The organism is Armatimonadota bacterium (assembly GCA_036504095.1).
In the GTDB taxonomy this organism is placed as follows: Bacteria; Armatimonadota; DTGP01; order JAKQQT01; family JAKQQT01; genus DASXUL01.
Genome location: DASXVS010000026.1, coordinates 115,343 through 173,013, shown reverse-complemented (window position 1 = coordinate 173,013; position 57,671 = coordinate 115,343). Strand labels below are relative to the sequence as shown.

The window sequence follows — 57,671 nt, the reverse complement described above, 5'->3', positions numbered from 1 at the left end:
CACCTGCAGCCTTCCGGCATGTTCGGAAAGCCTCAGGGTCTTTGCCGCGTCCTCCCTGACCGAGCCTTTCACGGAACTGGGGAGGCGCTTCTCCAGAGCACACCCCGGCAACACCGTGGCGTTCAACTTCGCGGGGAGCCAGGTGCTTCGCACTCAGATAGAGCAGGGCGCACCCGCGGACGTATTTGCCAGCGCCGATCTCGACCACATGCAGGCCCTCCGGAGCAAGCACATGGTTAGGGGGGCTGTGCTTTTCGCCCAGAACTCGCTGACTGTCGTCACCCCGGCGTCCGAGGCAAAGGTGAAAAGCCTTTCCGACCTTGCGCGACCGGGCGTCCGGCTTGTCCTGGCCGGAGAGAATGTGCCGGCGGGGCGCTATGCCGATCAAGTCTTGCGGTCGATGGACGATTCGGGCCGGTTCGGACGCGATTTCCGGAGCCGTGTGATGGCAAACGTTGTGAGCCGCGAACTCAACGTGCGCTCTGTCCTTTCCAAAGTGACGTTGGGTGAAGCTGATGCCGCGTTCGTTTACGTGACTGACGCCGCGACCGTCCGGCCGCGCGTGAAGTCGATTGTTATCCCGGCGCGGTTCAACGTCATCGCCACATACCCGGTTGCGGTCGTCGCGGAAAGCCGGCACAAGGCGCTTGCCACCGAATTCATCCGGCTCCTTCGCGGGCCCGAGGGGAGACGTATCCTTCTGCGCCACGGGTTCCGGCTCCCCAATCCCCATGGGCAATCGCGCTAAGTCAACTCGACATTGGGACCACGGCGAAGGCTGGGTGCTGGGCCTCGCCTCGATGGGAATCATTGCCTTTCTGGCAGTGCCCATCGCGGCGCTCCTGCTGTCCTTTTTCACAAACAGCGGGCTCTCGCACCTGCATTCCGAGATGGCGGTCCGAGCACTGTGGCTGACGATGCGCACGACGTTGATCTCCACCGCGCTCTGTGTGATACTGGGGACCCCGATGGCGTATCTGCTCGCTCGCAAGCGTTTTCCCGGAAAGGGCATCCTGGACACGCTGGTGGACCTTCCGGTAGTGGTCCCGCCGGTAGTCGCCGGTGTCGCCCTGCTCCTCGCGTTCGGCCGGCGCGGATTGATCGGGCGGCACCTGGAAGCAGTTGGCATTGAGATCGGCTTTACTACGGTGGCCGTGATCATGGCGCAGGTGTTCATCGCGAGCCCGTTCTTCATTCGGGCGGCACGGGCTGGGTTCGAAGGGGTGGATCGCGAACTGGAACGCGCTGCCTACACGCTGGGGGCGGGGCGGTGGCGAACGTTCTGGGTTGTGACGGTCCCTCTGGCCGGCCCGTCGCTTACCGGCGGCCTGGTTCTCGCATGGGCGCGTGCGCTCTCCGAGTTCGGCGCCACGATGATGTTTGCCGGCAATTTCCCCGGCCGCACCCAAACCCTGACGCTCGCGGTGATGACCGCGATGGAAAGCGACCTCGACACCGCGGTTGCCGTGTCGGTCCTCTCGCTGGCGCTGGCGGTCGCAACGCTGGTGACCGCGAAGGCATTCCTCGGGCGATGGGAAGGCCCGCACGGTTGAAACGCGGAGTGAGGAGCGATGAACGATGAATGCCGATCACGGTGGGTCCGGCGGCTCGCCGGACACCCGCCCCGGAATTGGGGGATGAGGGGGCAGGTCGGCTCTTACCCGCCGATCTGGCTCATCGTCCGGTCGCTGGCGAAATGCCCGCCGGCAAGATCGTGCTCGAACGGCTTTCGGGCAAGCGCCCGAAGGAAACAAGCTTCCAATTGCTCGTCGGTCGCACCGTTCCGTAGCGGCGTCCGGAGGTCGACCTCACCCTGCGCCATCAGGCAGGGCCGCAGCATTCCGTCCGGAGTGATGCGCATGCGGTTACAGGCGGCGCACGCCGTGTTGGAGACCTGGCTGATGAATCCGATGGTCCCTTTCGCCCCCGGGAGGCGGAAGTTGCGCGCGGGCCCGGCCGTGCTGACGGTCGCCGGTTCGAGCGGGCCGAGTTCCTCAACCCGCGCGCGGATATCCGAGAGAGGGATGTAGAGCGCGGCTGTTCCGGTGACTACGTCTGTCGCCGGTGCGAGAGACTCCGTCTTGCCGACGTAGCTGCGCCAGATGACTCTCTCCTCGGCGATTTTGACGTTGGTCCCGCCGATCGGCATCAATTCGATGAACCGGACGTGTATCGGGCGGTCGATTGTGAGCGCCGCGAAATCCGCGGCCTCTGCGTCGTTCTCCCCCCGCATCGCCACGCAATTGATCTTTACCGGTTGGAGGTCTGCTTCCAGAGCCGCTTCAACGCCCTGCCACACCGTGTCCAAATCGCCTCCGCGGCTCACTCGATGGAACACCTCGGGCTTGAGGCTGTCAACGCTGATGTTGACGCGGTTGAGACCGGCGGCTTTCAGGTCGCAGACCATCGGCGCCAAAAGCTGACCGTTGGTCGTCAACGATATCTCCGCGATGCCGGCGTCCTTGAACCTCCTGGCGATGCCCACGATGTCCCGACGTACCAACGGTTCGCCGCCGGTCAGTCGGACGCGGCGGACGCCCAGACGAACGGCTGCATCAGCCAGGCGGCCAAGCTCATCGAGCGTCAGGCCATCATCCATCGGCTGGAAGCGCATCCCTTCCGCGGGCATGCAGTAGACGCACCGGAAGTTGCACCGGTCTGTCACGCTTACGCGGAGGTAGTCAATAGTCCGACCAAAAAGGTCCGTCATAATGAGATCAAGTATAGAGACGAAGGTGGTCCGGTGACCAACGGCACAGGTGACTCACTTCAGCCCCGAGGGTCGGGGATGGTTTCAGCCGACGGAAGCGCCTCCGGTGCGCCGACCCAGCCGCTGTCGCCGCCGGAGTAATATTCCTTCTTCCAGATCGGCAAGCGCTCCTTTATCTCGTCGATTATCCACTCGCAAGCGCGGAAGGCATCGGCGCGGTGAACCGCGCTCACGCCGATCCAGACCGCCACGTCGCCGATCTCCAAGCGTCCGATTCTATGGGCCGCCCGAGCATCCAGGATGTCAAACGCGGCCCGAGCCTCGGCGAGAAGCGCTTTTCCCTGGGACTCCGCCATTTCGACGAACGCCTCGTACTCGAGACCGGTAACGGTTCGACCGTCGTTGTGGTCGCGGACGCGTCCCTCAAACGTGACGAATCCTCCCGCGGCTGCGAGTCGCATCTCCGACGGTTCTATTTTCGCCTGAACGATACGGAACATGGCTCAGCCTCCAGCCACCGGCGGGATGAAAACGACCTCGTCTCCGTCCGCGAGGCGGGCGTCCATCTGTCTGAACTCACGGTTGATCGCTACGCGGACCGCTTCCATCGGAAGCGTGAACCCGTGGCGGATGCGCAGCTCATCGAACAGCTCCGAGGCGGTAGCCACACGGGTTTCGATGGATTCGCGTGAGAGGCCGCTCTGCTCCCTGAACGACGCATAGTAGCCGACCTGAATGGTCATGTCACGCTCCCTTCGAGCATCATCACCTCGACCTCGTCGCCGGCCGCGAGGGAGGCGATACCGCGGGGGCAGATCGCCAGGGCATTTGCCGCAACAAGGGTGCCGGGCATATGCGATCCCCGCTTCAGCACCGGGTCGGCAATCCCACCGGTCAGCCGGCACGGCACGAACTCCAGGCGGCCGGGTTCCTTCGTTAAGGCCGAGGCGAGCCCCGCCCGCGAGAGCGCGAGCCTGCCGGAGAGTCCGATGCTCCGCAACAGGTACGGCCTCACCAGCGTATGGAACGTGACCATGGCAGCGACCGGGTTGCCGGGCAGGCCGAGAACCGCGCAGCCATCCTTCCACCCGAAGTAGAACGGCTTTCCCGGTTTCATGGCCACTCCCCAGAGAATTGTCTCGACCCCGAGGTCGGCGAGCGCCGGCTTCACATGGTCGTATTCGCCGACCGATACACCGCCGGATGTGAGGACTACGTCGCAGTCGCGGAGCAGATTCGCGAGGGCCGCGCGGGTCTGCGGGGCGTCGTCGGGGACCCGTTCTACCACAGGCGCTTCGAAACGCATGGCGAGAAGCGAGGCTGTAAGGCCGTGGGAGTTCGACTCGTATATCTGGCCGGGCCTGAGGGGATTACCTGGGGCGACGAGTTCATCACCGGTCACGAGAAGCCCCACTCGCGGCCGGCGGAAGACCGTCGCATTCGCCTTGCCGATCGCCGCGATGGCGGCGACCACACCCGGAGTCACCACGATCCCCGCCGGCGCCACCTCACTTCCGGCGTCGAATTCCTCGCCCCGTCTGCGTATGTACTGCCCGCCTGTCACCGGTGCGTCGATGACCACCGAACCGCCTTCTACGTGAACGTCCTCCTGCATGACGACGGCGGCGGCTCCCTGCGGCAGCGCCGCCCCCGTGAGTATCTGAAGTGTTCTCCCGGGTTGGAGCACGATCCCGGTCGGATCGTCGCCTGCGCGGATCGTCCCGGCCAGTTCCAGGCGGAGGCATTCGCCTTTTGGTCCCGCATCCACGTCCTCCTCGGTTACGGCGTAACCGTCCACCGAAGAGCTGTCGAAGAAGGGCATCGCGAGTTCAGCGCAAACAGGCTCCGCGAGTACCCTGCCGAGCAGATCGCCGAGCGCGCAATCCTCCGTTCCAAGCGGAGCGGCGTACTCAAGGACTGTTTCCAGCGCCTGCGCGTAATCGGTCAAAGGTGGGCGTTCAGTCGCCATGCCCGCCTCCGCGGATCACATGAGGCGCATGCCCGATGTACGGGAACAGAGCGCTCAACGCATCGCGGACCGCCGCCGGCGCTCCCGGAAGGGAGACGATGAGAGTAGCGCCCCGTGTGCCGGCGCATAGTCGGCTCATCATCGCATACGGTGTGCGGCGCCCGCCGTAGGCTCGAAGCTGGTCCTCGATGCCTGGGGAGGGGCGTTCGATCAGCGTTGCGACCGCCTCCGGCGTCACGTCGCGCGGCCCCAGCCCTGTTCCACCAGTGGTGAACACGAAGTCCACCCCAGCGTCGCAGGCATCCAGGACGGCGCGGCGGATCGGCTCGATATCGTCCGGTACGATCACCACATCGCCAACCTCTCCGCCATTCTCGATGAGACCTTCGCGCAGGATGATGCCCGACCGATCGGCCCGTGTACCAGCCGCGGCGCTGTCGGAAATGACAATGACGGCAGCACGGAATGGATCGACGGCGGCCACGTTCGATTTGCCGCCGGTCTTTTCCAGCAGCGTCACCGACCGGATCTCCATCTCATCGTCGATGAACTTGAGCATGTCATAGAGGTTCAGGACGGCGGCGGCCGCCGCCGTCAGCGCCTCCATCTCGACGCCGGTCTTATAGACGGCCTTGACCTCAGTGGTGACGGTGATCGAGTCCGCCGCGATGTCGAATTCCACGCGCACGTAATCGAGGGGAACGGAGTGGCAGTAAGGTATGAGCTGGGGCGTGTTTTTGGCCGCCTGGATCGCTGCCACCCTGGCGACGGGAATCGGGTCACCCTTGGGCGCCCGCCCTTCACGGATCGCCTCAATGGTTCGCGGAGACGCAGTCAACACCGCGCGCGCGGTCGCGGTCCGCAAGGAGTCGTTTTTTGCCGATACGTCCCGCATTGCTTTCACCTTTCTGCCGGAACCCGGTTCCGGTCACCCTTGTGGGTCAATCCCCTCGTTCGGCCGCATCCGGTCCCTTTGCCGCGGGGGTATCGCCGATTACCGTGCCATAGTCCATGCTATCCCCGGGTCTCCAGGCGTGTCCAACGGGCTGGAGCGGTATCCTGGCAGACTCAGGCGGGCAGTGGAGCGCTGCGTGAATCTGTTACGGGCCTTTCCGGGCCCGCTCGGTTGCGAGATAGGAGAACCGCGGAAGGGCGGCGTCCCATCATTGAAACGCCGCCCCTCCTGGTCATGGCCCCGCCGCCGGTATTTCGTCTCCGGCGGCGGAGCGGGTTTCGTCAGTGGCCCTTTCCAGTGGGCCCGATGTTATCACATTCGCGTCAGTAGGCGCCGGTTGTGGGAGTCAGGCCCACACTCGTGCCCCCGCTGAACTGGTTGATGTTGCAGATCTGGTCCGATCCTGTCACGTCGCCCGACAAGCCGAACAGGTAGTGATCGCCGTTCGGGATCGGGACAACCGTCGAAGTCCCGCACTGCAACGCGTTGCTGCTGAGATCAGGCGAGTATCCGCCCATACCCTTCAGGCCGTAGTCCAGGTGGATGTTGAGATACACGAAGCCGGACGCCGGCACGACGACCTGAGCGGTCAGGGTGACCGACGAGCCCATGGCCTTCGGGCTGTAGGAGTTGAGCGTGATTATCGGCGAAGGCGTTACCGATTTGATCGGAATTCCGTTCCCCGGGGTGAGGCACTCACCGGTGCTGGTCGGGGTGATCGTTACGCCGTCATAGGCGTGGATTGGATTCGCACCCTGCGTTACGAAGGGATACGGGATAGTCAGGACAAACGTGAGCGTATCGCCGGGTGTGCCGGAGCCGAACACGTTAAAGTAGGTCTGGCCAGGGTTGCTGGCCGTGAGCTTGTAACACCCTTTATTCTTCGGATCCTGGGTGAAGAGCAAGCGGAAGTCCTTGCACGGCGTGCTCGGATCCACGTCGTAGGTGCAGAGCGAGCTGTCGGTGACAATCGCCATAGGCACGCAGTTGGACGGATTGACCGTGGCCGTGGCCGTCGTCTTGCAGCCGTTGGCGTCAGTCACCGTCGCAGTATAAGTACCTGCCGGCAGAGTGCCGAAGGTCGCGCTGCCGCCCGAGGTGGTGATGTTCTTGGTGACACTGTTAACAACCACTGCGTATGGAGCAGTGCCGCCACTGACTGTCACTGTGACCGATCCCGCGCTGACGGGAGCGCAACCGACGTCGGTTGATTTCGCGCTGGCGGAAAGCGCCGAGTTCGGCTGGGTGATGGTCACCGCCTGGGTCGTCGTGCACCCGTTGGCGTCTTTGACCGTGACGGTGTAGGAACCAGCCGCAAGCCCGCTGAAGGTGCCGCTGGCGCCGAAGTTGGTACCGTCGATGGAGTAGGAGTAGGGGATCGTGCCGCCCGCACCCGCCACCGTGACGCTGCCGGACTTGTCACCGAAGCAGGCCACGTTGGTCTGCGCGGTGATGGAGGCCGAAAGCGCCGCCGCCGGCTGGGTGATGGTCACCGCCTGGGTCGTCGTGCACCCGTTGGCGTCCTTGACCGTGATGGTATAGGAACCGGCCGCAAGCCCGCTGAAGGTGCCGCTGGCGCCGAAGTTGGTACCGTCGATGGAGTAGGAGTAGGGGCTCGTGCCGCCCGTACCCGCCACCGTGACGCTGCCGGTCTTGTCACCGAAGCAGGCCACGTTGGTCTGCGCGGTGATGGAGGCCGAAAGCGCCGCCGCCGGTTGGGTGATGGTCACCGCCTGGGTCGTCGTGCACCCGTTGGCGTCCTTGACCGTGACGGTGTAGGAACCAGCCGCAAGCCCGCTGAAGGTGCCGCTGGCGCCGAAGTTGGTACCGTCGATGGAGTAGGAATAGGGGCTCGTACCGCCCGCACCCGCCACCGTGACGCTGCCGGTCTTGTCACCGAAGCAGGCCACGTTGGTCTGCGCGGTGATCGAGGCGGAAAGCGCCGGGGGCTGAGAGACGGTGCCGGTTGTTGTGGAAGAGCACCCATGGGCGTCAGTCACCGTGAAGGAGTAGGGGCCGGAACTCACTGTGAAGCTGCCGGTCCCTAAGTACGGCGGTGTGCCGCCCGTGGCGCCGACGGTGACCGTGGTCGTTCCGCCATTGCACGAGATGGTTCCCGCCAGGGAACTGGCTACGAGCGCCGGCGGGTTCACTAGCGTCACCGGACCGCTGGTGATGACACAGCCTCCGGAGTCCTTCACCGTTACGGTATAGGTGCCGGCCGCAAGACCGTTGAACACGTTGGAGGACAGGTAGTTCGCCCCGCCGTTTATGGAGTACGACAGTGTGCCCGAACCGCCGGTGGCTGTCGCGGTGATTGAGCCGTCAGTTCCGCCGTTGCACTTCGGGTTTGTCCCGATCGCCGAGACCGTGAAGCCGGCGCTGAAGGACACCGGTATCGGATCGACCAGATCTTCCAGGACCGCGTTACTGGCGGTCGATGTCTTTGTCTTGACGAAAACCGTCTTGATGTTGATGCCCGAGCAGGGGTTTACCACTGCTTTGACGAGTTGTGTGACATCGACGGATATCTCGACGAACTGATTCGACAGGTAGGTGAACAGGCCGAAGGCTCCATACGGCACCGGCAACCCGTTAGTCGTCGACGTCGCTACAAAAGCGGTGCCGGGCAATACGCCGGCGGTTACGTCAACCTATTGCCAGACTCCGCCCACCTGCTGCCATTCAGAGACAAGCATGGTTGCCACAGTCCCGCCCTGCCCGTAGTTGGCGGTAATCAGCACATCGCCGGGGGTCCGCCCTCCCGTAGAGGTATTGAGCGGGTTCGTGACGAAATAACCGCACGGCGCCTTCACCGAACAAAGCGGATCGGTTACCTTCGTGACCGCCGCCTGGCACAGTTCGAAGTCGACATAGCTGGTTCCGTTGGTTACCAGTCGGTCCGCCGATGCGGTTATCCACCGGTCGCCAACGTGGGTGTCCGGGTACAGGGTAGACGTCGTGTTTTGAACGGAGACATGAACATAAACGTTGTTCATGTCGGTCTTGTTGTTGGCCGAACCCGTCTGCCATTTATATGTATTCGGGTCGGCGTTGACCTGGTTACTTCCGGCGAAAACATCGTCGAGAGTGTTGTACGCATCGAGGCGTCGGTAAGTGACGCCAGGAGGCGGCAGAGTCCTCACTGTGCCGTCGTTGTTCAAAATGCCCTGCACTCCTGCAGGACCATCCAACCAATCGGTGGTGAGGGCGGTGGTATTCGAGGTGAGGTCGCCCTCGATCTCGAACCCACCCGGATCTCCGGTCGGCGCAATTCCGGTGCTGACTACTGCTTGCGAAAGGCCGCATGTGGCCAGAAGCATAAACACCGGTAAGAGACACCGCAACAAACGAGTATTCACTATAAAATCCCTCCGGGTGCTTGATAACGTACTGCACCCACTGCCTGCCCATTCAGTCCGGTCCGGTTACTCGATGCCGCGACCATTCCGAATGGCGAACTCAGGAGACTGAACATGGGGCGCTCTGCGCCCGAATAAAACGAAACGGACCCGTGTTACCCGGCCGTACGGACGGAATAATGAAATCCGACACCGGTCGATACCACGTCGGTCCGTGATGACTGGATGCTGCGTTGCCACGCCGAGATTGGCGAGTGTCCAATTCTGTCACCTGTTCGGTGACCTGTCGAGACAGATGCGCGCTGTGAGCTCGATGCTTTGACGAATCGAGCGAACGATATGCGATCGACGAGAGTGCCGTCGCTTGCAGATCCGATTTGCCACAGAACTCATCGATCGCGATCACAGCAATCTGCCCCTTCCGGTTAGAGCGTCTCGCGGGGCCCCGCAGATGTCAGGCCCGTTACGGGCTGCAGACACCGCCAGAATACCCTGAGATGCAGTGGGCAAAACTTGTGCCAATTAACTAATGAAAGCGAGCTAGCAGAATTATAAATCAAGCGTGTAAGCTCGGTAAAAGAGTACCATTTGTCGCAATGGTGGACGCATTAGCCCGTCACGAATTGTCGCAATGGTGGACGCATTAGCCCGTCACGAACCTGGTGGGGCGTTTGGTTATAGCTGGACGCGCAGGCCGGCACAGGAGCCGTGCGAACGGGCCATGGAACCGGACCGGAGGAAATCGAAATACGCCGGCGCTAAATGACGGCGCGCTGCGGGCATTTCATACAATGAGCGTGTGAGATGACTGCGCGGCGGCACGTCCGTTTCGCGGGACCCTTGCCAACCTGATTCAAAGAGAGAGGCCAGCCTGACCATGACCCGAGACATACGCCCGCGGACCGCGTGCGGCCTGCTTACCGCGCTTTGCGCCCTTGCCGGGGCGCTCACAACCGCCCACGCAGCCTGGACCCCGGTGCCAGGCAATATCATGACCCGGTGGGCGGCCGACGTTTCGCCAACCAACGCGCTTCCTGAATATCCTCGCCCGCAGATGACCCGGCCCGACTGGCTCAATCTGAACGGACTCTGGCAGTTTCAGCCGGCGGCCTCGGGCGAAACACCTCCGGTGGGCGTGACCCTCTCGAAAGAGATACTGGTTCCGTACCCCATGGAGTCCGCGCTCTCCGGAATCAAGCAGCACTATGACCGGTCGTGGTACCGTCGGACATTCGATATCCCGTCCGCATGGGCGGGGCAGCGCGTGCTGCTGCATTTCGGCGCCGTGGACTGGCTTTCCACGGTGACGGTCAATGGGCGGCAGGTTGGATCGCATCGTGGCGGCTACGATCCGTTCACTTATGACATCACCAGCGCGTTGAAGCCCGCCGGCCCTCAAGAGGTGATTGTCTACGTCTATGACACGACCCCCGTTGGGGAGCAGGTCACCGGCAAACAGGACCCCAATCCGAACGGGATCTGGTATACATCGTCTACCGGCATCTGGCAGACCGTGTGGCTGGAACCGGTCCCGAAAGCCCGAATTGATACGTTCCACGCGACGCCGGACATCGATACGGGAAGACTGCGCCTGAACGTTTCCGCACTGAATCTGGATCGGACGTATACCGTCCAGGCAAGGGCAACGTCGGCGGATGGCGCGACGGTCGTCGGTGAGGTCACGGGTGCGCCGGGTGTGGACCTGATGCTTCCAGTGCCGAATCCGACGCTTTGGACGCCGGACAATCCCTATCTGTACAACCTCACCATCGGGCTCTATAAGGGCGCCGACAAGATCGACGAAATCGGCTCCTATTTCGGGATGCGGAAGGTCGAAATCGGCAAGGACCCAGGCGGCATCACACGCCCCCTTTTGAACGGGGCTTTCGTATTCCAGGTGGGACCGCTGGACCAGGGGTTCTGGCCCGACGGCCTCTACACCGCTCCCACGGATGCGGCGCTTCAGTACGACCTGGACATGGAGAAGAGCCTCGGATTCAATATGGTGCGCAAGCACATTAAGGTGGAGCCGGAACGCTGGTACTACTGGTGCGACAAGAAAGGGCTGCTGGTCTGGCAGGACATGCCCAGCATGCGAAACGCGCCTCCGGTGGCTTCGCATGACAGTCGCACCCAGTTCGAAAGGGAGATGAAACGGATGGTCCAGGGAAAATGGAACCACCCGAGCATCGTGACGTGGGTTGTCTTCAACGAAGGATGGGGCCAGTATGACACGACGCGCCTGGCGCCCTGGGTCAAAGCGCTCGATCCCAGCCGCCTCGTCAATAATGCCACCGGCTGGACCGACGCGGGTGTCGGCGATTTTGTCGATTGGCATGTTTACCCCGGCCCCGGCTCTCCCAACCCCGAGCCCAAGCGCGCCGCTTCACTGGGGGAGTTTGGAGGCCTCGGGCTCAAGGTGACGGATCATCTCTGGAACACGAACAGCTGGTCCTATGCCGGTTACAACACGTCCGAGGAATTGATGCAGGCGTACACGGAACTGCTTCGAAACGCCTACGCCCTCAAAGACAACCCTGGCCTCAGCGCCGCGGTATACACGCAGACCACCGACGTGGAGACGGAGATTAACGGGCTGATGACGTATGACCGCGCCGTCACGAAGATGGATGTCGCGCGGATCGCCAAGATCAACAAGGGGATCTTCCCTCCGCCGCCGGTATTCGTTTCGCCCACGTCAGAGGCGGCCGGTGTGACGTGGAAGTACACTATCACTCAACCGGCGACCACATGGATGAACCCGACATTCGGAGACTCCGCATGGGCCACCGGGCAGGGCGGGTTCGGCAGCAACGGCACGCCGGGGGGAATCATACGTACCCAGTGGACCGCCACGCCGGGCGACATATGGCTGCGGCGGGGTTTCAACATCACGAGCGTGCCGGCCGGCACTCCGGTTCTCCGGATGCACCACGATGAGGATGCTGAGGTCTACATCAACGGTGTCCTGGCAGTTTCGGCCGCGGGCTATACCACCAATTACAGCCTGTTCGCTGTGTCTGCGGCGGCGGCGGCGGCGGTGACCACCGGTACGAACACCCTGGCGGTGCACTGCCACCAGACGGCCGGCGGCCAGTACATAGACGTTGGGTTCGGCTACCAGCCCCCGTCCTGATCCGAATCCCCCGATCATTCACAAACGCGAAGAGGGGCTGCCCGTATGGACAGCCCCTCTTCGCGTCTGTGTGATTCCACGGAAGGGGTGGCCGCCCGGTTGGGCGGCCACCCTGTGATTTACAGAGCCTTGCCACCCAGCGCCTGATCGATGCGAACGGCATCGAGCACGCTGATGATGGCGTCTCCACCCGCCTGGTTGCCGGCGGTAATCTGGGCGGATATGGACGTGCTGAGGCCGCCCGCGATGCGGAGGGAGTCAACCACGTCGGAGAAGTCGAGAACGGCGTTTGCGTTCACGTCACCCTTAATTGGTGCGGCGCTGGCGATCGGGCCGCCGGCCACCCAGTCCCACGTGTTCTGGGCAACGAGCTGGTAGCCGTACATAGCGATCCGATGGTCCATCATGGGCGTTCGGCCCAGTTCCGAGTGAACGAGCGTTCCGTTGATGAAGAAGTCGTACACGGAGCCGGTCCGGTTGATGTCGAGGATGATCGGGTTGGCCGGCGTTACGTCCGCCATCTGAAGGAGAGACATAGGCACCACGCCGGAAGAACGCCTGCCTGCGGAGTCCCAGACGATCCATTGAACCCGGTTTTCGGTGCCGTTGCTCAGCCAGCCTTCGAGGTCCAACTCAACTTCGGGGTTGAAGATATTCGGCGTTGGGACGGTGGGATCGACGACGGGGTTGCCGTTGAGGTGGAGGATGGTGTTCCAGCCCCAGTCATCGGTTGACCCGGCGGCCGGGCCCTTGGCGGAGACGAGTTTGGCCTCGTTCACGGAGGCGAACCGGCTGAAGCGGTCTTTGGACACGATGGCGCTGCGGTGGCCATTGGCATTCTGGTAGACCGTCGCGGTGCTCGGGATGGTGACGAGGCCGCCCGAGCTTACGTCGTAGCCGGGCTGGGCAACGCTGGGAGTGTTGAGCGGGTCGGAGTTATTCTCGAGGGCCACCGGCCACCACTTGTTCTGCCATGTGGGGGCGCCGGCGTTATCGTCGAAGTTATCATACAGCGGCGCGCCGTACGGAGCGGCAATGGTCGTCGTGGTCAGATTGAGGTGCAAGGTGCCATTCGTCGGAACCATGACCGGCCGAATGATGGAGTCAAAGCCTAGCTTGGTTACGCCGAGCACACCGGATCCCGCTGTCGCGAACGGCAGTGAGAAGGCGCCGTTGGCGTCGGTCCAACCCCAGGCGTTCGAGTTTCCCGCGGCGTCGGAAACCGCCACACGAGCACTCGCGACCGGGCTTCCGCCCGCCGTAATCGTGCCTGTAACGGCGCCGGTCGCTCCAATAACCTCCAGGGTCACGTTACCGAACACGCCGCCACCGGCGGTCCAGTCGAAGCACTTGATGGCCACAACGTTGTCGCCGGCGGTGAGCAGGCTCGCCGGGAAGGTATAGAGGAGTTCCTCTCCGTAGGACGGATCCAAGCCGGGCCAGGTCGTCGTGTAGGTCTGCCCGGTGGGGGGATTCAAGTGATCGGCAGGCTGAACAGAGAGGCCCGGGTTCGGGAACGAGCCTGCAGAGCCGATCAGCGTACCATTGAGGTAGGTCTTGTTGACATCGTCGATGCCGCCGCCGGAGATGTGGAATCGCACCGCGCGGCCCGGGATTGCCGTCGTGAAGTTTGCCGGCAGGGTGAAATGAACGCGGATCCAGCCGTAGATGTCGTTGATTGCCGAGATCGAATCCCAGCTTCCCGGAACCGTGTACGGAACCATCCCGGTTTCGTCCGCCGAAACGGCGCTGTAGTCCGCCGCGTCGCCGGTGTTGAGGATCGCCTTCCAGGCGTAGCCATTGCCCGTAGAGAGGAAAATGTGGGGCCGGATCGCAATCGATACGTTGCGGGTCACGGGACCGGACGTCGACAGGGTCACCGTGGAGGTATAGGAAGTTTCGCCATAGGCATCGGTGACGGACATCGGCAGCGCTACGCCAGCCGAGTTGGTCAGCGTGTAGTGGCCGGAGCTATCCGTTGCCGTGGATCTCGTGCCCACCTTTACCGCAGCGCCGGTCACGGGATTGCCGGAGAGGCTGTCCGTAACGATTCCCTGCAGTACCGGTTCGCCGACACTCGAGGACAGGAATTGGTTTGAAGTGAGTGCAGTGTCGGAGAGGCGCACTTCGTCGATGAAACCGTAGGCGCGGTCGCCGTGGCCGCCGTTATACAAACCGCGGCCGACCGAGAAGTCGCCCGCAGTCCAGTCGCCGGCACTGCCGATTCCGGGAGTGAACGCTGTGTTGGGGCTGCCCTTCAGCCTCATATCCGTCTGTGCCACCAACTGGTAGCCGGTGCCCGCAGCAAGGTCATTGAGATACAGAGAAAGCGTTGCGCCATCGCTGACGCCGGCCATGCTGTACCATCTTCCGTTAAGCCCATCGGGATCCGTGGAGTAGTCGAATCCTTGAATGAGCCCCGCGGCCGAACCCGCCGAGTATTGATAGCCGCTCACATCCTCGAAGATGATCGCGACGCTGTTATCCGGGCGTATCTGGAAGTACAGCGCGGACGCGGCTGCATCGGCGCCGCCCTGGGTTCCAGCTCCCCTGCTGTCACGACCTACGATTGTGCGATATCCGCCGGATTCGGGCTTGAAAGAGGCTTCAATCGTGAACGCTGCGGGGGCCCAGGTCCTGAGGGTGTTGCACCACATCGCCGGGCCGCCACCTGAGTTCTTCACACTGAAGTTATTGGCGGTGCCCGTCTGAGGGATCGTGGCCGATGGGACGTCGGACTTGTATATATAGCCGCCCCCGCCGCCTGTGCTCCAGACCGACAGGGCGTTCCCGTTGCCGGCGCTGTCCGCAACATCGGCGGACCAGGTGCCGTCAACCCCCGATACGTGGGTCATCAGCGCATCCGCGGGACCGTCCTCGAATCGCCAGTAGGCGACAGTGCTGGCGCTTGCCGGCAGGGATCCAAATAGCAGTGAACCCAAGAGAGATGCCGAGATAACCGCCGGCCAAACCACATGTCTACATTTCATGACTCTGCCTTTCCTTGTTGAGGGCTTGTCGGTGACTGAATGGTGTCCGTTCCGGCGCCAACGCGGCGGCCGAACCGCTGCCGTTGTGGACCATGGAGAACCGTACTTTCGTACGTGGCCGGCGTTGGGCGCGTGGTGGAAACGCGTGGCCCAAGCTCAGCCCAGAACGATCGGAACGTTGTTCTTTGTCATAGCGTCGCGCAGGGATGCGATGCTGCCTTTGCGCCGGGGTGCCTCGTGCCCCGGATTTCGCCGTAGTATTGTATGATTTCGGGGCGGTTGGACTTCGCTGAACGCGCCGTCAAGAGCGGTTTTTTATCGGCTGCCCGCTTAGCGCAGGGTCCTGAGGTTGGACGCTGAAATGGGAGGGCCGGTTCGAGGAGATTGCACGGCCCTCCGCGCGAGTTCTGCATCCGGATTACTTACTTGGTGAAGTTCGACCAGAAGTTCTCCGTGCTCGCTGAATTGTCGAGAACGGATTGAGGCACGGTGGTCACGTGGGTGTCGATGAACAGGATTTCGACTTTGCCCCTCGAGTGAATCGTTGTGTACGGGTCGTTCGCGCCTACCATATGCCAAGCGCGGTGATCCCAGAACATGGCGCGGGCGGACGGCTGCTTTACGGCCGAAGTGGACCACCCCGCGAGGGCCGTCCCTGAGGTGTCCTTGAACCGCATTAGGGGAGCTCCCTGGTTAACGAGATTTGTGCCGCGGTAGCCGTAACTCACGCCCACCTTGGTTTTCCGGTCGCCTACCAGCACCCAGTCCTTGAACGGCTTTGGCGTCTTCGGGGTGCCGCCCCAGTCGTCCTGCTGTCGGTACATCCCCCAGTCGGAAGGGCAGGCCCAGATTTCCTTGGATTTGATGTAGGGCGCCAGCTGAGTGGAAATTGTGGCTTTCTCCCCGGAAGCGGCCTGGATATCAACCGTGCCGCCCATGTAGAGACGGTTCTCATACGTGGCTTTGAAATCTTCGGTGCTGATGAGGCCGGTGGCGCCCGGAGGCGTCCAGGCAGGGTACTTCTCGTCGTTATCCGACGTGTAGGAGAGCATCGCGATGCCGATCTGCTTCATGTTGTTGATGCAGGTCGATTGTTTGGCCCGTTCGCGCGCCTTGGCGAAAACGGGGAAGAGGATCGCTGCCAATATGGCGATAATTGCGATAACGACTAACAGCTCAATCAGCGTAAATGCCTTCTTTGAGACTTTGTTCACTGTCTTTCTCCAATCTCAGAGCGGTACCGCGCCGGTCTACCCCCGCGCTCTTCCACAGAGGCTGTCCGGCCGGAACTCCAGGCCCGCACACTGCTTCCCACCCGTCTGAGGCGACCGCCAGGGCGGTCAGTGCTCGCTCCGCATCGCGAGCGGGGGGCTCAAGAGCAGTGCTTTTGAGCCCCCATCGCGTTCATGTTTCAACAAGAAGGGTGGCCGTCCGCTCGGGCGGCCACCGGTACTTACAGAGCCTTGCCACCCAGCGCCTGATCGATGCGAACGGCATCGAGTACGCTGATGATGGCGTCTCCACCCGCCTGGTTGCCGGCGGTGATCTGCGCAGGTGTGGACGTGCTGAGACCGCCCGCGATGCGGAGGGCGTTAACAACGTCTTCATAGTCGAGGATGGCGTTCGAGTTCACGTCACCCTTTACTGTTGTGGTGCTGGCGATCGGGCCGCCGGACACCCAGTCCCACGTGTTCTCGGCAACGAGCTGGTAGCCGTAGAGGGCGATGCGATGGTCCGGCATGGAGATCGGATCCTGCTCCGAGTGAACGAGCGTTCCATTGATGAAGAAGTCGTACACGGAGCCGGTCCGGTTGATGGCTAGGACCATCGGGTTCGCGGTCGTTATGTCGGCCATCTGAGCCAGCGTGAAGGGAACGATGCCGTTAGAGCGTCTGCCGTTGGTGTCCCAGACGATCCACTGAACAATGTTCGTGGTGCCGTTGCTGCGCCAGCCTTCGATGTCCAGCTCAACTTCGGGGTTGAAGATGTTCGGCGTTGGGACGGTGGGGTCAACTGCCGAGTTGCCGTGGAGGTTGAGGATGGTGTTCCAGCCCCAGTCATCGGATGCCGTAACCGGTCCCTTGGCGGAGACGAGTTTAGCCTCGTTAGTGGAGGCGAACCGGCTGAAGCGGTCTTTGGAGACGATGGAGTTGCGATGGCCACTGGCCAGCTGCTTGACCGTCACGGTGCTCGGGATAGTGACTGTGCCTCCTGAGCTGATGTCGTAGCCCGGCTGGACAACGGTTGGGGTATTCAGCGGGTCGGAGTTGTTTTCGAGGGCCACCGGCCACCACTTGTTCTGCCACGTGGGGGCGCCGGCGTTATCGTCGAAGTTGTCGTAAAGCGGTGCGCTGTACGGTGCGGCGACCGCCGTGGGGGTCAGGTTGAAGGTCAGGGCTCCGTTGGTCGGAACCATAACGGGCTGAACGATGGCGTTAACGCCAAGTTTGGTTACGCCGAGTACGCCCGGTCCCGCCGCTGCGTATGGCAGCGAGAATGCGCCGGTCGCGTCGGTCCAGCCCCAAGCGCTGGAAATGCCGTTAGCATTGGAGACGGCCACGCGAGCGCCCGCAACCGGGTTTCCGCCAACCTTGACGGTGCCGTTCACGGCGCCGGTGGGAGGGGCGATTTCAATGGCGGCGTTACCGATCAGGCCGCCGGCGGCGGTCAGGTCAAAGCACTTGATCGCGAGAACGTTGTCTCCCGTAGTGAGCAAGCTCGCCGGGAAGGTGTAGATCCGTTCTTCTCCCCAACTCTGGTCCAGGCCGGGGTAGCTTACATCGTACGTCTGGGTCCCGCGGTTGGTATGTCCGGCGGGCTGGATGGGCAGCGCCGGGTTAGGGAACGAGCCGGCGGAGCCGATCACCGTTCCGTTGAGGTATGTCTTGTCGACGTCGTCGATGCCTCCGCCGGAGACGTGGAATCGCACGGCTCGGCCGGGGATGAGCGTGAGGAAGTTGGCGGGCAGGGTGAAGTGCACGCGAATCCAGCCGTAAATGTCGTCGGTCGCCGAAATCGAATCCCAACTGCCAGGAACGATGTACGGCGACATCCCGGATTCATCGGCCGACACGGCGCTGTAATCCGCTGCGTCGCCCGTGTTGAGGATCGCCTTGAAGGCGTATCCGTTCGCGGTGCTGAGGGCGATGTTGGGTCGAATCGGCAGCGAGGCGTTCTTGACGGTGGTCGCGGTTGAAACAACGTCCACTGTTCCTGCGTACCCTGCGTCCTGCAGCGGGGATGAAACGGTGAACGTCTGCGCGGTTCCCAGAGGACCAACGCCCTTGTAGTTGCCGTTCTCATCCGTCGTCACGCTTATGCCGGCGAACGAAACCGTGGCGCCGACCACCGGTTTGCCGGTGAGGCTATCGGTGATGGTTCCCTGGACGACGCCGAGGGTGACGGGCGTGTGCAGTTGCCGAAGCTGGAAGCCGTCGAAGTCGCAGTTGCCGTTGAGCAAGCCCAGGGTCAGCGTCTGCGTCCCCTGCGCGAGGTAGATGGAGTTGGGCGCGGTAGCCGTTACCGGATTCTCCCACCCGGCGGGGGGAAGGGTAGCCGATACCTGAACGACATCGGTATACGGTCCGAGGTTGCTGCTGAGGCGCATCGTCTGGTCGGCGCCGTCGCCGGACGTGAAGGAGTCTGTGAACTCGTAGTTGCCGGAAACCGGCACGTCAACGATGAGGTATACTTTCTTGACGGCCCACGACCACGCCATTCGGAAGCCGTTCTCGCCAGGCGACGGGACCAGCGAAATGTTGTCGTTTTTCGCGTCAAAGTATTCGGCCTGTGGGAAAGCGTTCCAATCGCCGCTGCCGTCCTTAAACCACAGGGAGGGGAGCGTGATATTTGCTGTAACGGTACCTGTGCCGGGAACAGTCACATTGCTGACCGTCGAACCGGTTGGCAGATAGCCGCTGGGCCTTCCGGCCTTAATGTCGCGGGAGCCCACCGGCGCCTGGAGGCTGTAAGTGCCGTCTTTTTTGGAATAGGTGTAGTATCCCCAGTTCCACCAACTCGCGATCTCCGGCGGGGAAGCCCCGGGAGGATTCGCCAAAACCAGGGCGCTGCGGACCGGAAGGCCGGCGGGTACGTCGGCGGTGACCGTGCCCGTGATGGTGCCCATCGCCGGCAAGTCGCCCACGCGGTTCAAGGTAACCGCCGCAACGTGCAAGTTGCTCCATCCGGTGTTCGATACGGTGAGTTCGCGGAGGTCGAGGCGGCCAAGGTCGGAGCCGACGATCGGATAGCCGGAAACGGGAGCATGATGCCTGTTGGCGATATTCCGGACGCGGACGATGTTGTCACCGGCCCACAGAGGGACGGTAAGCGCTGTGGTTCCGTCTGCGGCCACAACCGGATTCAGGTCCGAATAGACCCGCGGTACGCCTGCACTGCCCCACGTGCCGAACTGGCCGTAATCTTTGCTGTTCTGGGTAGCGTAGTGCGTCACGGTCGGATCATCGTTCAGAGTGAACGGACGAGTTTCGAACTGCAGTTCCATGTGGGGGTCGCTGGGCTCGAAACAGACAACTTCGACGTTGTACAGGCCCGGAGTGTTGCAGCTCACCTTGTATTCAAAGTAACTGGCAGACTGAATGTCTTCCACGTGGCCGAGGTAGGGAGCGGGGTCGGGGTCGTTGGTGAGGCTGGCCCGCCAGAACGGCCTTCCGCCGCCTGGTCCTACGCCTTCCGAGTGGTAGATGTTCGAGAGGAGCACGGGGATCGTGCTCTGGGCGCGGGTTGCCGACGCGAGACAGGCGAGACCGAGTCCCGCCAGCACCGCCGTCGTGATGCGAATGCGCATTAGCTGGTTTCTCCTATTGGCTATGAGATTACCGAGAGATCGTAATGCTGTCCGCTCCGGCGCCAACGCGGCGGCCAAACCGCTGCCGTAGAGGACTGCCGAGAACCGTTCGATCATGCGTGCCCCGCCCTGAGCGCGCGTGGTGGAAATACGCTGCGCCAGCGCGGAATAGAATGATCGGAACGTTGTTCTGTTATCAGCGTCGCGCAGGGTTGCGACGCTTCTTATCCGCCGGGGCGCACAGTGCCCCGGCCTCCGCTATTTGGTTGTATGACTCCGCGCCGGTTGGGCCCGCCAACGGCAACACCCAGCGCGGATATAAACTGGCAGCCCGGATGTTCTGGGCTCTGCAAGTCAGGTGCCAAATCCAGAGGGCCGGTACCTGAATCGCTTCCGGCCCTCTATAGTTGATTCGCGCCGCAGGATGCTGCTGTGTTAGTTAGGCAGGTTGATGGGGGCGCCCCATGCCTGGTCCTTGCCCGAAACGAACTCGACATACGGCACGGTCGCTACATGGGAGTCAATGAAAAGGACCTCGACCTTGGCCTTGGGATCGGCCCCGTTGTCGCCACCGGAGCTCATATGCCAGCCGCGGTGGTCCCAGAACATGGCGCGGCGCGACGGCGACTTCACGGCGCTTGTCGTGTAGCCTGCGAGCGCGAAGAAGCCGGGGTCCGGCTTGGTGAGAAACCCGCTTGAGACAACGTTGGTGCCACGGTAACCGTAGCTGGAACCTACTTCAGCGTTGTTTGAGAGGAGATGCCATTTTTTGAGCGGGAACATTTTGGGGTGACTGCTGCCCCAATAGTCGTTGGTCTTGTAGAGGCCGAAATCGGACGGACACGCCCATACGTTGCGGGTCTTGATGTACGGGTCCAGTTGGAGGGAGATGGGGGCCATCGCGTATTGCGGAAGCGATGTGTTGAACGTCGGCCAGCCTACAGCGCGGTCTTCCTTCGTCGTGGTGAAATCCTCAACGCTGAGAAATCCCGTCGTCGTGCCGCCGGGGGACCAGGCGGGGTACTTCTCGTCGTTATCGGAAGTATACGAGACCATCGCGATGCCGATCTGTTTCAAGTTATTAATGCAGGTGGTCTGCTTGGCCCGTTCGCGTGCCTTGGCGAAAACGGGGAACAGGATGGCTGCCAGTATGGCGATGATTGCTATAACGACCAGCAGCTCAATCAGCGTAAATGCCTTCTTTGAGACTTTGCTCATTGTCTTTCTCCAATTTGAGAGCGGTATCGTACCTGTCGAGCCCTTGCGCTCTTCGACAAAGGCCTTCTGGCCGGAGCACCGCCCGGCTCAGTGTATCCGAGTGTTATGACGCGGCCGCGATGGCGATTTGTTCCGCCATAGCCCCGTTGGTCTTGCGTCCCGTGAAATGCAGTCTCAGCACGAGATCCTGCTCATAATTCCCGAATCCGCGCCCGAAAAGGTTGAAGCCCCCCGGATTTTCCGCATTGGGCTTCACCCCGATGCGCACATTGACGGACTGCTTGGGGGCCACCCTGATATCGGCCAACGTGGCGTTAGACACAAGCGAACCGTCGACGTACGAGCCTACCGAATCAACGGACCAGACTTTCAGCAATCCGTGCTGCGTGACGTGATCGCTCCACCAGGGAGGGTTCAATCGTCCCCGTTTGCCGCCCAGATCGCCCGGCGAGGTCCACATACCTATATCTACCCCGTTTATCCAAACGGTAATATCCGAGGGGTAGTCGTTGTTGAAATCTGGGGCCTCGGAACAGATCTCCATGGCCAGTTCGACGCAAGTGATCTCGACGCTTGTGGGCAGCGTATTCGGAAAGACGTATTCAACAAACCCGTCCGCCATCCACAACAACTGCGCCGACGCCCTCTCGGGGTGAAAGAACGATTGCGGATCATCGTAAAACCCGATGATGCGGTCCCGGCCGGCCAGCCCGCACGTGGCGTTAGGCTGCGCGAGAGTGTAGAGGCCGATTGGCATCTCGACTTCCTCGGTCCGGTCCACAGATTCTTTCGTAATCTCAAAAGACACGATGAAACGATCGTATTTCAGCGTGCATACCTTCTGCATCCCCTGAACGCCGGGCGTATACTCGCTTGTCACGAGTCCGGCCTGCTCCAGAACCTGGATGTGGCGCGTGATGCTCGGCTGCGCGATGCCCAGAATCTGACCCAGGGCGTTGATATTCATCGGGCTCTCAGCCAGCAGCGCGACGATACCCGTCCGCGTTTCGGACGCAAGCGCTTTGAATACCTCTGTCCCATCGCCACCGCGGAGTTCCATAATCCGAGACTGCATCCTGCCGCCTTTATGCTGAGATGATTATTATTATACTCGATTCAACATATTCCTGCAACAGGTGTTTCCAGAATATTAAAGGCTATGTTAAGGCGCCTGGTTCGGCGCTCCATTTTTCGCCGGCCAAAGGACACATTCGCCGCGTAGCGGCCGCCGATTGTCTCACGTGGGTCCCGCTGATCGAGCGGGATCCACGTGAGCGTTTCTAACTGGTCCGGTATGGCCGCCCGCGAATGCAAGGGGCGGCCAACGGAACCCCTGCGATCAATACTGGCGCTTCGGCAGCGCCTTGGCCGCGTTCGTTTCGTCGTAGAGATCGTCGTGGGTCACGATGCGCGGCGGAACCGGCTTCTTCGCGACTACCGCCTGAACGGCGTCGAACAGCGTCGGTCCGATGAGCGGGTTGCATTCCACGGAGCAGTTCAGCTTGCCTTGCGTCATCGCTTCAAACGCGCCTCTGACGCCATCGACGGAGACGATGGTGATGTCCTTGCCGGGCTTGCGGCCCGCCTGCTCGATCGCCTGAATGGCGCCGAGGGCCATATCGTCGTTGTGAGCGTATAGCGCGTTGATCTCTTTGCCCTGCGGGCTCTTGAGGAAGGCCTCCATGGTCTCCTTGCCCTTGGCGCGGGTGAAATCACCGCTTTGCGTGATGACGATCTTCATACCGGGGTACTTGGCGATCGCGTCGCGGAAACCCTTGGCCCGGTCGTTTGCCGGGGCGCTGCCAACCGTGCCTTGCAGCTCCGCGATGTTGGCCTTGCCACCCATCTTTCTGACCATCCAGTCACCGGCGCGCTTGCCTTCCTGAATGAAGTCGGAACCGATGAATGTTACGTAGAGTGACGCATCGGCGTCCGGACGCCGATCCGAAACGATGACCGGGATGTTGGCCTTTTTGATTTCTTTGAGTACCGGCTCCCATCCACTCTCAACGACCGGCGAGAACATGATCACGTCCACGCCCTGCGCTACGAAGGTGCGCAGCGCCTTGATCTGGTTTTCCTGCTTCTGCTGGGCATCCGAGAACCTGAGATCGATCCCGCGCTTTTTGGCCTCGTCCTGGATGGATTTTGTGTTGGCCATGCGCCAGCCGCTTTCCGCTCCGATTTGGGAATAGCCCACTACGATGGGGCTGCCGTCGGGCTTCCGCGTTGGCGCGGAGGGAATCTGCGCAGCGGTCGCGGAGGCCGTATTATCGGCGGCTGGAGCGGATGGGGTGGGTGGGTTTGTGGCTGGCGGCGCTGTGGGGGTCTTGTTCCCGCACGCGGACAGGCCCAGGGTCGCCGCAATGCCGATGCAGCACAATCCAACCGGAACACTCGTCTTCATTTCGTCATCCTCCTCGTGTCTGATAGTTCTTGCCGGTTCTGCCGGGCGATGGGCTACCGTCCTCGGAGGACGCCCATCTCAACAGAGCCGTGGCACGGCTTGATCGCGTGCCTTAATGGTACGTGCACGGGCTGGCCAGCCCGTCTCTGCCGAGACGTGACTGTCACCCCGAAATGGTATGACAAAATGGTGCCCAAAGGCGCATGGTTAAGCGCTTATCGATAGAATGTCCGCGCCGTGACGCTGCCGATAGCCCGGCAACGGTCACCGTGTGCGCGGGAACCACCGCCTGACAATCGACCTCGAAAACCGGCATTGTCCGGCACGTCGGAGCGAACCCGGCAGGCGGAGCGAGAATCCCATCGCGTAACGCAAATGCCCGGCCGGCGGAGGCTCGGTGCCTGATCGCTATAACCGGCGGTCAGATGTCTTTATCGGATGATACCATGGGGGTGCAACAAGTTGTCAAGTGTATTGGAAACTTGTGCACTTTGGTGGGGCAGGGAGCCTCGCCGCGGCGCCATCGGTCTGATGGAGGGCGCCTCGTTGAGGCGAATGGTGTCACAGCACGGCGTGATAGCCTACACCGGCGTCTATGATCTGCGAGCCTCCGGTCTGATGGCAGTGAATCGCCAGCACATTGGTACCGACTTTGAGCGCGGATGCCGCCGATGGGAGGACGTCGTAATTCCAATAAGTGGACGTGAACCCGGGTTCACTGACGGCAAGGGCTCCATTCAGATATGCCTCCACGTCTTCATCGTGCCGCAACCGTATGCAGGGCACGCCGCTCAAAGCGTTTACCGGAAAAACGCGGCGCACCCAGATGTCGGGGCTTGACCATGCGGTTCGATATACCGCGCCGGCGCTTCCCTGGCCGAACGCTCCTGAACCCTGCGTCCACGATGCATCGTTGAAATCAGGCGACATCCAATTGTCCGCCGGCTGGGTCAACGTGTATTTCCACGTCGTCGCCTGGGTTTCCGATGTGGGCGCGTACAACGTGACCGACAATGGATTCGGAAACTGGCCCTTGTTGTAAAGCGCCTGGCGGACAGGATCCAGTTTGTTGATCCGGCGGTCGTAGGTCAGGAAGCCCGCCTGCTCCACCTCGACATCGGTGATCTCGGTGTAAACGCACGCGCTCATGCCTGGCGAGTCTTTCAGTGCGTACGCCGTTCGAAGCTGGGCTTCGTACCTGTGCGTGATCTCCTCCGGGCTGCGGGTCGCCAGATACGTGTAGCCCGGCCGGGTCCACACGTGCCCCGGGTAGTACTCCCAGGCATCGCCGAACTCGCCGCACACGGCGGCTCGATTCGCCTCGGGGTTCGGGGAGTTCGGACCGGGATAGATGTGCATGTCCACGACGTCGCCGGCGCCCGCGTCGTTCCACCCGCTGGCATTGTCCACCAGGCGGCTCGGGTCCATTTCCTTCACGCGTTTGGCGATGCGCGCTGCATCATACTCGCCCCAGCCCTCGTTGAATGGAACCCACATGATGATGCTGGGGTGATTCCAAAGCCCCTCGACCATTCGCTTCAGTTCCTTCTCGAACTGTATCCGCGCGTCCTGGCCGCCAACGCCGGGGCTTGGCATGTCCTGCCACACCATCAACCCCAGTTTGTCACACCAGTAGTACCAGCGATCCGGCTCGACCTTAACGTGCTTACGCGTGAAGTTGAATCCGAGCTTCCGGGTGGCCTCGATGTCGAACCGGAGCGCATCATCGGTGGGAGCCGTATAAAGGCCGTCCGGCCAGTATCCTTGATCGAGCGGGCCTACCTGGAACACGAACTTATTGTTGAAGAGGATGCGCGTAATGCCTTTGGCATCCTTTCCGACGCTGATCTTCCGCATGCCGAAGTACGATCCGATTTCGTCTACCTTGCTTCCGCCGCGGTAGAGTCCGACGGAAAGGGTGTAAAGAAACGGATCGTCCACCGACCAGAGATGCGCGTTTGGAATGGCGATGGTTATTGCCGAGCCAACGGGCTGTTCCACGGCGCCGACGATGGTGGCGCCGTCCTTCGCCACGACGCGGACCGTGTCGCCGCGCTTGGCGTTCGTAATTGCCGCGTTCACGCGAAGCAGTCCGGCGTCGATGTCCGGCACGGCCTTAACCGAGGAAATGCGCGACACGGGGACCGGTTCCAGCCAGACGGTCTGCCAGATGCCGGACGAAGGCGAAAACCAGATATCGGTCGGGTTCAGCACCTGCTTTCCGCGCGCCTGCGGCCCCGAATCCGTGGGGTCCGCGACGTAGACGATGAGTTCCTGCGGCCCCGTGGGATTCAGTGAACTGGTGATATCGAACGAGAACCGGTCATAGCCGCCCCGATGCGAGCCGATCTGCCTTCCGTTGAGGGTGACGCTGCACTGCCAGTCGATCGCCCCGAAGTGGAGGATCACATGCTGTCCCGCCCACCCGGAGGGGACATCGAATGTACGCCGGTACCACATCTGGCTCTCGTGGCGGCCCAGGCCCGAGAGGGATGATTCTACAGGGAACGGCACGAGGATCTGCTCCGGCAGCGTTTTACCGATGGGCGGCGTATCGCCATCCTTCGCCGCGGCAAACTCCCATAGTCCGTTCAGGCTGAGCCAGTTAGCGCGAGTCATCTGGGGCCTGGGGTATTCGGGTAGCGCGTTTGAGGGGCTCACTTGCGCTGTCCACGGTGTCGTCAGGTTGGAGCCGGCGGGGGACCACGCGGCCCAGGCGAACGAGCCACAGAAAGCGCCCATCACAAACACGATCGATGCGGCCAAAATCACGCTTTTCATCTGTCAACCTCGGAATCGGGATTACGCGCGGAAACGCTAGCGAGCGCACACGTCTCAACGCCATGGTACAATCTGAAGCAGGATGGGCGTGGTCGCTTGCCGCGCCCATTGATACCACACAGTGTATACTGCATTATGGAAAAGGTGATAGCACATTGCCGGGCATGTCCTGAAGGTTCCTGCCGGAGCACAAGTACGGCGGGCCCGGCGCCCAGATTCGATAGATGAGGATACCCATGCACGGATTGCGAATCCCTCTTGCGCTGGTCGCTGCGCTTGCGACAACCGGAGTGGCCTGCGGACAGGCGTCAATTGAAGTCATGCCGGCAACGGTCTTGAATCTAGTCGGCTTTGGCGCAGGTGGCGCCCTGCCAGCCGTCATCCCGCAGGCTGCCAGCCCATCCGGGCTTACGACGGACGGACTGCAACCGGCAAGTTATATCGAGTGGCGCGTCCCCTGTAACACTCCGGGCCTGTACACCATCGGCATCTCCCTCGCCCAATGGTCTGATCCGGCATGCGTACTGGCGTTCGAAACGCGGCCATTCACCTCGCCGGATGCTCCATATGCCACGCGATACGGAACACCCGACACGCGGGACTACGGTGAAACTAACGGCGCCTGGGCCTATGCGAATCTCGGCGACGTGGAAGATGCGGCCGGCAATACGCTGACCGTCCCACTCTGGGCCGGGGACAACGTGTTTCGCATCCAGAATGTGAGCGGCCGCCACAATCCTGCCTACCAGTATCCGCCCAACCTCGCCGATACCCACGATCGGGACTGGGATTTCTACTGGAGCAACGCGGAGGTCGGGAGGATCACACTAACACGGGTATCCGATCTGCCGGCTTTCGGCCAGGTGAGTGGAACGGTTAGCGGAGACCGGCCGCACGGCATCGCGGTTCGCAAAGCGATCGTCACGGCGAATCCCCCGGCGAGCGCGCCCATGGAGCCGAGCAGTTTCTGGAGACAGGGGTACTTCACTTACTCCCGCGACGATGGAACCTACTCTTTGACGGTTCCATCCGGTGAAAACGATATCAAGGCGGGCAGGCCGGGCAGCTATCAGGTCCAAGGGTCGCCGATCGCCACGGTGACCGTTCCAGCCGCTGGGGCTGCCAGCGCCGATCTGCAACTGGCAAGCATCTTTCACGATGACGGCCACGGGCATCAGGTTGCCGAAGTGCAACTGGCGTATTTCGACCAGGTGAGTGGATCCGTATCGCTGCTCAGCGTCGATGGCGAGAACGGATACAAGCTGGGCTGGGTCGATCCGGGAGAAAGCTGCTCGGTGTATGTGGACGTTCCACGGACCGGCAATTACACCGTGGCAACTTCGTACTTCAACGGCGGCACAGGCGGCGGCGTTGTCCGCATCTCGGCGGGCGCGTTCTCCACGCAGGCCACCCAGCCGAGGACGGACTGGCCCGTCCAGGGCATCCAGCAGTTCTCACAACCCCTCTACCTGGTGCAGGGGACGAACCTGATCACGCACACGCTGGTATCAGGGACCTCGGACATGAACTCATTTCACCTCACCATGCCGGACGTGACCGCTACCGACGCGACGCGCGCTCTTAGCATTGCGGCGGGGCTTTTGGCGGCCACACCGTCCGACCAATGGATGGGCACGTTGGCCGGTGACTCGTCGATCTGCCACGAAGACGCGGTCCGCATCCTGCAGGCGGCGATGGGCAATCCGCTCTAGCCGCGGGGCGCCATAATGACGAATTCGCCCTGGCTGCAGTCTGCAGCCAGGGCGAATCTACGTTCACTGCATCGAAAGTCTCAAGACGTCCGCGCGGCCGGGCGGGCCAGCACCTTCTGAATCAGCACAAAGAACAGCAGCAGAACGCCCACCGCGATCTTGGTCCACCATGACGAAAGGTTGAGGAAAGTGATGTACGTCTGGATGATGCCGAAAATGAGGACACCCATCAGCGTTCCGGCCACGTACCCGACGCCGCCCGTAAGAAGTGTTCCGCCAATGACCACCGAGGCGATCGCGTCAAGCTCAAGCCCGTTTGCCGCGCTCGCGTTGCCGGATGCGCTGTAGATTGTATAGACGACGCCGGCAAGTGCGCTGCAGAACCCGCTGAAGGCGTATATCCGCAACCGCGTCGGCCCGACGGGAAGTCCCATCAGATTCGCGGCGTCATCGTCGCCGCCCAGCGCATAAACGTTGCGCCCGAATTTCGTGCCGTGCGCCAGGGCAATCCCCAGCAGGAGCACCGCCACAAAGATGAATGTCGTCGCCGGCACGTCCACCGGCCCCAGGGACAATGACCACTCGGAGAGGCGCGCGTACGACGCGTCCTTGATGGGCACGCTCTCGACGCTTATGAGGAACCCCGAGCCGCGGGCCAGAAACATGCCGGCGAGCGTTACGAGGAACGGGGGGAGTTTGAAGTAGCGGATCACCGCACCCATGCCCGCGCCGAGCGTTGTGCCGATCACCAGGGCAACGGCCACCGCGAGCAGGGGGGAGAAGTGGCGGTTCTGGATCAGAACCGCTACCAGGATGCTGGTCATTCCGACGATCGCCCCGACCGACAGGTCGATCCCTCCGGAGAGGATAACGAACGTCATCCCCACAGCCGCAACACCCAGGAAGGCATTGTCGGAGAAGAAGTTGCCGAAGATGGCGGGGCGCCGGAAAGCCGGAAACTGGGCCGCGGCGATGATGTACAACAGGGCGAAGACGACCATCGTCGCGAGGAGCGGAATATGATGCTGGGAGATTCGAGGCTTCACGAGGCTTCCCTTCCGAACACGCGCGCCACGGTGGCGCGGAACTCAGCAGACTGAACCAGGCAGACTATCAGCACCACGATGGCTTTGACGACAAGCGTCATCTGCGACGGGACGCCACGGGACAGGATGGTCGTCGTAAGCGTTTGGATAATCAACGCTCCAATAAGGCTGCCTACGAGGTAGAAGCGCCCGCCGTTTAGAGACGTCCCGCCAAGCACAACGGCGAGAATCGCGTCCATTTCGAGATAGAGGCCCGCGTTGTTGCTGTCCGCTCCCTGGATATCGGAGACCGGGATAAGGCCCGCCAGACCCGCACAGAGCCCGCAGAAGGCGTATACGGAGATCTTCACGGCAGTCGTGCGCAGGCCCGCGTAACGGCTCGCCGCTTCGTTGTTTCCCAGCGATTCTATGAACAGGCCCAGCGCGGTCCGGCGGGTCACGACCGCCGTGAGCAGGAGCGCCAGGCCAACGAGTGTTACGGTAAACGGCAGGCGGAAGAGATGCCCCTGGCCAATAAACTGGAATGCCCTGTCGTCAAAAGTCAGGATCAGGCCGTTGGTAATCAGTTGGGCGATGCCACGACCGGCAACCATCAGGATCAGGGTCGCAACAATCGGCTGGATTTCCGCAACGGCAACCAGAATGCCGTTCCAGATGCCGCAAACCAGCGCGACCAGCAGTGGTACAGCGATGATGACGGCGAGCGGTGAGTGGTATCGCACGATCAATTGAGCGGCCAGGGCGCCGGAAATCGCCATAACGGCGCCAACCGAGAGGTCGACCCCCTTTGTCGCGATGACCAGCGTCATACCCAGCGCCAGCAGCATCACGGGGGCTGCCCGGTTCAGCACGTCTATCAGGCTGCCATAATAATGCCCATCCTTGATCTGCACACTGAAGAAGCCCGGTGTGAACGCCAGGTTGAACAGCAACAGCAGGGCAAGAGCAATCAGTGGCCAGAGGAGACTGTTTGTTCGACGCTTGGGCGTAAAACGCTCCCTGTTTGCCCCGGCGTCTCCGGGGGCGGGCGCCACCGTTGCCCCGGAGCCCGGGGTGAGTGATCCGTCAGCCAATGGTGGCCTCCTTTCGGGCGATGGTCTGCATGATCGCGTTCTCGCTCACTTCGACTCCGCTGAGTTCGCCAACCTTGTGCCGATCGCGCAGGACCGCCACCCGGGTACTGCAGCGGGCGACCTCGTCGAGTTCGGAGGAGATAAGGAGAACAGCCTTTCCCTCGGCGGCCAACTGGAGAACCAGTTTCTCAATCTCCGATTTGGAGCCGACATCGATGCCGCGAGTTGGTTCATCCAGGATAAGGAACCGCGGGTTGGAGGCCAGCCAGCGCGCCAGAATGACCTTCTGCTGGTTTCCTCCCGAAAGGTACTTCACCGCCTGATCGGCATCGGGAGTGACGATTGAAAGAGCCTTGATATAGTTATCCGTGATCTCGGTCTGGGCTTTGTAGGAAAGCCGGTTGAAGAAGCCCTTGCTGGCCTGGAGCGCGAGGATGATGTTCTCGCGCACCGAAAGATCGGGGATGATGCCGTGCGTCTTCCGGTCTTCCGGGCAGAACGCAAAGCCCGCGCCGATGGCCCGCCGAGCTGTTGTGAGGGCAATGGGCTTGCCTTCCAGGGTGATCTCGCCGCGGTCAGCCTTCTCGATGCCGAACAGGAGGCGGGCCACCTCGCTGCGGCCCGAACCGAGCAAGCCGGCGAGCCCCAGCACTTCGCCGTCGACAACGTCCAGGTCCAGCGGTTCCACGCTGCCCCGGCGCGCAACGCCCCTGCACCGGAGGAAGGGCTCCGCGCGGGATTCGGCGCCGTTCTCCGCGGAGCGCGCCATTTCGGGAAGCTCCTCGGGGTTCTTACCGAGCATTTTCGCGATGAGGTCCAGCCTGCTCAACTCCGCCGTCTCGTATTCGCCTACCAAGCGCCCGTTGCGCAGGACGGTGATGCGGTCGCAGACTTCGTAAACCTGCCCCAGAAAATGGGTGACAAAGATGATGCCCAGCCCGTCTTCCTTCAGGCGCCGCATCAACGCGAAGAGACGCTCCACTTCGTCGGGGTCAAGGCTGGACGTGGGCTCGTCTAGAATCAGGAGTTTCGCCGAGAGGTCAAGCGCCCGCGCGATAGCGACCATTTGCTGGATCGCGATGGAGCATGAGCTGAGCGTTCGCGAGACGTCCACGGTGATATCCAGCCGTCGGAGCGCTTCCTCTGCGCCGCGCTTGATGGACTTCCAGTCAATGCGCCCGAATTTCATCGGTTGGCGGCCGAGATAAATGTTTTCCGCAACCGAGAGGGTAGGGATGAGGTTGACTTCCTGATATACGGTGCTGACGCCCAGTTCCTGAGCGTGCCCGGGAGATTTTGCCAGGAAGGGCTCGCCATTGAGTTTGATCTCGCCGGCATCGCGCGGATATACCCCCGTCAGCGCCTTGATCAGAGTGGATTTGCCGGCGCCATTCTCCCCCATGAGGGCGTGTATCTCGCCGGCCCGAAGGGTAAAATCCACCCCGTCCAGGGCCAGCACGCCGGGGAATCGCTTGGATATACCCCGCATTTCAAGCAGCACGGCGCCATCGCCCATCGTTTACGCCCTTTCCGTTGCGCAGTGCACGCAAGCCCTTCCGAAGAATCGCCGTGGCGGCGCACCGCTTATTCGCCGCCCGCGTCAGGCAGCGAGTCTCGCATGGGGATAACAGCGGCCCACATGGCACGGTTGGAGCCGGGCGTCCCTATGGTCTCGCGGGGATGAGCGGGGAGCCCAGCACAGGCCAGCCATTTTTCCCGATGGAAAGCGGCCTCAACTGCAGTGTCGGTATGCCGTTGTTGTCTCGATCGTAAAAGTGGTACACCAGCCAACGCTTGGAACCGTCCGCGAGAACCGAGCAGTGTCCCGGGCCGATCTCGCGGTCCGCGGTTGCCAGCAGCAGGGTGCCACCCCCTTGCATCAGGGATACGCCGTCCTTGTCAACGTACGGACCATCCCATCGGGTCGAACGCCCGACACGGATATTGTAAGTGCTGTTGATACCCTGACAGCAAGTGTCGAACGAAACAAAGAGGTAGTAATGGGCTCCGATATGCACGATCTCCGGCCCTTCAAGGGCATCGGGGAACGGTCGCTGGGCGATCGGTAATGTCTTCGCTCCGGCGGGGGGCTTGCCGGTTTTCACGCTGATTTGCACAGCCTTTATGCCGGACCAGTAGGACCCAAATGACAGGACGCCGCGCTTGTCATCAAGGCTGCAGAATGCCGGATCGATGGCGTTGAAATCATCCGTCGTTTGGGATTCGACGACCTTGCCCTGGTCCACCCACCGGTAGTCCTTACTGTCCGGGTCCAGCGTCTTGTTCGTGGCCAGCCCAATGACCGATCGGTTTCTGCCGAACCTGGAAACGGCGTAATACAGCCGGTACTGGCCGTTCACTTTGGAGATGGACGGCGCCCAGATGGAATCCGACCTTGCGCCCGGGATCTCCTTCAGCGCCCAGCCCGGTGTTCCGCCGGGAAAGGCGCTGCCCACGTAGGTCCAGTGAACGAGGTCTTTGGATCGTCGGATCATGACCTCCGGGCCGGTTGAGAACACGTAATAGTACTTGCCGGCCTTGATAGCGTTGGGGTCATGCACATTGATGATGGCGTTGAACTCAGGCTCCTTCGCCTTTTCCGCGTCGGCGCAGGCGGGTGACAATTGCATCAGACCCCCTCCGATAGCGCCCAACACGGCCCACCGCAATGCCAGGGGCGGCAGGAAAGATGTCAGGTTTGCCATCATAGACCGTTCCTTACGTAGACCGACCGCCGCCCGCCCCCGCCAACGGCGCGGATCATGCCGCGACGTCCAGCACATAGATGGTGACGCTGTATGGCTCGACGGTGACGCTTCCGTTGTATCCGGTAACGCCGCGCTCCTCAATCGTGATGACTGGGTCTTTGCCCGGGTCATTGAGCGCCATCACGTCATCACAGGCCATTTTATACACCGTTCCGGCGCCGGAGGCCGTGATGTTCTTCGCCTGGATGGCCATCGTTTGAACCACGCCGCTGGCGTTTACTACGCCCACGGTGAGCGCCTTCCTGTCGGCGGTGAGCGCAGCTGAGACGTCCACACCGTTCACTCCCGTTTCCACCTTCACCGGAATTACGCCGAACTTCTGGCGGTACAATTTCAACACAAGCCCGGCGGATTCCAGCGCGGCCGCTGTCGGGGTCGTCTTGATGCAGCCGAGGACATTGACGGTCTGCGCATAATTCGCCATGAAGACCATGTCGGACTGGCGGAAAAACTCATGAAGCCCGGCGGCGATGCCAAGGGCGTCCTTCCAGAAATAGCGCACGCCCAATTCGCCGAAGATGTCCGGACCGTACCAGTAATTCCATTCGTCCATCGCAATCCGAACGTCCCGGCCCTTCAATGCCGGCAGATCCTTCCGATACCGGCGATGATCTTCGACCTTTCTCCGGATTTCGCTCGGAATCTGTGCCACGTGTTCGATCACATCGGCCTTGTCTTTGCAGTAGAAGTGCTCGCTGATGAGGTCCATGTCACCGCCGCATTGCGCCATGAACGCCTCCGACCACGGCCCGGACTCGCCGACGCCAATCGTCCTGATCGTGGGATCCACCTTCCGCATGGAGCGCTCGAAATCCTTGTGCTTCAGCACGTACTGCTCGACCGCCATGAATCCTAGCTGCCAGGGGCCGAACATCTCATTGCCAACACCCCACCACTCAACTGCCCACGGTTCCACACGCCCATTTGCGGCGCGCCACTGGCCCATCGGTGTGTTGGCGGTACCGTTGACATACTCCACTTCCTGCGCGGCGGAATGCGCATCGCCAAAGCCCGTGTTCACAACGATGAGCGGCTCGGTGTTGAGTTCGCGGCAGAAATCCAGGAATTCATGCATGCCGAAATCGTTGTGCTCGACCCCTCGCCACGCCGGGTTCTTGCGCGGCGGGCGGCGATCGGGATCACCGATGCCATCGCGCCAGTCGTAGCCGCTCACGAAATTGCCGCCGGGCCACCGGTAGAGTGGCGAATCCAGTTCACGCATCGCGTCCAGCGTGTCAGGTCGCATTCCCCGGATGTTATCCGCCGGCATGAGCGATGCCGTGCCCACCCGGAAGCGGCCGCTGCCGCGCGAAACAACCTCGAATCGGGCGTTGTCCGTGGTCCTGCCGGCGGTGAACTGAAGGGGGGCCTTGACGTAGTCTTCACCGACCGGGCCGATGGTGATAGTCTGACGTTCCGAATCGCCGTCACCCCAAATCAGGCTTACTTCCACCGGGGTGGCGTTCGTGTCGCCCGAAACCCAGATCCGGCCGACATAACTCCGGCCGGCGACCACGGTAAGCCCACTCTGGGCGATGCCGGCGGGCGTGCCGTTGCCGGGGAGGCTAACGCACGGGGTGTGTTCACCAACGAATGGATTCACGGCATCCATATCCACGCCGCCGCTTCCAGTCACGCTCCAGGGTGAAGCCTCGCTCCCAACGCCATCGAAGAACTTGCGGTCGTCCAGCATCTCCGCCCAGATGCCGCCGTAGATGCATCGGCCCAAGTGTTCAATGAACTGGCTGTAGATATACTGGGAAATGGGTTCACCCTCGGTCGTTGCGTCGATCAGAACAGATCGTTTCTCCGCCGGTACGGTATTTTCGCTAACCATTATTCGCTGGTCCTCCATCAAACATCGCGGCTAATTCTATGCTCATGGCCCCTGTGGTTCGGCCGCAGCGCAGGTCGTTTCAGTTCCCCGCGATTTGCCTGCGCCCGCCCGGGGTGTGCATCATCGTAAAATATGTTAGACAACTCCGTTTCGCTTTGCCAACAATCTAAAGGGGCAGTGCGCGGGTCGTTTCCACGGACAACCCGGAGTGTGTGAAGGAGAAGTGTATGACGGCTGCGGTTTTGACTGGAATCCGGGGTATGGAGTTGCGCGAGCTGCCAACGCCGGAAATCACCCAGCCCGGGGACGTAAAAATCCGTGTGACCACGGTTGGGGTTTGCGGGTCCGATATTCACTACTACACCACAGGCAGGATCGGCAGCCAGGTCATTCAGTTCCCGTATGCGGTGGGACATGAATGCGCCGGCATCGTTGAAGAGGTGGGGCCCGGGGTCACACGTGTCAAGCCGGGAGATCGCATCGCGGTGGATCCGGCAATCTCGTGTTTCGAGTGCGACCAGTGCCTTGCCGGCCGTTCGCACACGTGCCGCAAACTACTGTTCCTGGGTTGTCCCGGCCAGGTTCCGGGGTGTCTGTCCGAATACCTCGTGATGCCGCAGGAATCGTGCTATCGGCTACCCCAGGACCTGAGCCTAACCCAGGCCGCGTTGTCGGAACCGCTCGCGATCGGGGTGTACGCCGTGCACCGGTCTGTGCCGATGGCCGGCGCTAAGGTCGGAATTCTCGGGGGCGGCCCGATCGGGCTCTGCGTCCTCGCCAACGCGGTCAGTGAAGGGGCCGCGGCGGTATACGTCACGGACAAGATCGATGATCGCCTCAGCATGGCGCGCAATGCGGGAGCGGCGTGGACGGGAAATCCGGATCGGCAGGACGTGGTTGCAGACCTCTCCGCGCTGGAGCCGTTGGGCCTGGATGTTGTGTTCGAGTGCTGCGGCCAGCAATCGGCGATGGATGAGGCCGTGCAGATGCTGAAGCCGGGCGGCAAACTGATGCTGGTCGGAATTCCTGAAGAGAATCGAGTGAGTTTCTCCATCGATCAGCTCCGAAGGAAAGAGATCTGTATCCAGAATGTTCGGCGGCAGGAAGGCTGCGTTCAGGAGACCCTGGACAAAATGGCGTCCGGACGGCTTGACGTGGATTTCCTGGTGACGCACCGCTTCCCGCTTGAGCGGGTCAAAGAGGCGTTCGACCTGGTGGCTGCGTACGGCGACGGGGTTGTGAAAGCCATGATCGATGTGGCGTAGCCGGCGCCTACGACTCGATGCTCGAGCGCAAGGTGTCCGGGTTCTGTGCGTAGAAAAGGCGCATCAGAAGACCCTGGTCGTGGTCGCCGATGCCGCGCCCCAGCAGATTGAACCCGCCGACGTTTGCAGCGTCCGGCTTCACTCCGATGCGGACCGAGATGGGCCGTCTAGGCGATATCTGAGCCTGTTCAAGCGCTACGTCCGAGACCCGCTCGCCATTGAGATAGGAGCCGCCGTGGCTCACGGTCCAATGGGTGAGGATGCCATACTGGGCGATGCGTGCCGGCCACCACGGCGGGAAAAGGCGGCCTCGGCGGTCGCCGAGGTCTCCGGGCGATGTCCACGTTCCGACTTCGACGTCGTTGATCCAAAGTGTGATGTCGGATGGGTAGTCGTTGTTGCATTCCGGCGCTTCGGAGCACATTTCCATGGACAGCTCAAGCCGGTCGATGGTTACGGAAGTCGGCAGTCTGTTCGGGAAGACGTATTCGACGCTCCCTTCCGCCATCCACAGGATGTGCGCGCTGGGGCGGTCCGGCAGGAGGAAAGACTGTGGGTCGTCGTAGAACCCGATGATTCGCTCCAAATTGGCCAGTCCGCACGTGCCCTGGGGCTGGACATTCGTGTAAAGGCCGACCGGGAGCTCAATCTGTTCGACCTGTTCCTTGGGAGGCAGCGCTTCTTCGAGGGAAACCACCAGGCTGCCGTAACGGGCGTTGCAAATCTTCTGTGTGCCTTGGGTGCCCTGGGCGTATTCCGTCACCACGAGGTCAGCCTGCTCCAGTGAGTGGATGTGGTGTGTCACGGTCGGGGCGGAAAGGCCCAGCGCCTGGCCCAGCGCGTTGATATTCATCGGTTCGCGGCCGAGGAGGTCGAGGATCCGGACCCGCACGTCGGACGCAAGGGCGCGAAACACATCGGCGTCTCGTTCATCGTGAAGGTTCAGGGTTCGGGTATTCATCGGTCTGCTGACCTATCTTTGGGCGAGTCTGGAATGCATTCGGGCATCGCCTCCATGATACCGCGGCGGGAGCCTGCCGGCAAGTGGCGAACAAGCGTCGGCGTGCGCGAGCGAATCGCGGATGACGAATACTATTCAACATTAGTCCATGGCGCAATGTATAATGGCGGTAAAGGGCGGCGCGGAGGCCCGGCCGCAATCTATCTATCGTGTGTGACCTGCGAGTGTTTTCGCTCGCCTTTCGGGGAGAAAGCCTTGAACTTCTTGCACGCATTGAGTTCGCTGGTTGGCGCCGGTCTCCTTGGCGCAACCTTTTCAGCAACAGCCGCGCCTCGGCCAGCCTCAACGGGCCCGACCGCCTCGCTTACCGTGAACGTCGACAAGCCCGGGCATCAGGTAAGCCCAAGCCTGTGGGGCATCTTCTTCGAGGAGATCAACCACGCCGGGGACGGCGGCCTGTACGCCGAACTCGTCAGCAACGGATCGTTTGAAGAATCTGATACCATCGAGCCCTGGTCTGTCGTCAAGACCGGCGACGCCGTTGGAACCGCCACCGTGGTAAGCAGGCCGGAGGCCACGACGTTCAACAAGCATGCGCTGCAAATCAAGGTGGATTCGCTGTCGTCCGGCAGTTTCGGCATCATCAACGAGGGATACTGGGGCATGGATGTCCGCGCCGGCGCGAGTTACAGCCTCTCGTTGGCCGCGAAAGCGCAAGCTGATTTCACCGGCACGATCACGGCCCGCCTCGAGGCGCCGGATGGCGCTGTCCTGGCAACCGGGCAAATCCAGCCGGCCGGCGGGGGGTGGGCGCGCTACGGAACGACGCTCGCCGCCTCCGCCGCAAGCCCCAAAGCCCGCCTCGTGTTAAGTGTGAACAGCACTGGGACGGTCCTGCTGGATAATGTGTCGCTCTTCCCGAAGGATACGTTCAAGCAGAGGGCCAACGGCATGCGGCCGGACCTTGCGGGCAAACTGGCCGATCTCAAGCCGTCATTCATGCGCTTCCCCGGTGGGTGCTGGGTCGAAGGCGACACGATGGCCACCTCGCAGCGATGGAAGCAGACGATCGGCGATGTCGCCGACCGGCGCACCCAGTATAACCTGTGGCAATACCAGTCCGGAAACGGGTTGGGATTCCACGAATACCTCCAGTTGTGCGAGGACTTGGGCGCTTCCGCGCTCTTCGTCATCAACGTAGGGATGAGCCACCACGGGGTGGTTCCGATGGAACAGATGGGCGAATATGTCCAGGATGCGCTCGACGCCATCGAGTACGCCAACGGGCCGGCGACTTCCACTTGGGGCGCAAGGCGCGCCGCTGCCGGTCACCCCGCCCCGTTCAACCTCAAGTACATGGAGATCGGAAACGAGAACGGCGGTCCTTCGTACAACGAGCGTTATGCCCTGTTCTACGACGCCATAACGGCGAAATATCCGCAGGTGCGCCTGATTGCCGACCTCTGGGGTGGACTGCCAACCAGCAGGCCTGTGCAGATTGTGGATGAGCACTATTACAGCGCCCCGGGGTTCTTCATCGCCAACGCGAACAAGTATGATACTTACGATCGCAAAGGCCCGAAGATCTATGTGGGCGAGTACGCCGTGACCGAGGGAAACGGCCAGGGCAGCCTTGCGGGAGCCTTGGGGGAAGCGGCGTTCATGACCGGCATGGAACGCAACTCGGACATCGTGGAAATGGCCTCTTACGCTCCTCTGTTCGCCAATGTGAACTACAAGAAGTGGAACCCGGACCTCATCAACTTCGACAGCTCCCGCGCCTACGGGACGCCGTCGTACTACGTTCAAAAGCTTTTCCAGGACTACAAAGGTGACGCCGTGCTGCCGCTGACACTGGAAAACGGCGCGCAGTCCACTGGCGCGCCCCGGACCGGCGCCGTCGGTGTCGGCACCTGGCGCACCCAGGCGGAATTCAAGGATATCCGCGTCAGCAGGAACGGCAAGAGCCTCTTTGCGTGGGACGCCGGTAAGGGGACGGACGGGTGGAAGCCGGCGCGGGGCGAATGGTCCATCCAGGACGGGGCCTACCGCCAGATGGACCTGGGCACCGAACGCCGCTCCGTGATTGGGGACCCCAACTGGTCCGACTATACGCTGACGCTGAAGGCGCGCAAAATCAGCGGAAACGAAGGCTTCCTGATCCTGGTGCGGGCCAAAGACGCGGCCAACTGGATTCAGGTCAACCTTGGCGGCTGGGATAACCGGGAGCATGCGATCCAGGTGAACGTTGATGGCGCCCAGATCGAGGCCGGCAAGCGGGTGCCCGGCACCATCGAAACCGGTCGGTGGTATGATATCCGCGTCGAGGTAACAGGCTCAAACGTGCGCTGTTTTGTGGATAACAAACCCGCGATCTCCGCCGCACTGCCCCGGATGAACTCCCTGTTCGCGGTGGCAGGCATCAAGGGTGATCGCAAGGACATCGTCCTGAAGGTGGTCAACACCTCCGGCAGCGCCAGCGTCACGCGGGTCGATCTGAAAGGCATTTCGCACGTGGGGCCATCGGCCGAAGCAGTGACGTTGACGGGCAAGCCCGCGGATGAAAACACATTGGAGAACCCGACCAATGTAGCGCCCACCCGCAGATCAATATCGTTGAAGAGCCCGAGTTTCGTGTACACGTTCCCGGCTCATTCTGTAACCGTGCTGAAGATCGGCAGCAGGGCCTGACAGGGGTTCACCCGGCAGCCTCAGTAATATATCGGAGACAATCGTAAGGGATTTATCAAGGAGAAAGATATGGCAACGTTTGGAGTTATCGTAGGCAATCGCGGCTTCTTCCCCTCCCACCTGTGTGAAGGTGGCCGACGGGACATCCTGGCGACTTTGGAGAAGCAGGGTATCAAGGCAATCGCCCTCACGCCCGAGGACAGCAGTTATGGAGCCGTTGAGACGCTGGCGGACGCACGAAAATGCGCCGAGCTGTTTCGGGCGCATCGCGACGAGATCGACGGGATCATCCTCACGCTGCCGAACTTCGGCGAGGAGCGCACCATCGTCAATAGCATTCACTGGGCGGAGCTGAACGTCCCTGTCCTGGTCCAGGCAACGCCCGATGATTTCTCGCGCATGACAATCAAGGATCGCCGCGATTCGTTCTGCGGCAAGATGTCCAGCTGCAACAACCTGCGCCAGTATGGCATCCCGTATTCGCTCACCAAGTCGCATACGGTTTCGCCGACGAGCGAGGAATTTGCACATGACCTCCAGACCTTCGCCGCAACCTGTCGCGTGGTGAAGGCCCTGAAGCACGCGCGCATCGGCGCGATAGGCGCCCGGCCTGCGGCGTTCAATACGGTCCGGTACAGCGAAAAGCTGCTGCAAGCGAGCGGCATCACCGTCGAGACGCTTGACCTTTCCGAGGTCCTCGGACGCATCAAGAACCTGTCGGATACCGATCCCATCGTAACGAACAAGCTGGATGCGATCCGCGAGTACACAACAGTTGAGGGAGTCGCCCACGAGCCGCTGATCAAGATGGCCAAACTCGGCGCGGTGATCGACAAATACGTTGAGGAAAACGACCTGTCCGCGACCGCCATCCAGTGCTGGACGGCGATGGAAGAGTTCTACGGTGTCGTTCCCTGCACGATCATGAGCATGATGAGCGACAGCCTGATGCCCAGCGCGTGCGAAACGGACATCGCCGGCCTCATTGGCATGTATGTGCTCCAGTCCGCGTCCGGCCGGGCTTCGGCGATTCTGGACTGGAACAACAACTACGGCAACGACCCCGACAAGGCGGTTCTGTTCCACTGCTCCAACCTGCCCAAGTCATTCTTCCTCGAGCACCATATGGACTACCAGGAGATCATCGCCGGAACGGTTGGCCAAGACAACACGTACGGCACGATTGTTGGCCGGATTGCCCCAGGGCCGTTCACCTATGCCCGCGTCTCAACGGACGATACGATGGGGATGATCCGCGCGTTCGTGGGTGAGGGAACGTTCACCGATGACAAGCTTCTGACCTTTGGCGGATACGGCGTGGTGCACATTCCGCGCTTCCAGGACCTCCTCCAGTTCATCTGCCGCAACGGCTTCGAACATCACGTGGCCACCACCAAAGCCCAGGTGGCGGATGCCGTGGAGGAAGCGCTCACCACCTATATGGACTGGGACGTCTATCGTCACGAAGCTTGATCCCACTTGCTGAGCTTCAGGTGAAGCAGCGACATTTCCCGACCGGAATGGTAGTGGCGGCGTCCTCGCCGCCATCCGGCGCGAAGCGCCGGCCAACCGGCGCGGAGCGCCAGCCTACCGGCGTGGAGCGCCGGCCTAGCGGCCGGTGGTCGGCGAGGACGCCGGCCAACCGGCGCGGAGCGCCAGCCAAGCGCCTGGTGGTCGGCGAGGACGCCGACCCTACCAGGGTTCTATCGCTGAGTGGGCGTAACGCATATACGTGAAGCTAATTCATACGCAACGAACGGAAGATCTGAACATGAGCGATACGAGATATACCATAGGCCTGGATTTCGGGACGAACACCGTGCGGGCGCTGTTGGTGGAGGTCTCCTCCGGCCGTGAAATCGCGACCAGCGTTCACGGGTACGCCCACGGCGAGGCCGGAGTTGTGCTGGACCCGGCGGACCCGAACCTTGCGCGCCAACACCCGCTGGATTACCTGGACGGAATCCGTCAGACGGTGCGTGCCGTGTTGAAAGAGGCGGGGGCGGTTCCGGGCTTCTCCCCCGAGCAGGTCATCGGGATCGGCGTTGACACCACGGGCAGCACCCCGCTGCCCGTGGACGCTGACGGACAGCCCCTGGCGGCGCAGCCGGCATTCGCGGATTCACTGCCGGCCCTTGCCTGGCTGTGGAAGGACCACACGGCTCACGCCGAGGCGGAGGAGATAACGGCGCTGGCTGCTGTCATGCGTCCCGAATACCTCGCCAAATGCGGCGGCCGCTATTCGTCGGAGTGGTACTGGTCCAAGATTCTCCATTGCGCGCGAGTAGCCCCTGAGATCGTGGAGGCCGCGGCGACTTGGGTGGAGATCGCGGACTGGATTCCCGCCGTTCTGACCGGGACCGAAAGCCCGGACGAGATCAAACGCTGCGCGTGCGCGGCGGGGCACAAGGCTTTCTTCAACGCAGCCTGGGGAGGCTACCCCGACGAGGAGTTCCTCGCCGCTCTGGATCCGCGCCTTGCGGCGCTGAGGAGGACGCTGCCCAACGTCGCCGCTACCGTCGCGGAATCGGCGGGCGGCTTGTCTCCGCGATGGGCGGCCGATTTGGGGTTGAGGCCGGGCATACCGGTGGCCATCGGCGCATTTGACGCTCACCTCGGCGCCGTCGGCTGCGGCATCACGCCAGGGGCTTTGGTAAAGATCCTCGGCACCTCATCGTGCGACATGATGGTCGCGAAAATGGATCGCGACCTTCCGGACATCCCCGGGTTATGCGGTATCGTGCCGGAGTCCATTCTGCCCGGCATGTACGGACTAGAGGCGGGGCAGTCGGCGGTGGGGGACATTTTCAACTGGTTCGTCAACGTCATTCAGCCCGGCGGCAGGGAGGCAGGCTCCCATGAAGCGCTCACTCTGGGCGCCTCCAAGCTCAAACCGGGCGAGACCGGACTGCTGGCGCTGGACTGGCATAACGGCAACCGGACGGTTCTGGTCGATCAGCGCCTCACCGGCCTGATCCTCGGCCTCACGCTGCACTCGACACCGGCCGAGATATACCGGGCGCTCATCGAGGCAACCGCCTTCGGAGCGCGGATGATTGTGGAGCGCTTCGAGGAATATGGCGTAACGGTGGATCGCATCGTCAATGCGGGCGGTATCGCGGCAAAGAACACGCTTGTGATGCAGATCTATGCCGACGTCATGAACCGGCCCATGCAGATATCTCGAAGCGATCAGACGTGCGCCCTTGGTTCCGCCATGGCGGCGGCCGTCGTCGCCGGAAAAGCTGCGGGCGGATTTGATTCCTTCGATGATGCCGCGGATGCTATGACCGGCATCCAGGAACGCGCCTTTACCCCGAATGCGGACAGCGCGGCAACGTATGAGAGGCTGTTCCGCCTCTACCAGAAGATGCACGACGCGCTCGGAATCCAAGGGCGGACCTCTGATCTGTCCGCGGTGATGAAGGACCTCCTGCAGCTTCGCGACGAGGCGCGCGGATGAAATACGCCGAACTCCGGGAAGCCGTGTATGCGGCGAATATGGGGCTGGTTGAAGCTGGGCTCGTGGTCCTTACGTGGGGCAATGCAAGCGGCGTGGATCGGAACGAGGGCGTTCTGGCGATCAAACCGAGCGGAGTTGATTACAAACAACTCCGTCCGGAACACATCGTGGTTCTGGATCTGGAGACGGGCGCGGTTGTCGATGGCGACGGACGCCCGTCCTCAGACACTCCGACTCATCTGGCGCTCTGTCGCGCATTCCCGGCGCTCGGCGGCGTCGTTCACACCCATTCGCGGTATGCAACCGCGTTCGCCCAGGCAGGGGTCGAGATTCCCTGCCTGGGGACGACCCACGCGGACAGCTTCTATGGCGCCATCCCGGTCACCCGCCCGCTCAATGAGGCGGAGATCCGGGAGGCGTACGAGGCCAACACCGGTTCGGTGATTATCGAGCGTTTCCGGGATGGCGGTCTTGATCCCACACAAGTTCCAGGTGTCCTCGTGGCGAACCACGGCCCGTTCACGTGGGGCAGCACGGCCGCCAAGGCGCTGGAAAACGCCGTTGTGCTCGATTTTGTCGCCGGGATGGCGCTGGATACGTACCGGTTGGCCAACTGCCCGCCTATCCCACAGGTCCTGCTGGACAAGCATTTCCTCCGAAAGCACGGGCCGGGCGCCTATTACGGACAACCGGTCGCGACCCGGAAACCGTAGGGGGCAACGGCCGGGAAGCGGCGCCCCGTTTGCCGGCCGATGGATTACGCAAAGGAGACGTTGTTGAAACGAACAGCCGTGCTCGTGGCCGGCCTGAGCCTTTGGACCCTTTGTCCGCGCCTGCAGGCCGTCGTGCCCGTGTACCACCAGACGAAGATGGAAGTAGCGAACAAGGTACACGCGCAGGTTTACTCGTTTGAGCTCTCGGATGTCCGGCTCCTCGCCGGGCCGTTCAAGCACGCTCAAGACCTTGATGCCGCCTATCTCCTGCGCATCGAGCCGGATCGCCTTCTGTCACGATTTCGCGTCAACGCCGGGTTGAAGCCAAAGGGCGAATCCTACGGCGGCTGGGAAAGCCAGGGCATTTCAGGACACACGCTTGGCCACTATCTTTCTGCCTGCTCGCTGATGTACGCTTCCACGGGCGACACCCGCTTCAAGGAGAGGGTCCGGTACATCGTGAGCGAACTGGCCGCGTGCCAGAAAGCCGGCGGCGACGGGTTCATCGGAGGCATGCCGAACGCCAGAGAGATTTTTGCGAAGGTTGCCGCGGGTGCCATTTCTTCCGCGGGCTTCGATCTGAACGGCAGCTGGGTCCCGTGGTACAACGAACACAAGACGTTCGCCGGCCTCATCGACGCTTACCTGTATACCGGCAGCGATGAGGCTAAGCAAGTGCTCGTTCGTCTGGCCGACTGGGCGTGGAACACTACAAAGGGCCTATCGGACGACGAGTGGCAGAAGATGCTTGCGGCCGAGCATGGCGGCATGAACGACTCGTTGGCCGACGTTTATGCCTTGACCGGCGACCCGAAGTACCTCGACCTCTCGCGCAAGTTCTACCACAGGGCCGTACTGGATCCGCTGGCGAACCGCGAGGATCGCCTCACCGGCCTCCACGCAAACACCCAGATTCCCAAGGTCATTGGTGCGGCCCGGCTGTATGAACTGACAGGAGAACAGAAGTACGATACCATCGCCTCGTTCTTCTGGGACGTGGTCACGAAGGAACGGTCCTACGTCATTGGCGGGAACAGCAACAACGAGCACTTCCCGCCGAAGGAGGCGATGTCCAAAAACATCGGGCCGTCCACAGCCGAAACGTGCAACACGTACAACATGCTGAAATTGACGCGGCACTTGTTCTCGTGGAATCCGCTGCCCCAGTATGCCGACTACTACGAGCGGGCGCTCTACAACCATATCCTCGCGTCGCAAGATCCGGATGACGGGATGATGTGCTACTACGTGCCGCTCAAGACGGGGGTGCCGAAGGCATTCAACACGCCGTTCGACTCCTTCTGGTGCTGCACCGGCACCGGCATGGAAAACCACGCCAAATACGGCGACAGCATCTATTTCCGAAGCGCGGCGAACGATCTGTACGTCAACCTGTTCATCGCATCGGAACTTCGATGGACGGACAAGGGCGTCACCGTTCGCCAGAACACGGAATACCCGGTCAAGCCCTCGACGCGACTGACCCTAACCTGCCGCAAACCCACCGAGCTTGCCCTTCATTTGCGAAGGCCCCTGTGGGCCGTCAAGTCCTACACCGTGACGGTGAATGGAGCGCGCGAATTGCTTCGCAGCAAGCCCGGAAGCTACGTAACGATCAAGCGCGTCTGGAAATCCGGCGATGTGATTGAGATCTCAATGCCGATGACCCTTCGTGAAGAGCCGATGCGTGATGACGCGCACACCGTTGCGCTCCTCTATGGACCGCTCGTACTGGCCGCCGCCGAGAATCCGGCGGGGCCCCCGCCGGTGATCGTCGCGGGAAGCACAAGCGCGACCACGGCCATCAAGCCCGTGCCGGGCAAGCCGCTCACGTTTACGGCATCCGGCCGGGTATTTCGCGTGGCGGGCGAACCGTCGAAGAAGCCGCTCACGCTCCGCCCGTTCTATGCGGTGTACAAGACGCCATACGTTGTCTATTGGGACTCGTTCACCGAGGGACAGTGGAACGCCAAACAACAGGAATACCTTGCGGAGCAGGCGCGGGCGCGCGCTCTCGAGGCGCGAACCACGGATTCGATACGCGTTGGGGAAATGCAGTCCGAGCGCGATCACCGGTTCGAGGGGGTCAACACCGAAACCGGTGAATTCATGGGCCGCAAATGGCGCCACGCTACCGACGGTGGCTGGTTCCTTTTCGGACTGAAGATAGATCCGAAGGTCCCGATGGATCTCATCTGTACGTATTGGGGAGGCGACAGCGGCAATCGGGAATTCGACATCCTCGTCAGCAGCGAGAGGATCGCCGCCGAAGTGCTCGAAAATAACCGGCCCGGAGTGTTTTACGACAAGACGTACGAACTGCCAACCGAGATCACGACGGGGCGCGACGGAATCTACGTCCGCTTCCAGGCGCATCCCGGCAAAATGGCGGGCGGTCTGTATGGGTGTCGGGCGGTGAGGAGAGCGACTCCCGTTATGAGTTCGCCCCGTTAGCCGGCAATCTGGAGGCCAATCGGAATTGTCTGATCACACGATGAGTCGGCGGAGTTTTGTGAAAGCGGCCGCGTCTGCCGCCGCCGCGGCCGCATCGGCTGACCTTCTGGCTGTGCCTTTTGCGGCTAGCGCCGAATCCGTTTCAACACCGACGCTGCCCGTCCCGGGACGTGGTTTTATCAGTGTGCGCCCCGCAGCCATCTGGGAGGAAGCCCTTATCACGGGCAACGGGAAGATGGGCGCCCTCGTGATGAGCCAGGCGCTCGACGAGACGATCATCCTGTCGCACGAGCGCCTCTTCCTGCCCATCCACGAGCCGCTTCCGCCGCCGGACACCGGCGCACACTTGCCCGAGATCCGCCGATTGCTCAAGAACGGCGAATATCAGAAGGCTTCGGACTTCGTTGTTGACCTGTCCCACAAGGAGGGCTACGGCGGGAAGCGCTGGACCGATCCTTTCATCCCCGCGTGCGACCTCCGAATCGGCATGGCGGCAAGCGGCGAAGTGCGCGACTACGTCCGATCACTGGACTTCGAGACCGGCGTCGCCACGGTGCGGTGGACGGATGACCGCGGCACGTTCACCCGCCGGACTTTTGTTTCGAGGCCGGCTAACGCCGTGGTCACGCTACTCGAGGGGCCGCGTGGGCGAGTTGACGCCGAACTCTATTTTGAGCAACACGCGGGGGCGCATGGCATCAAGCAGGTGCATGCCATGGCAGAACAGGGGTGGTTGTTCTACCGGAGCACGTTCGCCCTCACGGGCGGTGAGTACGGGTGTGGTGCGCAGGTGATCGCCGCGTCCGGCGACTCCACGGTTGAGGGCAATCGACTGGCCGTGAAGGGAGCGGACAGCGTCCTGGTCATTCTGAGGGTTGAACCGGACAGCGCGGGATCGGCGCTAAAGGGCGTCGCGCGCCTGGATGCTTCTTTCGATCGGCTCCTGTCAGACCATCGCAAGGTTCACGGCAGGCTGTTTGACAGGGTGCACCTGGACCTTGGCGGAGGGATAGATCGGGGATTAGCCGCCGAAGAACTGGTCCGGCGTTCACGGGAAGACGCACTGTCGCCGGCCATGCTGGAGAAGGCCTTGGACGCAGGGCGTTACGCGATTCTTTCGAGTTGCGGAGATTGGCCGCCAAACCTGCAAGGCGTGTGGTCGGGAACGTGGACGCCTCCGTGGTCGGGTGACTATACGCAGAACGGAAACGTGCAGGCTGCCATCGCGAGCCTCCTATCCGGGAACCTCCCGGAGTGTCTGAAGAGCTACTTCGGATATCTCGAGAGCCATCTCGACCAGTGCCGCGAAAACGCGAAACGTCTGTACAATGCGCGCGGGCTCTACGTTCCCTCCCGAACGAGTTCGCATTTCCTGCAGAACCACTTTGACGCTACGTGGCCGATGACCTTCTGGACGGTTGGCGCCGCCTGGGCCGCCCGGTTCTACTTCGATTACTACCTGTACACGGGCGACCGCGATTTCCTTCGCAAGCGCGCCTTCCCCTATATGAAGGAGGCTGCCGCCTTCTTCGAGGATTTCCTGGTGTCCGGCAATGACGGCAAGTGGCTGTTCTCACCATCGTATTCGCCGGAGAACAACCCTGGTAACAGCCCGTCGCAGGCGTGCGTCAACGCAACGATGGATATCGCTGCGTTGAAGGGGCTTCTGACCGACCTCATCGCAGCCGGCAAGGTATTGGGGGCCGACCCGGACCTCATCGACCGATGGAATGGCATGCTTCACAAGATACCGGCGTATCAGATCAACAAGGACGGCGCCGTGAAGGAGTGGACATGGCCCGGCCTGGACGACAACTATGCCCATCGCCATTGCTCGCACCTCTATCCGCTGTTCTGGGGTCTGCCATCCGAGATAGGCGATAACCCACCGTTGCGCAAGGCGTTTCAGCGCGCCTTGGACTTGCGCATCGCAGAGCGTCGAAGGGAGCCGGGTGGGGGAGTCATGGCGTTCGGCCTGGTGCAGCTGGGCCTCGCGGCCGGCAGCCTCGGTGACAGCGAATCGGTGGGCTTCGTGGTTGACCGCCTCGCACGGAATTACTACTTCCCGAACCTGGCAACGTCCCACGATCCGGGGAGCATCTTCAACACGGACTTGAGCGGCGGGTTGCCGGCCGTGCTGATCCACTCCCTGGTTCAGTCCTGGCCTGGTGAAGTGACGCTGCTGCCGGCGCTACCGCGGCAGATGCCGGCAGGGCGGCTCACCGGAGTCCTGTGCCGAGGCCAGGTGACCCTCAGGGAGCTGATGTGGAATTCGGAGAGCGTGACCGCCAACCTGGAATCCGCGATCGATCAGACCATCGACATCCGCACACCTTCCGTGAGGGGAACGCGGTCCATGACTCTTCGCGCCGGCAAACCGGATTCTATCACCATCGCGCTCACTTCAGGCCCGTAAGCGCGATTCCCTCGATGATGTTCTTCTGGAAGAGGAGGAACGCGATCAGCACGGGGAGGGTGCAAATCACGCTGGCGGCCAACGTGAGGCTGTATTCCGCGTAGTACGAGCTCTGAAACAGGGCGATGCCGACCGGCAGGGTGTACTTGTCCACGGAATCCAGAAAGACCATCGGGCCGAGGAAATCGTTCCACGCGCCGACGAAAGTAAAGATTCCGAGCGTGGCGAGCGCCGGCCTGGAAAGAGGAAGCACCACCCGCCACAGGATGCTTGCCCGGGAGCATCCATCGAGCGCGGCTGCTTCCTCGAGGTCGCGCGGGATACCCAGGAAGAACTGATAGAGCAGGAACACACCGAAAGCTCCCGCGCCGGCAGGGATGATCAGCGCGGCGGGCGTGTCCAGCCAGCCCAGGTGGTTCAAGATGAGGTAAACCGGCACCAGCAGTATCTGGCCTGGGACCATGAGCGTGCTCACGATGATCAGGAATACGGTGCGTCCGCCGGGCAGGTCCAACCGGGCGAGCGCATACGCCGCAAAGGACGAAACCGTCAGGACCAGGAACGTCACCGAGCCGGCGATGAAAACGCTGTTGAAGAACCATCGGAAAATCGGTATTTCCTCGGAGTTGCCGAGCACTTCCCGGAAATTGGCCAGCGTCGCGGCCTTCGGCAGCAGGCCGGTGAACTGAACGATCTCCGAGTCGGGCTTCAGCGACGTGATCAGCATGATGGCGACCGGAAGCACGAAAATGAGCGCTCCCGCCGCGACCAGCGCCTCCAGCAGCCAGCGGCGCCCAAGCCTTTGCGTCCTCGCGGAGACCGGCGATACGGTAGTTGGTTGTTTTGCGGTCGAAACCATTCACGATACCTCAGAATTCGGGGCCGTGGGGCGGCTCAGCGCTCCCTCATCAACCGGAACTGGCCAAAGGAAAAGATGGCGATCACCACGAACAATATCCAGCTCAGCGCGGCGGCATAGCCCATGCGGTAGTTGTTGAACGCCGTTTCATAGATGAACTGAACGAGAGAGCGCGTTGACATTTCCGGCCCGCCGCTCGTGATCATGTAGGTCTGGCCGAACACCTGGAAGCTCCCGATGATGTTCATCACCATCACGAACAGGAGAACCGGACGGAGGAGCGGGATGGTGACGTGCCGGAACTGCTGCCAGCTCGATGCGCCGTCCAGCGACGCTGCCTCACGGAACTGGGCAGGGATGTCGTGCAAACCCGCCAGCAGAACGACCATCGGGCCGCCGGTTGTCCACCATAGCGTCATGAGCGCGATCGACTTCATGGCGACTCCAGTGCTCGTCAACCAGGGGACCTTTATGCCGAAAGCGCTCAGATAGGCGTTGAACACGCCGAACTCGCTGTTGTAGAACCATCGCCAGAGGATGCCCACGACCGAGATGGTGAGGATGGTCGGCAGGAAGTATGCCGCCCGATACATGCTCTGGCGCGAGGCTGCCACGGAGTGCAGGCCAAGGGCCATGATGAGGGCGGAGCCGATGGTGAACGGCACCGCCATCACCACGAACCGCAGGGTCGCCCAGAGGGCTTTCCAGAAATAGGGATCGCTGAAACTCTCGCGGTAATTGGCCACGCCGATGAGCTTCGGCGGCACCGGCGACAGCAGATCCCAGCGGAAGAACGAGATCCCGAGCCCGTAGATGAGGGGTGCGATCAGAAACATCCCGAACAGAATCAGGTAGGGCAGGGCGAACAGGTAGCCGGACCACCGGTCCCAGTTTCGCCTTCGTCGCCGTTGTGCGGTCGAAACGGGTTCACTCGTCATGGCTGTCTCCCCCCGGTTTCCCGCGCCGCCTGTTCCCGGGCAATGACGGCATTCACGTTGTTTGTGGCGATGTCCAGCGCCTCTTTTGTCGTGCCGTTGCCGCGCAAGACCTTCTCAACCGCGAGATCGAGCTCCGTCTGGAACTCGAACACGAAGGGAAGGCTGGGCAGATACGTTACTAGCGGAATCTGTTTGGCGAATTGCGACTGCACCGTCATCGCTTTGAATCGAGCGGTCCGGCGGAGGCTCTTGCGGACCGGGACCTGGCCGCCTGCCGCCCAGTCGAGGCTGTTGTCCGAAAGAAACTTCATGAAGCGCCAGGACGCCTCGAGTTCCGGGCCTTTGAGATCGGATCGCAGGCAAAGGTTGTGCGAATCCGCCCACACGCGGTGATAGCCGTCCACCTGTGGGACGGGGGCGCCGCCGAAGTCAAGGTTCTTCTGCTTCTCGAGGTCCGCGAGCATATAGATGCCCTCGAAGGCCATGGCGATCTTGCCCTGTCGGAAACCGATCCAGGAATCGAAATTCTCCGGAGACGGCGCGTAGTGGTATTTGTTCACGATGTCCGAGCAGAACTGCAGGCCGGCGATGTTGCGGGGCTCGTTCATCGTGCAGCGCGAGTAGTCCTTGGTGAAGAACTCACCGCCGAACTGCCGCATGAAGGTGTATGTGTTCGACTCGAAATTGGTGAACACGAAGCCCCACTGGTCCTGTCCGCCGTTCTGCCCCTTCTTGGTGAGCCGCCGCATGGCGTCCATGAATTCGGGACGATTGGTCGGCACCTTGGGGTTGCCCTGCGCGTCCACGAGCCCGGCTTTCCGGAACAGGGTCTTGTTGTAATACATCCCCATGACGTGCACGTCCAGGGGGAGCCCGTAGTGCTTTCCTCCGAACTTGACCGCGTTCCACACATTCGCGTCCACGTCCCGGATATCGATTCCCGACGGCCCATTGACGAGATCGTCGTTGGGCCGGGCGAACCCGGCGCCGGCGAATCGATTCATCGCGCGCGTATGGATGACGAACACCTCGGGGGCGCGGTGGCCTATTCCGGCGACGAAAAGCTTGTTGTAGTAGGTCGCCCACGCCATCCTCTGCATGACCACGTGAACGTCCGGGTTTTGCTCGTTGAAGCGCTTTACCATTCGGAGCATCGTGCGGCCATCGGGTCCAGTGAAGCCGTTCCAGAATCGCACCGTGATCTTGCGGTGCGCGCCTTGCCCGCACCCTGAGGCGAGGACGGCGATACACAAGAGGGCTGCGCGGCGCCAGGCCTGGGACAAAGAGGGTGTCATGGATTGCTCTCTTTCGGGCGGTCGAGATAGTGCAAGCGCAAGATCATGTCCTGTTCGTAATTGCCGAAATGCCGGCCGAACAGGTTGAAGCAGCCGAGGTTCGTCGCATCGGGCTTGATTCCGATCCGCACGTTTACCGGTGCTTTGTAATGCAGGCCAAGCTGCGAAATCGTGTTGGCCGATTCCGGCGATCCATCCACGTAAGCCCCTTCATCGTCGACCGCCCATACCTTCAACATTCCGTACTGGGTGCGAGTGTCCCACCACCACGTCGGCGTCAGCCGGCCGCGATTCTCGCCAAACCCGCCGAACGATGTCCAGGTGCCGATTTCCACTTCGTTGATCCACACGGTCACGTCGCCGGGGCAGTCGATCCGGTGCATGGCGAGTTCCGAACAGATCTCCATGGCGAGTTCGAGGCGGGTGATCTCGGCGCCCTGAGGCACGCGATTCGGGAAGACATATTCGACCGAGCCGCGGCCAACCCAGATCAACTGGGCGGAGGCGCGTTCGGGGAGGAGGAATGCCTGGGGATCGTCGATGGAGCCGATGATGCCGGTGGAGCTGGCAAGGCCGCAGGGGCGCTCAACATCCGCCCGGGAGTACATGCCGATGGGCATCTCGGTCTCTTCCACGTGCGGCTCGGGGGTGGGGGGGCCCTCAAAGGAGACCAGCACGTGCTCGTAGCGAAGGCGGCACATCTTCTGCGATCCCTGTTCGCCGGCTACGGTTTCCGTCCTCACGAGGCCCTCTTCGGCAAGATCCAGAATGTGGCGCGTAACGGACGAACGGGAAACGCCCACACCCTGGGCGAGGGCACTGATGCCCATGGGGCCTCTCTGCAGCATGCGCAGAATTCCCCGCCGGGTGTCGGATGACAGGGCTTTGAACAGCGTGGCGCTGTCGATGCCGCGAACTTCAGAGAGACGTGCTTTGTTCACTGTGTCGGGACCTTCGAATATATTATACCCAGCCGCAACGCCCGTGTACAACGGCGGGGCCAGACTGGACCCGCATCCGTGGGGCGCTATGACACCACGGCACGATGTGAATGGCGACGACGTCTTCGATATTCAGGACGTTCCTGGCGCAGTCTGAATCGTTGCCGGACTGAGCGGCATAGGAGGGGATCAGATTGCCGCGGTGGACGTGGTTGGCTCCGGAACCGCCGATATCTCAGACGCTGCCGCGCTCCTGAGGCTGGTGTTCGCCAGGTAGAACCCGAGGGTAGGGACGGGCCGATGCCATCGCCAAACCGGCTCCTCGTTCGTCACGGCTCAGCGCACAGGCCGCGAATTGTTTGTGAAACAACGCACGAACAGGGCGCTATAGTGTATATCATAAAGTAAACCGCGGAGATATTACGGCGTCGAACACCAGCCCAGGGGCTGGCGTTTGTATTTTCGGAGATCCCCATCAGCACGCGTAAGACAGTCCGGCTCCCAACCGGGCAGGAATAGACAAGCGAGGTTATGGAATGACAGCAAACGGGATGCCCACCCGTCAAGGCTTATATGACCCAGGACTGGAGCACGATTCGTGCGGGGTCGGATTTGTTGCGGATATTAAGGGTCGAGCCTCGCACGACATCCTGCGGCAGGCTCTGACGATCCTGGTAAACCTCGATCACCGGGGCGCCCGGGGCTCCGATGCGAATTCCGGTGACGGCGCGGGAGTGCTCATCCAGATTCCGCATGCATTCTTCAAGGCGGTCACCGATTTCGACCTGCCCGCGCCTGGGGAATACGGCATCGGCATGCTCTTCCTTCCCCAGGACCCGCTTGCCCGCACGGCCTGCGAGGCGGGGCTGGAAACCATCGTGCATGAGGAAGGCCAGGAGGTCATCGGCTGGCGAACGGTGCCGACGCGCAGCGACACGCTTGGCGAAACCGCCAGCGCGTCCCAGCCATACGTCCGGCAGGTGTTCATCCGCCGCAGCGCGAGCGTGAAGGACGTCCAGGGGTTTGAACGAAAACTTTATGTGATCCGTAAACGGGCTGAGAAGGCACTGCGCCACGCGGAATGGGCGGTGGGCGCAGAGACATTTTACGTCAACAGCATGTCCGCCCGCACGCTGGTGTACAAGGGGATGCTCACTCCGCAGCAGGTAGATGAGTTCTACCCGGACCTTGCGGACACGTCCATCGTCACCGCCATCGCGCTCGTTCACTCCCGGTTCAGCACAAATACGTTCCCCAGTTGGGAGCGCGCGCACCCTTACCGTTACACCCTGCACAACGGAGAGATCAATACTCTGCGCGGAAACGTGAACTGGATGCGCGCTCGCGAAGGCCAGATGGCGTCGTATGTGTTCGGAAACGACTTGAAAAAGGTGCTTCCGATCATCGACCCGAACGGCAGCGATTCCGCGATGTTCGATAACTGGCTGGAATTGCTGGTCCTCGCCGGCAGGTCGCTTCCGCACGCCGTGATGATGATGATCCCGGAACCGTGGGCGGGGCACGACACGATGACGGAAGAGCTCAAGGCGTTCTACGAGTTCCATTCGTCACTCATCGAGCCGTGGGACGGCCCGGCGGCGATGGCCTTCACTGATGGAATCCGCATCTGTTCGGTGCTGGATCGCAACGGTCTCCGGCCTGCCCGCTATTGGGTGACAACCGATGACAAGGTCATCCTGGCCTCGGAAGTGGGAGTGCTGAATATCCCGCCGGAGCAGATCGCCAAGAAGGGCCGGATTCGGCCCGGGCGAATGCTCGTCATCGATACTGAGCAGGGCCGCGTCATACCGGACAAGGAGATTGAGCACGAACTCGCCGCTGAGTATCCTTACCGGCAATGGCTGGACGACAACCTCGTCCCGCTGGAGAACCTTCCGGCGCCACCGCACGTGTCTGTGCGGCAGCATACGACCATTCTGAAGCGCCTCAAGGTGTTCGGATACACGTACGAGGACTTGCGTCTCATCCTGCAGCCGATGGCCAAGGACGGCATAGAGCCGGTGGGCTCGATGGGCGCCGATACGCCGCTTGCGGTGCTTTCGGACCACCCTCAGCTGCTCTACAACTACTTCCAGCAGATTTTCGCGCAGGTTACCAACCCGCCGATCGACGCCATCCGCGAGGAGATCGTTACGGCGACCGAGACCGTCATCGGACCGGAACGGAATCTCCTTCACCCGGAACCGGCCAGCTGCCACCAGATCCGGCTGAAGTACCCCATCCTGAGCAATTATGAGCTCGAGCAGATCCGCCACAATACATCGCCCGGGTTGAAGGCGATCACTATGTCGATCGTCTACAAGGTGGCGGACGGTGGCGCCGGCCTGGAGGCCGCGATGGAGCGCCTCTACCGTGAATCGCGGCGGGCGATCGCAGAAGGCTGCAACATCCTGATTCTGTCGGACCGCGCGGTTGACAAGGACCACGCTCCGATCCCGGCGCTTCTGGCGGTTTCGGGCCTGCATCATCACCTCGTGCGCGAGGAAATGAGGACCAAGGTAGGCCTCGTCCTCGAATCCGGTGAGCCGCGCGAGGTGCATCACGTTGCGCTGCTGGTGGGATATGGCGCGGGCGCCATCAACCCGTATCTGGCCTACGAGGCGATCCACGATATGATCGGGGAAGGCTGGCTGCCCGGAACGACGGAGGCGGAAGCCGAGAAGAAATACGCCAAGGCACTCGCGAAGGGCGTCGTCAAGACGATGTCCAAGATGGGGATCTCAACGATTCAGAGTTACCGCGGCGCGCAGGTGTTCGAGGCGATCGGCATCCATCATTCGGTCATCGACCGGTATTTCACTGGCACACCGTCCCGCATCGAGGGGATCGGGATGAGGGAGATCGCGCGCGAGGTGCAACTGCGCCATGAAGCTGCGTTCTCGGACCGACCGGCCGAGTTCGTGACGCTGGACTCGGGTGGCCAGTACCAGTGGCGATCCGATGGCGAGTACCACCTGTATAACCCCGAGTCGATCAATACGCTGCAGTCTGCCTGCCGCGCGGGCGACTACAACCTCTTCCGGCAGTTCACATCAAGCGTAAATGCCGAATCGGAGCACCGTTGCACGCTGCGGGGGCTCCTCGACCTCAAATTGGCACGCGAGCCGCTCCCTCTGACGGAGGTTGAGTCCGTAGACTCGATCGTCAAGAGGTTCAAGACCGGGGCTATGTCCTACGGTTCCATCAGCAAGGAGGCGCACGAGAGCCTCGCTATCGCCATGAACCGTCTTGGCGGCAAGAGCAATACGGGTGAGGGCGGGGAAGACCCGGAGCGCTACATCCCGGACGAAAACGGCGACTCACGGTGCAGCGCGATCAAGCAGGTTGCATCCGCGCGGTTTGGAGTGACCAGCGAATATCTGGTCAATGCCAAAGAGATTCAGATCAAAATGGCGCAGGGCGCGAAGCCCGGCGAAGGCGGTCAGCTTCCCGGTAACAAGGTCTACCCCTGGATCGCGAAGGTTCGCCACTCCACGCCGGGGGTCGGGCTCATTTCGCCGCCGCCGCACCACGACATCTACTCGATCGAAGACCTGGCGGAGTTGATCCATGACCTCAAGAACGCTAACGAGCAGGCGCGCATCAGCGTGAAACTCGTCAGCGTAGTCGGTGTTGGCACGATCGCGGCCGGCGTGGCGAAAGCGCACGCGGACGTCGTGCTGATCAGCGGTTACGATGGCGGGACCGGCGCTTCACCCCGAAGCAGCGTTCTTCATACCGGGCTGCCGTGGGAACTGGGCCTGGCCGAAACGCATCAGACGCTGATGCTCAACGATCTGCGAAGCCGGATCGTCATCGAGACGGACGGCAAATTGATGACGGGGCGCGACGTGGTGGTGGCGGCGCTCCTCGGGGCCGAGGAGTTCGGATTTGCCACGGCGCCGCTCATTGTACTCGGCTGCGTGATGATGCGCGTTTGCCATCTGGACACCTGCCCCGTCGGAGTAGCCACGCAGAACCCTGAATTGCGAAAATGCTTCAAAGGCGATCCGGCGCACGTTGAGAATTTCATGCGGTTCATTGCGCAGGAGATGCGTGAATGGATGGCTAAATTGGGCTTTCGCTCCGTCGGGGAGATGGTTGGCCGCACCGACAAACTGGACGCCCACACGGCGGTTGAACACTGGAAGGCGCGAGGGCTCGACCTGTCCGCGATCCTGCACATGCCGGACGTCGCGGACAATGTAGGCCGTTGCTGCGGCATCCCTCAGCAGCACGGAATCGAACGGTCGATGGACCGCGAGGTGCTGATGTACATCGCCGAGCCGGCGCTGGAGCATGGAACGCCGGTCTCTGCGACGCTGCCGATCCGTAACACGAACCGGGCAACGGGGACCATTCTAGGGAGCGAAGTCACCCGTCGTTACGGGGCCGCCGGTCTTCCGGACGACACCATCAGCCTCCATTTCCAGGGTTCGGCGGGACAGAGCTTCGGCGCGTTCATCCCCAAAGGCGTGTCCCTGACGCTGGAAGGCGACGGCAATGACTACGTTGGCAAAGGGCTCTCCGGCGGCAAAATCATCGTCTTCCCACCGCGCACTTCGCCGTTTGTGGCGGAAGAGAACGTGATCATCGGCAACGTGGCGTTCTACGGCGCCACGGGCGGTGAGGCGTATGTGCGCGGCGTGGCCGGCGAACGGTTCTGCGTGCGAAACAGCGGGGCCACCGCCGTTGTGGAAGGGATCGGCGACCACGGCTGCGAATACATGACGGGCGGTCGCGTGGTCGTTCTCGGGCGGATCGGCCGCAATTTCGCGGCGGGTATGTCTGGCGGCATCGCCTACGTAATCGACGAGGCAGGTGATTTCTCCCGCCGCTATAACCGGGACATGGTGACGCTGGGGCGTCTCGAAGATCCGGAGGAAATAGCCGAGGTTCAGGGA

The 57,671-nt window shown here is 61.9% G+C and carries 37 protein-coding genes (2 of these 37 running past the window's edge); 13 read left to right on the top strand and 24 right to left on the bottom strand.

Features of this window, described 5'->3' with window-relative positions:
• Together modA and VGM51_05895 are read left to right on the top strand one after the other, a co-directional pair.
• Positions 1-748, top strand: partial view of a molybdate ABC transporter substrate-binding protein gene (modA, locus tag VGM51_05900; protein ID HEY3412581.1) — the 3' portion only. 71 nt of this gene lie to the left of the window's left edge; the window shows 748 of its 819 coding nt (coding positions 72-819); its start codon lies off the left edge, out of view; it ends in the stop codon at positions 746-748.
• Positions 732-1,553: an ABC transporter permease gene (locus tag VGM51_05895; GenBank protein HEY3412580.1), complete on the top strand. Its 822-nt coding sequence runs from the start codon at positions 732-734 to the stop codon at positions 1,551-1,553. Before modA ends, VGM51_05895 begins: the two co-directional genes overlap by 17 nt.
• A gap of 104 nt (positions 1,554-1,657) precedes the next feature.
• Here the strand turns inward: VGM51_05895 and moaA are convergent, their stop codons facing one another.
• The 7 genes from moaA to VGM51_05860 form a co-directional block, all read right to left on the bottom strand.
• Complete coding sequence (gene moaA / locus VGM51_05890; GenBank protein HEY3412579.1) at positions 1,658-2,710, bottom strand: GTP 3',8-cyclase MoaA; 1,053 nt, start codon at positions 2,708-2,710, stop codon at positions 1,658-1,660.
• Between the two features lie 59 nt (positions 2,711-2,769).
• Positions 2,770-3,210 (bottom strand): molybdenum cofactor biosynthesis protein MoaE, encoded by a 441-nt coding sequence (locus VGM51_05885; GenBank protein HEY3412578.1) that lies wholly within the window; start codon positions 3,208-3,210, stop codon positions 2,770-2,772.
• 3 nt (positions 3,211-3,213) lie between these two features.
• A complete protein-coding gene (locus VGM51_05880; protein HEY3412577.1) occupies positions 3,214-3,453 on the bottom strand; it encodes a MoaD/ThiS family protein in 240 nt (79 codons plus the stop codon).
• Positions 3,450-4,679: a gephyrin-like molybdotransferase Glp gene (gene glp / locus VGM51_05875; protein HEY3412576.1), complete on the bottom strand. Its 1,230-nt coding sequence runs from the start codon at positions 4,677-4,679 to the stop codon at positions 3,450-3,452. Before glp ends, VGM51_05880 begins: the two co-directional genes overlap by 4 nt.
• On the bottom strand, positions 4,669-5,574 hold the full coding sequence (gene moaCB / locus VGM51_05870; protein ID HEY3412575.1) for a bifunctional molybdenum cofactor biosynthesis protein MoaC/MoaB: 906 nt from the start codon (positions 5,572-5,574) through the stop codon (positions 4,669-4,671). Before moaCB ends, glp begins: the two co-directional genes overlap by 11 nt.
• A gap of 383 nt (positions 5,575-5,957) precedes the next feature.
• Positions 5,958-8,267, bottom strand: coding sequence for a hypothetical protein (locus VGM51_05865; protein HEY3412574.1), 2,310 nt, complete (start codon positions 8,265-8,267; stop codon positions 5,958-5,960).
• A gap of 21 nt (positions 8,268-8,288) precedes the next feature.
• The gene (locus tag VGM51_05860; GenBank protein HEY3412573.1) at positions 8,289-8,996 is read right to left on the bottom strand and encodes a hypothetical protein; all 708 of its coding nucleotides are present in this window, start codon (positions 8,994-8,996) and stop codon (positions 8,289-8,291) included.
• Positions 8,997-9,873: 877 nt separating this feature from the next.
• Here VGM51_05860 and VGM51_05855 point away from each other — a divergent pair.
• Entirely contained in the window at positions 9,874-12,132 is a 2,259-nt protein-coding gene (locus tag VGM51_05855) for a glycoside hydrolase family 2 TIM barrel-domain containing protein (GenBank protein ID HEY3412572.1), read from the top strand.
• 119 nt (positions 12,133-12,251) lie between these two features.
• Here VGM51_05855 and VGM51_05850 read toward each other — a convergent pair whose 3' ends face one another.
• The 7 genes from VGM51_05850 to VGM51_05820 all read right to left on the bottom strand — a co-directional run bounded on the left by VGM51_05850 (position 12,252) and on the right by VGM51_05820 (position 26,335).
• Positions 12,252-15,122: a carboxypeptidase regulatory-like domain-containing protein gene (locus VGM51_05850; protein ID HEY3412571.1), complete on the bottom strand. Its 2,871-nt coding sequence runs from the start codon at positions 15,120-15,122 to the stop codon at positions 12,252-12,254.
• A 422-nt stretch (positions 15,123-15,544) separates the two neighbouring features.
• Positions 15,545-16,336: a prepilin-type N-terminal cleavage/methylation domain-containing protein gene (locus VGM51_05845; protein HEY3412570.1), complete on the bottom strand. Its 792-nt coding sequence runs from the start codon at positions 16,334-16,336 to the stop codon at positions 15,545-15,547.
• A 239-nt stretch (positions 16,337-16,575) separates the two neighbouring features.
• A complete protein-coding gene (locus VGM51_05840; protein ID HEY3412569.1) occupies positions 16,576-19,929 on the bottom strand; it encodes a hypothetical protein in 3,354 nt (1,117 codons plus the stop codon).
• Between the two features lie 435 nt (positions 19,930-20,364).
• Complete coding sequence (locus VGM51_05835; protein HEY3412568.1) at positions 20,365-21,147, bottom strand: DUF1559 domain-containing protein; 783 nt, start codon at positions 21,145-21,147, stop codon at positions 20,365-20,367.
• A 103-nt stretch (positions 21,148-21,250) separates the two neighbouring features.
• On the bottom strand, positions 21,251-22,207 hold the full coding sequence (locus tag VGM51_05830) for a helix-turn-helix domain-containing protein (GenBank protein ID HEY3412567.1): 957 nt from the start codon (positions 22,205-22,207) through the stop codon (positions 21,251-21,253).
• Between the two features lie 279 nt (positions 22,208-22,486).
• A complete protein-coding gene (locus VGM51_05825; protein ID HEY3412566.1) occupies positions 22,487-23,554 on the bottom strand; it encodes an ABC transporter substrate-binding protein in 1,068 nt (355 codons plus the stop codon).
• A gap of 561 nt (positions 23,555-24,115) precedes the next feature.
• Positions 24,116-26,335, bottom strand: coding sequence for a glycoside hydrolase family 2 TIM barrel-domain containing protein (locus VGM51_05820; protein HEY3412565.1), 2,220 nt, complete (start codon positions 26,333-26,335; stop codon positions 24,116-24,118).
• 236 nt (positions 26,336-26,571) lie between these two features.
• Here VGM51_05820 and VGM51_05815 point away from each other — a divergent pair, with 236 nt between their 5' ends.
• Positions 26,572-28,047, top strand: a complete 1,476-nt coding sequence (locus VGM51_05815; GenBank protein ID HEY3412564.1) for a hypothetical protein — start codon at positions 26,572-26,574, stop codon at positions 28,045-28,047.
• Between the two features lie 80 nt (positions 28,048-28,127).
• Here the strand turns inward: VGM51_05815 and yjfF are convergent, their stop codons facing one another.
• The 5 genes from yjfF to VGM51_05790 all read right to left on the bottom strand — a co-directional run bounded on the left by yjfF (position 28,128) and on the right by VGM51_05790 (position 34,771).
• Complete coding sequence (gene yjfF / locus VGM51_05810) at positions 28,128-29,081, bottom strand: galactofuranose ABC transporter, permease protein YjfF (GenBank protein HEY3412563.1); 954 nt, start codon at positions 29,079-29,081, stop codon at positions 28,128-28,130.
• Positions 29,082-29,089: 8 nt separating this feature from the next.
• Positions 29,090-30,046: an ABC transporter permease gene (locus VGM51_05805; GenBank protein HEY3412562.1), complete on the bottom strand. Its 957-nt coding sequence runs from the start codon at positions 30,044-30,046 to the stop codon at positions 29,090-29,092.
• A 112-nt stretch (positions 30,047-30,158) separates the two neighbouring features.
• Positions 30,159-31,682, bottom strand: a complete 1,524-nt coding sequence (locus VGM51_05800; GenBank protein HEY3412561.1) for a sugar ABC transporter ATP-binding protein — start codon at positions 31,680-31,682, stop codon at positions 30,159-30,161.
• Positions 31,683-31,830: 148 nt separating this feature from the next.
• Positions 31,831-32,796: an arabinan endo-1,5-alpha-L-arabinosidase gene (locus VGM51_05795; GenBank protein ID HEY3412560.1), complete on the bottom strand. Its 966-nt coding sequence runs from the start codon at positions 32,794-32,796 to the stop codon at positions 31,831-31,833.
• Positions 32,797-32,926: 130 nt separating this feature from the next.
• Positions 32,927-34,771 (bottom strand): alpha-L-arabinofuranosidase C-terminal domain-containing protein, encoded by a 1,845-nt coding sequence (locus VGM51_05790; protein ID HEY3412559.1) that lies wholly within the window; start codon positions 34,769-34,771, stop codon positions 32,927-32,929.
• Positions 34,772-34,998: 227 nt separating this feature from the next.
• On the opposite strand from VGM51_05790, the gene VGM51_05785 reads away from it, so the two are divergent.
• The gene (locus tag VGM51_05785; protein HEY3412558.1) at positions 34,999-36,036 is read left to right on the top strand and encodes an alcohol dehydrogenase catalytic domain-containing protein; all 1,038 of its coding nucleotides are present in this window, start codon (positions 34,999-35,001) and stop codon (positions 36,034-36,036) included.
• A 7-nt stretch (positions 36,037-36,043) separates the two neighbouring features.
• Here VGM51_05785 and VGM51_05780 read toward each other — a convergent pair whose 3' ends face one another.
• The gene (locus VGM51_05780; GenBank protein HEY3412557.1) at positions 36,044-36,997 is read right to left on the bottom strand and encodes a helix-turn-helix domain-containing protein; all 954 of its coding nucleotides are present in this window, start codon (positions 36,995-36,997) and stop codon (positions 36,044-36,046) included.
• Between the two features lie 255 nt (positions 36,998-37,252).
• Between VGM51_05780 and VGM51_05775 the strand changes: the two genes are divergently transcribed.
• The 7 genes from VGM51_05775 to VGM51_05745 all read left to right on the top strand — a co-directional run bounded on the left by VGM51_05775 (position 37,253) and on the right by VGM51_05745 (position 48,734).
• The gene (locus VGM51_05775; GenBank protein HEY3412556.1) at positions 37,253-39,688 is read left to right on the top strand and encodes an alpha-L-arabinofuranosidase C-terminal domain-containing protein; all 2,436 of its coding nucleotides are present in this window, start codon (positions 37,253-37,255) and stop codon (positions 39,686-39,688) included.
• 69 nt (positions 39,689-39,757) lie between these two features.
• The gene (locus VGM51_05770; protein HEY3412555.1) at positions 39,758-41,161 is read left to right on the top strand and encodes an L-fucose/L-arabinose isomerase family protein; all 1,404 of its coding nucleotides are present in this window, start codon (positions 39,758-39,760) and stop codon (positions 41,159-41,161) included.
• A 20-nt stretch (positions 41,162-41,181) separates the two neighbouring features.
• Positions 41,182-41,424, top strand: a complete 243-nt coding sequence (locus VGM51_05765; protein HEY3412554.1) for a hypothetical protein — start codon at positions 41,182-41,184, stop codon at positions 41,422-41,424.
• Between the two features lie 35 nt (positions 41,425-41,459).
• Positions 41,460-43,151: a ribulokinase gene (locus VGM51_05760; GenBank protein HEY3412553.1), complete on the top strand. Its 1,692-nt coding sequence runs from the start codon at positions 41,460-41,462 to the stop codon at positions 43,149-43,151.
• Positions 43,148-43,864: an L-ribulose-5-phosphate 4-epimerase AraD gene (araD, locus tag VGM51_05755; protein ID HEY3412552.1), complete on the top strand. Its 717-nt coding sequence runs from the start codon at positions 43,148-43,150 to the stop codon at positions 43,862-43,864. The genes VGM51_05760 and araD overlap by 4 nt, the downstream gene beginning before the upstream one ends.
• A gap of 63 nt (positions 43,865-43,927) precedes the next feature.
• On the top strand, positions 43,928-46,318 hold the full coding sequence (locus VGM51_05750) for a beta-L-arabinofuranosidase domain-containing protein (GenBank protein HEY3412551.1): 2,391 nt from the start codon (positions 43,928-43,930) through the stop codon (positions 46,316-46,318).
• A gap of 25 nt (positions 46,319-46,343) precedes the next feature.
• Positions 46,344-48,734 carry a glycoside hydrolase N-terminal domain-containing protein gene (locus tag VGM51_05745; GenBank protein ID HEY3412550.1) on the top strand — a complete coding sequence of 797 codons (2,391 nt, stop codon included), beginning with the start codon at positions 46,344-46,346 and terminating at the stop codon, positions 48,732-48,734.
• On the opposite strand, the gene VGM51_05740 is transcribed toward VGM51_05745, so the two are convergent.
• From VGM51_05740 to VGM51_05725, 4 genes are read right to left on the bottom strand one after another with little or no spacing between them, the layout of a single operon-like run.
• Complete coding sequence (locus VGM51_05740; GenBank protein ID HEY3412549.1) at positions 48,718-49,593, bottom strand: carbohydrate ABC transporter permease; 876 nt, start codon at positions 49,591-49,593, stop codon at positions 48,718-48,720. The two genes, VGM51_05745 and VGM51_05740, sit on opposite strands and share 17 nt — an antisense overlap.
• A 35-nt stretch (positions 49,594-49,628) precedes the next feature.
• Complete coding sequence (locus VGM51_05735; GenBank protein ID HEY3412548.1) at positions 49,629-50,531, bottom strand: sugar ABC transporter permease; 903 nt, start codon at positions 50,529-50,531, stop codon at positions 49,629-49,631.
• Entirely contained in the window at positions 50,528-51,826 is a 1,299-nt protein-coding gene (locus VGM51_05730; protein ID HEY3412547.1) for an ABC transporter substrate-binding protein, read from the bottom strand. Before VGM51_05730 ends, VGM51_05735 begins: the two co-directional genes overlap by 4 nt.
• The gene (locus VGM51_05725; GenBank protein HEY3412546.1) at positions 51,823-52,767 is read right to left on the bottom strand and encodes a helix-turn-helix domain-containing protein; all 945 of its coding nucleotides are present in this window, start codon (positions 52,765-52,767) and stop codon (positions 51,823-51,825) included. The genes VGM51_05730 and VGM51_05725 overlap by 4 nt, the downstream gene beginning before the upstream one ends.
• 536 nt (positions 52,768-53,303) lie before the next feature.
• On the opposite strand from VGM51_05725, the gene gltB reads away from it, so the two are divergent.
• On the top strand, positions 53,304-57,671 hold the 5' portion of the coding sequence (gene gltB / locus VGM51_05720) for a glutamate synthase large subunit (protein ID HEY3412545.1). The gene runs 225 nt beyond the window's last position; the window shows 4,368 of its 4,593 coding nt (coding positions 1-4,368); it begins with the start codon at positions 53,304-53,306; its stop codon lies beyond the right edge, outside the window.

Excerpts from the sequence above, each read along its gene's own strand:
- VGM51_05730 (HEY3412547.1), bottom strand. The coding sequence starts at position 51,826 with ATGACACCCTCTTTGTCCCAGGCCTGGCGCCGCGCAGCCCTCTTGTGT.
- VGM51_05800 (HEY3412561.1), bottom strand. The coding sequence starts at position 31,682 with ATGGGCGATGGCGCCGTGCTGCTTGAAATGCGGGGTATATCCAAGCGA.
- glp (HEY3412576.1), bottom strand. The coding sequence starts at position 4,679 with ATGGCGACTGAACGCCCACCTTTGACCGATTACGCGCAGGCGCTGGAA.
- VGM51_05790 (HEY3412559.1), bottom strand. The coding sequence starts at position 34,771 with ATGGTTAGCGAAAATACCGTACCGGCGGAGAAACGATCTGTTCTGATC.
- VGM51_05885 (HEY3412578.1), bottom strand. The coding sequence starts at position 3,210 with ATGTTCCGTATCGTTCAGGCGAAAATAGAACCGTCGGAGATGCGACTC.
- VGM51_05815 (HEY3412564.1), top strand. The coding sequence starts at position 26,572 with ATGCACGGATTGCGAATCCCTCTTGCGCTGGTCGCTGCGCTTGCGACA.
- VGM51_05760 (HEY3412553.1), top strand. The coding sequence starts at position 41,460 with ATGAGCGATACGAGATATACCATAGGCCTGGATTTCGGGACGAACACC.
- VGM51_05880 (HEY3412577.1), bottom strand. The coding sequence starts at position 3,453 with ATGACCATTCAGGTCGGCTACTATGCGTCGTTCAGGGAGCAGAGCGGC.
- VGM51_05840 (HEY3412569.1), bottom strand. The coding sequence starts at position 19,929 with ATGCGCATTCGCATCACGACGGCGGTGCTGGCGGGACTCGGTCTCGCC.
- VGM51_05895 (HEY3412580.1), top strand. The coding sequence starts at position 732 with ATGGGCAATCGCGCTAAGTCAACTCGACATTGGGACCACGGCGAAGGC.
- VGM51_05850 (HEY3412571.1), bottom strand. The coding sequence starts at position 15,122 with ATGAAATGTAGACATGTGGTTTGGCCGGCGGTTATCTCGGCATCTCTC.
- VGM51_05785 (HEY3412558.1), top strand. The coding sequence starts at position 34,999 with ATGACGGCTGCGGTTTTGACTGGAATCCGGGGTATGGAGTTGCGCGAG.
- VGM51_05820 (HEY3412565.1), bottom strand. The coding sequence starts at position 26,335 with ATGAAAAGCGTGATTTTGGCCGCATCGATCGTGTTTGTGATGGGCGCT.
- VGM51_05825 (HEY3412566.1), bottom strand. The coding sequence starts at position 23,554 with ATGAAGACGAGTGTTCCGGTTGGATTGTGCTGCATCGGCATTGCGGCG.
- VGM51_05780 (HEY3412557.1), bottom strand. The coding sequence starts at position 36,997 with ATGAATACCCGAACCCTGAACCTTCACGATGAACGAGACGCCGATGTG.
- VGM51_05740 (HEY3412549.1), bottom strand. The coding sequence starts at position 49,593 with ATGGTTTCGACCGCAAAACAACCAACTACCGTATCGCCGGTCTCCGCG.
- VGM51_05855 (HEY3412572.1), top strand. The coding sequence starts at position 9,874 with ATGACCCGAGACATACGCCCGCGGACCGCGTGCGGCCTGCTTACCGCG.
- VGM51_05735 (HEY3412548.1), bottom strand. The coding sequence starts at position 50,531 with ATGACGAGTGAACCCGTTTCGACCGCACAACGGCGACGAAGGCGAAAC.
- VGM51_05835 (HEY3412568.1), bottom strand. The coding sequence starts at position 21,147 with ATGAGCAAAGTCTCAAAGAAGGCATTTACGCTGATTGAGCTGCTGGTC.
- moaA (HEY3412579.1), bottom strand. The coding sequence starts at position 2,710 with ATGACGGACCTTTTTGGTCGGACTATTGACTACCTCCGCGTAAGCGTG.
- araD (HEY3412552.1), top strand. The coding sequence starts at position 43,148 with ATGAAATACGCCGAACTCCGGGAAGCCGTGTATGCGGCGAATATGGGG.
- VGM51_05795 (HEY3412560.1), bottom strand. The coding sequence starts at position 32,796 with ATGCAATTGTCACCCGCCTGCGCCGACGCGGAAAAGGCGAAGGAGCCT.
- moaCB (HEY3412575.1), bottom strand. The coding sequence starts at position 5,574 with ATGCGGGACGTATCGGCAAAAAACGACTCCTTGCGGACCGCGACCGCG.
- VGM51_05770 (HEY3412555.1), top strand. The coding sequence starts at position 39,758 with ATGGCAACGTTTGGAGTTATCGTAGGCAATCGCGGCTTCTTCCCCTCC.
- VGM51_05830 (HEY3412567.1), bottom strand. The coding sequence starts at position 22,207 with ATGGAACTCCGCGGTGGCGATGGGACAGAGGTATTCAAAGCGCTTGCG.